General features: G+C 69.0%; 50 protein-coding genes and 1 tRNA gene (1 of these 51 running past the window's edge). 26 read left to right on the top strand and 25 right to left on the bottom strand.

The window, feature by feature from the left end; genetic code table 11:
• On the top strand, positions 1–1,317 hold the 3' portion of the coding sequence (locus tag GEV27_RS13175) for an NAD-dependent succinate-semialdehyde dehydrogenase (RefSeq protein ID WP_153909644.1). Its footprint begins 114 nt before the window's first position; the window shows 1,317 of its 1,431 coding nt (coding positions 115–1,431); its start codon lies off the left edge, out of view; it ends in the stop codon at positions 1,315–1,317.
• 46 nt (positions 1,318–1,363) lie between these two features.
• On the opposite strand, the gene GEV27_RS13170 is transcribed toward GEV27_RS13175, so the two are convergent.
• Entirely contained in the window at positions 1,364–2,716 is a 1,353-nt protein-coding gene (locus GEV27_RS13170; RefSeq protein ID WP_153934797.1) for an NAD-dependent succinate-semialdehyde dehydrogenase, read from the bottom strand.
• 165 nt (positions 2,717–2,881) lie between these two features.
• Here GEV27_RS13170 and GEV27_RS13165 point away from each other — a divergent pair, with 165 nt between their 5' ends.
• Both GEV27_RS13165 and GEV27_RS13160 read left to right on the top strand, forming a co-directional pair.
• On the top strand, positions 2,882–3,622 hold the full coding sequence (locus GEV27_RS13165; RefSeq protein ID WP_153934795.1) for a CatB-related O-acetyltransferase: 741 nt from the start codon (positions 2,882–2,884) through the stop codon (positions 3,620–3,622).
• Positions 3,623–3,774: 152 nt separating this feature from the next.
• Positions 3,775–4,725 carry a Ku protein gene (locus tag GEV27_RS13160; protein ID WP_153934793.1) on the top strand — a complete coding sequence of 317 codons (951 nt, stop codon included), beginning with the start codon at positions 3,775–3,777 and terminating at the stop codon, positions 4,723–4,725.
• On the opposite strand, the gene GEV27_RS13155 is transcribed toward GEV27_RS13160, so the two are convergent.
• Positions 4,722–5,435 (bottom strand): GAF and ANTAR domain-containing protein, encoded by a 714-nt coding sequence (locus GEV27_RS13155; RefSeq protein WP_153651345.1) that lies wholly within the window; start codon positions 5,433–5,435, stop codon positions 4,722–4,724. The two genes, GEV27_RS13160 and GEV27_RS13155, sit on opposite strands and share 4 nt — an antisense overlap.
• A 176-nt stretch (positions 5,436–5,611) precedes the next feature.
• Here GEV27_RS13155 and GEV27_RS13150 point away from each other — a divergent pair, with 176 nt between their 5' ends.
• Positions 5,612–6,127: a hypothetical protein gene (locus tag GEV27_RS13150; RefSeq protein ID WP_153651344.1), complete on the top strand. Its 516-nt coding sequence runs from the start codon at positions 5,612–5,614 to the stop codon at positions 6,125–6,127.
• A 169-nt stretch (positions 6,128–6,296) separates the two neighbouring features.
• Here GEV27_RS13150 and GEV27_RS13145 read toward each other — a convergent pair whose 3' ends face one another.
• Positions 6,297–7,094, bottom strand: a complete 798-nt coding sequence (locus tag GEV27_RS13145; RefSeq protein WP_194839926.1) for a sigma-70 family RNA polymerase sigma factor — start codon at positions 7,092–7,094, stop codon at positions 6,297–6,299.
• A 230-nt stretch (positions 7,095–7,324) separates the two neighbouring features.
• On the opposite strand from GEV27_RS13145, the gene ligD reads away from it, so the two are divergent.
• From ligD to GEV27_RS13125, 4 genes are all read left to right on the top strand, one after another.
• Positions 7,325–8,701: a non-homologous end-joining DNA ligase gene (gene ligD / locus GEV27_RS13140; protein ID WP_153934791.1), complete on the top strand. Its 1,377-nt coding sequence runs from the start codon at positions 7,325–7,327 to the stop codon at positions 8,699–8,701.
• A 31-nt stretch (positions 8,702–8,732) separates the two neighbouring features.
• Positions 8,733–9,272 (top strand): hypothetical protein, encoded by a 540-nt coding sequence (locus GEV27_RS13135; RefSeq protein ID WP_153909648.1) that lies wholly within the window; start codon positions 8,733–8,735, stop codon positions 9,270–9,272.
• 76 nt (positions 9,273–9,348) lie between these two features.
• Positions 9,349–9,729, top strand: coding sequence for a TraR/DksA C4-type zinc finger protein (locus GEV27_RS13130; RefSeq protein WP_153934789.1), 381 nt, complete (start codon positions 9,349–9,351; stop codon positions 9,727–9,729).
• 145 nt (positions 9,730–9,874) lie between these two features.
• Positions 9,875–10,882 carry an ATP-dependent DNA ligase gene (locus tag GEV27_RS13125; RefSeq protein WP_153934787.1) on the top strand — a complete coding sequence of 336 codons (1,008 nt, stop codon included), beginning with the start codon at positions 9,875–9,877 and terminating at the stop codon, positions 10,880–10,882.
• A gap of 11 nt (positions 10,883–10,893) precedes the next feature.
• Here the strand turns inward: GEV27_RS13125 and GEV27_RS13120 are convergent, their stop codons facing one another.
• Positions 10,894–12,153, bottom strand: coding sequence for a PP2C family protein-serine/threonine phosphatase (locus GEV27_RS13120; protein WP_194944209.1), 1,260 nt, complete (start codon positions 12,151–12,153; stop codon positions 10,894–10,896).
• Positions 12,154–12,326: 173 nt separating this feature from the next.
• Between GEV27_RS13120 and GEV27_RS13115 the strand changes: the two genes are divergently transcribed.
• From GEV27_RS13115 to GEV27_RS13105, 3 genes are all read left to right on the top strand, one after another.
• Positions 12,327–14,594, top strand: a complete 2,268-nt coding sequence (locus GEV27_RS13115; protein WP_153934784.1) for a SpoIIE family protein phosphatase — start codon at positions 12,327–12,329, stop codon at positions 14,592–14,594.
• The gene (locus GEV27_RS13110) at positions 14,591–14,923 is read left to right on the top strand and encodes an STAS domain-containing protein (RefSeq protein WP_153934782.1); all 333 of its coding nucleotides are present in this window, start codon (positions 14,591–14,593) and stop codon (positions 14,921–14,923) included. The genes GEV27_RS13115 and GEV27_RS13110 overlap by 4 nt, the downstream gene beginning before the upstream one ends.
• Before the next feature lie 153 nt (positions 14,924–15,076).
• On the top strand, positions 15,077–16,912 hold the full coding sequence (locus GEV27_RS13105; RefSeq protein ID WP_153651335.1) for a phosphoenolpyruvate carboxykinase (GTP): 1,836 nt from the start codon (positions 15,077–15,079) through the stop codon (positions 16,910–16,912).
• A gap of 227 nt (positions 16,913–17,139) precedes the next feature.
• Here the strand turns inward: GEV27_RS13105 and GEV27_RS13100 are convergent, their stop codons facing one another.
• Positions 17,140–17,397 carry a hypothetical protein gene (locus GEV27_RS13100; protein WP_153651334.1) on the bottom strand — a complete coding sequence of 86 codons (258 nt, stop codon included), beginning with the start codon at positions 17,395–17,397 and terminating at the stop codon, positions 17,140–17,142.
• A gap of 400 nt (positions 17,398–17,797) precedes the next feature.
• Positions 17,798–17,870: transfer RNA gene (locus tag GEV27_RS13095), tRNA-Arg, on the bottom strand.
• A gap of 140 nt (positions 17,871–18,010) precedes the next feature.
• Here GEV27_RS13095 and GEV27_RS13090 point away from each other — a divergent pair.
• The gene (locus tag GEV27_RS13090) at positions 18,011–19,930 is read left to right on the top strand and encodes a hypothetical protein (RefSeq protein WP_153934780.1); all 1,920 of its coding nucleotides are present in this window, start codon (positions 18,011–18,013) and stop codon (positions 19,928–19,930) included.
• A 51-nt stretch (positions 19,931–19,981) separates the two neighbouring features.
• Here the strand turns inward: GEV27_RS13090 and GEV27_RS13085 are convergent, their stop codons facing one another.
• The 3 genes from GEV27_RS13085 to GEV27_RS13075 form a co-directional block, all read right to left on the bottom strand.
• A complete protein-coding gene (locus GEV27_RS13085; protein ID WP_153934778.1) occupies positions 19,982–20,908 on the bottom strand; it encodes an NADP-dependent oxidoreductase in 927 nt (308 codons plus the stop codon).
• A gap of 62 nt (positions 20,909–20,970) precedes the next feature.
• On the bottom strand, positions 20,971–23,787 hold the full coding sequence (gene ppc / locus GEV27_RS13080) for a phosphoenolpyruvate carboxylase (RefSeq protein WP_309222237.1): 2,817 nt from the start codon (positions 23,785–23,787) through the stop codon (positions 20,971–20,973).
• Between the two features lie 277 nt (positions 23,788–24,064).
• Positions 24,065–24,469 carry a hypothetical protein gene (locus GEV27_RS13075; RefSeq protein WP_153934775.1) on the bottom strand — a complete coding sequence of 135 codons (405 nt, stop codon included), beginning with the start codon at positions 24,467–24,469 and terminating at the stop codon, positions 24,065–24,067.
• Positions 24,470–24,730: 261 nt separating this feature from the next.
• Here GEV27_RS13075 and GEV27_RS13070 point away from each other — a divergent pair, with 261 nt between their 5' ends.
• From GEV27_RS13070 to GEV27_RS13035, 8 genes are all read left to right on the top strand, one after another.
• Complete coding sequence (locus GEV27_RS13070; protein WP_153934773.1) at positions 24,731–25,285, top strand: VanZ family protein; 555 nt, start codon at positions 24,731–24,733, stop codon at positions 25,283–25,285.
• Positions 25,286–25,346: 61 nt separating this feature from the next.
• Entirely contained in the window at positions 25,347–26,123 is a 777-nt protein-coding gene (locus GEV27_RS13065) for an enoyl-CoA hydratase/isomerase family protein (RefSeq protein ID WP_153934771.1), read from the top strand.
• On the top strand, positions 26,120–27,331 hold the full coding sequence (locus GEV27_RS13060) for a CoA transferase (RefSeq protein WP_153934770.1): 1,212 nt from the start codon (positions 26,120–26,122) through the stop codon (positions 27,329–27,331). Before GEV27_RS13065 ends, GEV27_RS13060 begins: the two co-directional genes overlap by 4 nt.
• Positions 27,328–28,131, top strand: a complete 804-nt coding sequence (locus GEV27_RS13055) for a CoA ester lyase (RefSeq protein WP_153934768.1) — start codon at positions 27,328–27,330, stop codon at positions 28,129–28,131. Before GEV27_RS13060 ends, GEV27_RS13055 begins: the two co-directional genes overlap by 4 nt.
• Positions 28,128–28,868 carry a 3-oxoacyl-ACP reductase FabG gene (gene fabG / locus GEV27_RS13050; RefSeq protein WP_153651325.1) on the top strand — a complete coding sequence of 247 codons (741 nt, stop codon included), beginning with the start codon at positions 28,128–28,130 and terminating at the stop codon, positions 28,866–28,868. Before GEV27_RS13055 ends, fabG begins: the two co-directional genes overlap by 4 nt.
• The gene (locus tag GEV27_RS13045) at positions 28,865–29,704 is read left to right on the top strand and encodes a MaoC family dehydratase N-terminal domain-containing protein (RefSeq protein WP_153934766.1); all 840 of its coding nucleotides are present in this window, start codon (positions 28,865–28,867) and stop codon (positions 29,702–29,704) included. Before fabG ends, GEV27_RS13045 begins: the two co-directional genes overlap by 4 nt.
• Positions 29,701–30,912, top strand: coding sequence for an acetyl-CoA C-acetyltransferase (locus GEV27_RS13040; RefSeq protein ID WP_309222236.1), 1,212 nt, complete (start codon positions 29,701–29,703; stop codon positions 30,910–30,912). Before GEV27_RS13045 ends, GEV27_RS13040 begins: the two co-directional genes overlap by 4 nt.
• The gene (locus tag GEV27_RS13035) at positions 30,909–31,373 is read left to right on the top strand and encodes a MaoC family dehydratase (protein WP_153651322.1); all 465 of its coding nucleotides are present in this window, start codon (positions 30,909–30,911) and stop codon (positions 31,371–31,373) included. Before GEV27_RS13040 ends, GEV27_RS13035 begins: the two co-directional genes overlap by 4 nt.
• A gap of 93 nt (positions 31,374–31,466) precedes the next feature.
• On the opposite strand, the gene GEV27_RS13030 is transcribed toward GEV27_RS13035, so the two are convergent.
• From GEV27_RS13030 to GEV27_RS13000, 7 genes are all read right to left on the bottom strand, one after another.
• Entirely contained in the window at positions 31,467–32,618 is a 1,152-nt protein-coding gene (locus GEV27_RS13030; RefSeq protein WP_153651321.1) for an ABC transporter substrate-binding protein, read from the bottom strand.
• A 67-nt stretch (positions 32,619–32,685) separates the two neighbouring features.
• Positions 32,686–34,437: an iron ABC transporter permease gene (locus tag GEV27_RS13025; RefSeq protein ID WP_153651320.1), complete on the bottom strand. Its 1,752-nt coding sequence runs from the start codon at positions 34,435–34,437 to the stop codon at positions 32,686–32,688.
• Position 34,438: 1 nt separating this feature from the next.
• Positions 34,439–35,611, bottom strand: a complete 1,173-nt coding sequence (locus GEV27_RS13020; protein ID WP_153934764.1) for an ABC transporter ATP-binding protein — start codon at positions 35,609–35,611, stop codon at positions 34,439–34,441.
• Positions 35,612–35,613: 2 nt separating this feature from the next.
• On the bottom strand, positions 35,614–37,752 hold the full coding sequence (locus tag GEV27_RS13015) for an acetate--CoA ligase family protein (RefSeq protein ID WP_153934762.1): 2,139 nt from the start codon (positions 37,750–37,752) through the stop codon (positions 35,614–35,616).
• A 7-nt stretch (positions 37,753–37,759) separates the two neighbouring features.
• Positions 37,760–39,127 carry an MmgE/PrpD family protein gene (locus GEV27_RS13010; protein WP_194944208.1) on the bottom strand — a complete coding sequence of 456 codons (1,368 nt, stop codon included), beginning with the start codon at positions 39,125–39,127 and terminating at the stop codon, positions 37,760–37,762.
• An 11-nt stretch (positions 39,128–39,138) separates the two neighbouring features.
• Positions 39,139–40,290, bottom strand: coding sequence for an acyl-CoA dehydrogenase family protein (locus tag GEV27_RS13005; protein WP_153934758.1), 1,152 nt, complete (start codon positions 40,288–40,290; stop codon positions 39,139–39,141).
• A 22-nt stretch (positions 40,291–40,312) separates the two neighbouring features.
• Positions 40,313–41,632 (bottom strand): MmgE/PrpD family protein, encoded by a 1,320-nt coding sequence (locus GEV27_RS13000; protein WP_153934756.1) that lies wholly within the window; start codon positions 41,630–41,632, stop codon positions 40,313–40,315.
• 230 nt (positions 41,633–41,862) lie between these two features.
• On the opposite strand from GEV27_RS13000, the gene GEV27_RS12995 reads away from it, so the two are divergent.
• From GEV27_RS12995 to GEV27_RS12985, 3 genes are all read left to right on the top strand, one after another.
• A complete protein-coding gene (locus GEV27_RS12995) occupies positions 41,863–42,573 on the top strand; it encodes a GntR family transcriptional regulator (protein WP_153651314.1) in 711 nt (236 codons plus the stop codon).
• Positions 42,570–43,772, top strand: a complete 1,203-nt coding sequence (locus GEV27_RS12990) for an MFS transporter (protein WP_208430718.1) — start codon at positions 42,570–42,572, stop codon at positions 43,770–43,772. The genes GEV27_RS12995 and GEV27_RS12990 overlap by 4 nt, the downstream gene beginning before the upstream one ends.
• A 254-nt stretch (positions 43,773–44,026) precedes the next feature.
• Positions 44,027–44,320 carry a GIY-YIG nuclease family protein gene (locus tag GEV27_RS12985; protein ID WP_153934754.1) on the top strand — a complete coding sequence of 98 codons (294 nt, stop codon included), beginning with the start codon at positions 44,027–44,029 and terminating at the stop codon, positions 44,318–44,320.
• A 295-nt stretch (positions 44,321–44,615) separates the two neighbouring features.
• On the opposite strand, the gene GEV27_RS12980 is transcribed toward GEV27_RS12985, so the two are convergent.
• From GEV27_RS12980 to GEV27_RS12970, 3 genes are all read right to left on the bottom strand, one after another.
• Positions 44,616–45,635 (bottom strand): LLM class flavin-dependent oxidoreductase, encoded by a 1,020-nt coding sequence (locus tag GEV27_RS12980; RefSeq protein ID WP_153934752.1) that lies wholly within the window; start codon positions 45,633–45,635, stop codon positions 44,616–44,618.
• A gap of 42 nt (positions 45,636–45,677) precedes the next feature.
• On the bottom strand, positions 45,678–46,112 hold the full coding sequence (locus tag GEV27_RS12975) for a hypothetical protein (RefSeq protein ID WP_153934750.1): 435 nt from the start codon (positions 46,110–46,112) through the stop codon (positions 45,678–45,680).
• Positions 46,113–46,186: 74 nt separating this feature from the next.
• The gene (locus tag GEV27_RS12970; protein WP_208430997.1) at positions 46,187–47,659 is read right to left on the bottom strand and encodes an MFS transporter; all 1,473 of its coding nucleotides are present in this window, start codon (positions 47,657–47,659) and stop codon (positions 46,187–46,189) included.
• A 167-nt stretch (positions 47,660–47,826) separates the two neighbouring features.
• On the opposite strand from GEV27_RS12970, the gene GEV27_RS12965 reads away from it, so the two are divergent.
• The 3 genes from GEV27_RS12965 (at position 47,827) to GEV27_RS12955 (ending at position 51,622) form a co-directional block, all read left to right on the top strand.
• Positions 47,827–49,185 (top strand): CDP-glycerol glycerophosphotransferase family protein, encoded by a 1,359-nt coding sequence (locus GEV27_RS12965; protein WP_153934748.1) that lies wholly within the window; start codon positions 47,827–47,829, stop codon positions 49,183–49,185.
• Between the two features lie 445 nt (positions 49,186–49,630).
• On the top strand, positions 49,631–50,638 hold the full coding sequence (locus GEV27_RS12960; protein ID WP_194944207.1) for a glycosyltransferase: 1,008 nt from the start codon (positions 49,631–49,633) through the stop codon (positions 50,636–50,638).
• 159 nt (positions 50,639–50,797) lie between these two features.
• The gene (locus GEV27_RS12955; protein WP_194944206.1) at positions 50,798–51,622 is read left to right on the top strand and encodes a glycosyltransferase; all 825 of its coding nucleotides are present in this window, start codon (positions 50,798–50,800) and stop codon (positions 51,620–51,622) included.
• 13 nt (positions 51,623–51,635) lie between these two features.
• Here the strand turns inward: GEV27_RS12955 and GEV27_RS12950 are convergent, their stop codons facing one another.
• The 6 genes from GEV27_RS12950 to GEV27_RS12925 form a co-directional block, all read right to left on the bottom strand.
• The gene (locus GEV27_RS12950; RefSeq protein ID WP_153934742.1) at positions 51,636–52,175 is read right to left on the bottom strand and encodes a hypothetical protein; all 540 of its coding nucleotides are present in this window, start codon (positions 52,173–52,175) and stop codon (positions 51,636–51,638) included.
• Positions 52,176–52,600: 425 nt separating this feature from the next.
• Positions 52,601–53,461, bottom strand: a complete 861-nt coding sequence (locus tag GEV27_RS12945) for a glycosyltransferase family 2 protein (RefSeq protein ID WP_194944205.1) — start codon at positions 53,459–53,461, stop codon at positions 52,601–52,603.
• Positions 53,458–54,243 (bottom strand): glycosyltransferase family 4 protein, encoded by a 786-nt coding sequence (locus tag GEV27_RS17855; protein ID WP_194944204.1) that lies wholly within the window; start codon positions 54,241–54,243, stop codon positions 53,458–53,460. Before GEV27_RS17855 ends, GEV27_RS12945 begins: the two co-directional genes overlap by 4 nt.
• 530 nt (positions 54,244–54,773) lie before the next feature.
• Positions 54,774–56,024 (bottom strand): oligosaccharide flippase family protein, encoded by a 1,251-nt coding sequence (locus GEV27_RS12935; protein ID WP_153934736.1) that lies wholly within the window; start codon positions 56,022–56,024, stop codon positions 54,774–54,776.
• Positions 56,025–56,037: 13 nt separating this feature from the next.
• Positions 56,038–56,886, bottom strand: a complete 849-nt coding sequence (locus GEV27_RS18325; RefSeq protein ID WP_375335595.1) for a glycosyltransferase — start codon at positions 56,884–56,886, stop codon at positions 56,038–56,040.
• A gap of 357 nt (positions 56,887–57,243) precedes the next feature.
• A partial coding sequence (locus GEV27_RS12925; RefSeq protein ID WP_304518467.1) for a UDP-galactopyranose mutase occupies positions 57,244–57,671 on the bottom strand: 428 nt, incomplete at its 5' end.

Below are 57,671 nucleotides of genomic sequence, written 5' to 3'. Positions count from 1 at the left end.
CAGGACGCGACCGCCGCGGTCGACGCCGCGGTCGCGGCCCTCGCCTCGTGGCGCCGGGTCCCGCCGCGTCAGCGCGGTGAGATCCTGCGCCGGACGTACGAGCTGATGATCCGTGACACCGACGAGCTCGGTGCGCTCATCGCGGCCGAGAACGGCAAGTCGCTGAGCGACGCCAAGGGCGAGGTCGCGTACTCCGCGGAGTTCTTCCGCTGGTACGCCGAGGAGGGCGTCCGCATGGGCGGCGACTACGGCTCCTCCCCCGCCGGCGGCACGCGCACCGTCGTGACCCACCACCCCGTGGGCGTCGCGGCGCTCGTGACGCCGTGGAACTTCCCGGCCGCGATGGCCACGCGCAAGATCGCCCCCGCGCTGGCCGCCGGCTGCACGGTCGTCATCAAGCCCGCGTCCGAGACGCCCCTGACGGCGTTCGCGATCGCCAAGCTCATGGTCGAGGCCGGCGTGCCCGCAGGCGTCGTCAACATCGTCCCGTCCAAGTCGGCCGGCAAGATCGTGGGCACCTGGCTCGAGGACCCCCGGGTCCGCAAGATCTCGTTCACCGGCTCGACCGAGATCGGCCGGGTGCTGCTCAAGCAGGCTGCGGAGCGGGTCGTGAACTCCTCGATGGAGCTGGGCGGCAACGCCCCCTTCATCGTCACCGACGACGCCGACGTCGACGCCGCGGTCGAGGGCGCGATGATCGCGAAGTTCCGCGGCGGCGGCCAGGCCTGCACCGCGGCCAACCGGCTGTACGTCCACGCGGACGTCGCCGAGGAGTTCACCGCCAAGCTGGGCGCCAAGGTCGAGGCGCTCCGGGTCGGCCCGGCCTCCGAGGGGTCCGACATCGGCCCGATGATCAACGCCAAGGCCGTCGACGACACCCAGGCGCTGCTCGCCGGGGCGCTCGAGGCCGGTGCGACGATCACCCACCAGGCCGCCGTCCCCGAGGACAGCAAGGGCTTCTACTTCCCGCCGACGGTCCTCAGCAACGTCCCGGCCGATGCCGAGATCGTGCGCGAGGAGATCTTCGGGCCCATCGCGCCGATCGTCACCTGGACCTCCGACGACGAGGTCGTCGCCCTGGCCAACGACACCGAGATGGGCCTCGCGGCGTACGTCTATGCCGGCGAGCTCCAGCGCGGCATGCGTCTCGGCGAGGCGATCGAGGCCGGCATGGTCGGCATCAACCGTGGCCTCGTCTCTGACCCCGCGGCACCGTTCGGCGGCATGAAGCAGAGTGGCATGGGCCGCGAGGGCGCCCGGGCCGGCCTGGAGGAGTTCCAGGAGACCCAGTACCTCAGCATCGCCTGGAACGACTGACTCACGTCCCCGCTGGGCGCACGCCCGCCCAGCGGGACCGCCGGGGTCAGTCGGCGATGTAGAACATGCGCTTGTTGACGAACTCGTCCATGCCGAGCGGCCCGAGCTCGCGGCCGAAGCCCGAGCGCTTCACGCCGCCGAACGGGATCTCGGCGCCCTCGCCGGCGGTCGAGTTGACGTTGGCCATGCCCACCTCGAGGCGCTGCGCAAGCCTCTCCGCGCGGGCCGGGTCGGCGCTGAAGACCGAGCCGCCCAGTCCGTACGTCGTGTCGTTCGCGAGCGCGAGCGCCTCCTCGTCCGAGCCGACCTTGTAGACGACGGCGACGGGGCCGAACAGCTCTTCGGAGTACGCCCGCATGTCGGGGGTCACCCCGGTCAGCACGGCCGGGGCGTAGTGGGCGTCCGGTCCGTCGCTGAGCGTGCCGCCCGCGTGCAGCGTCGCACCCTTGTCGACCGCGTCCTGCACCTGCTCGGCGAGGGTCTCGGCGGCCTTGCGCGACGACAGCGGCGAGAACGACTCCAGCGAGCGCGCCTTCTCGGTCAGCCGGCCGACGAAGTCGTCGAACAGGTCGTCCATGACGATCATGCGCTTGTTGGAGTTGCAGGCCTGGCCGGTGTTGTACATGCGGAAGTCCCACGCGTCGCCCGCGACCGCGTCGAGGTCGTCGGTGTCGAGCACGACCATCGGATCGGAGCCGCCGAGCTCCAGCACGCACTTCTTGAGGTTCTTGCCCGCCAGCGCCGCGACGATCGCGCCCGCGCGCTCCGAGCCGGTCAGGGAGACGCCCGCGATCCGCTGATCGGCGATGATCGTCTCGATCTGGTCGTGCGTCGCGAACACGTTGACGTACGCACCCTCGGGCACGCCCGCGTCCTTCATGATCTGCTCGACCGCGAGCGCCGAGCGCGGCACCGACTCGGCGTGCTTGAGGACGATCGTGTTGCCCAGCATCAGGTTGGGCGCTGCGAAGCGGGCGATCTGGTAGAACGGGAAGTTCCACGGCATGATGCCGAGCAGCGGTCCGATCGGCAGCTTCTGCACGACGGCCCGGCCGCCGGAGATGGGCTTGATCGGCTGGTCGGCCGCGAGCGTCGGGCCCTCGTCGGCGAAGTAGTCGAAGATCGCCTGGCAGAACTCGGCCTCCTCCACGCCCTCCCCGGCCGGCTTGCCCATCTCGGTCTGCGCGATCGCGGCCAGCTCGTCCGCGCGCTCGGCGAACAGCGCCGCGACGCGTTTGACGACGACGGCGCGATCGGCGATCGGCACGTCCTTCCACGACGCGTACGCCGCGGCGGAGGCGGCGAGGGCCGCCTCGATGTCGGCATCGGTCGCGGGATCGAAGGACTCGACGACCTCACCGGTCGACGGGTCGGTCACCTGGTACGCAGGACTGCTCATGGGGGCTCCTTCGGGTCGGCCAGGACGGCAGGTCGGCGAGGCCTGGCCCGAGCGTAGCCCGCATCCGGGGGATCGACACGGGGTCGCCGAGAGGGGGGCGGCAACCGGACTCGATAGCCTGAGGCGGCATCCGGTCATGGACTCAGTCGATCAGCAGGGGGAACGATGGTCGAGCACATCCGCGGGGCGCAGCACGTCCAGCGCATCGGTCGGTCCCGGCTGTTCGTGGAGCCGCCGGTCCGGTTCCTCGGCGCGTTCGTGATCCGGTCCGACACCCGCATCGGCGCCTTCACCGAGTTCGGCCGCGAGGTCGAGGTGCAGGCCGCGACGCTCGGTCGCTACTGCGAGATCGGCCCCGGCAGCCTGCTGGGCGCGACGGGTCACCCGACGAGCTGGCTCAGCGTGTCCGCGTTCCAGTACAAGAAGGCCACGTGGGGCTGGCACCCGTCCGCGGACGCCGCCGAGGTCGTGGACCCCGAGGCAGGCGGCCGTCAGTCGTTCCGCAGCGTGGGCGGTGACCTGGCCGTGATCGGCAACGACGTGTGGCTCGGCGCCAACGTCGTCGTGCTGCGCGGCGTGACGATCGGCGACGGCTCGATCGTCGCCGCCAATGCCGTCGTCACCAAGGACATCCCGCCGTACTCGATCGCCGGCGGCGTCCCGGCCAGGGTGATCCGGCCGCGGGTCGAGGCCGACCTGCGCGGCGAGCTGCTGGCCCTGCAGTGGTGGCGGCACTCCCCCAACCAGCTGAGCGGCATCCCGTACGACGATCCCGCCGCGGCGGCCGCCCAGCTGCGCACGCGCATCGCCGACGGCCTCGAGACGTACGACCCGGGGTTCGTCGAGATCCCGAAGGCGGCCGAGCCCGCCCCACCCCGACGCCGCCTGCGCTTCTTCCCCCGCTGACCCGTCCCCCGCGGGGGGGGGGGGGGGGGGGCCCCCCCGTTGGGCCCCCCCTTGCCCCCACACGGGGTGCAACACCCCCCGCGCCCGGCTCAAAAGGTGGCAGAAGCACCGCCGAGGTGCGGGAACTGCGCAAGACGCGGTCTAATGACCCCATGCGATCCATCTGGAAGGGCGCGATCAGCTTCGGGCTGGTCAGCGTGCCGGTGAAGGTCTACAGCGCGACCGAGAGCCACGACGTCCCGTTGCACCAGGTCCACTCCAAGGACGGCGGCCGCATCCGCTACCAGCGGCGCTGCGAGGTGTGCGGCGAGGTCGTCGCGTACGGCGACATCGACAAGGCCTACGACGACGGCGAGCAGACCGTCGTGCTGACCGAGAAGGACCTCAAGTCGCTGCCGGCCGAGCGCAACCACGAGATCGAGGTCGTCGAGTTCGTGCCGGCCGACCAGGTCGACCTCCTGCGCCTGGACAAGAGCTACTACCTCGAGCCCGAGGGCAAGACCCTCAAGCAGTACACGCTGCTGCGTCGCGCGCTCGAGGACTCCGACCGCACCGCGATCGTCCGGTTCGCGCTGCGGCAGAAGACCCGCCTGGCCGCCTTGCGCGTACGCGGCGACGTCCTGCTGCTGCAGACGCTGCTGTGGGACGACGAGGTCCGTTCGCCGGCCTTCGACGTGCTCAACGAGACCCCGCGGATCAGCGAGAAGGAGCGCGACATGGCCGCGCAGCTGGTGGAGTCCCTGGCCGGCGACTTCGACAGCGCCGCGTTCACCGACGACTACCAGGAGCAGCTGCGCACCCTCGTGGAGGCCAAGCTCAAGGAGGGCGACGCGCTCGACACGGACGCGACGTTCGGCGTCAGCGACGACGAGGGTGAGGACGCCGAGGTCGTCGACCTGATGGAGGCGCTCAAGCGCAGCATCGACAAGAAGAAGTCCGCGCCCGCCAAGAAGGCCGCAGCCAAGGACGACGACGCGGACGACGACGACGAGGCTCCTGCCAAGAAGCCGGCCGCGAAGAAGGCCGCCGCCAAGAAGCCCGCAGCGAAGAAGGCGGCAGCCAAGAAGGCCCCGGCCAGGAAAAAGGCCAAGAAGGCGAGCTAGCGGCCCGCGACGCCGTCGGGGACGGGACCGGAGAAGGTCGCATCGGGCGAGCCGCGGTGCTGCACGACCCACTCCGCGACGTAGCGGAGCTTGACGTTGTGGGTCTGCGACTGGCGGCGCAGGAACTCAAAGGCCCGGTCGGCGTCGATGTCGAAGCGTTCCATGAGGATGCCCTGTGCCTGGCCGATGAGCTTGCGCGCGTCGATCGCGAGCTGCAGGCCCTCCTCGTTGTGCGCATTGGCCAACGCCACCGACGCGTGACGCACGAAGACGGTCGCGACGGCCAGGTCGTCGTCGTCGAATGCGTCCACCCGCTCGGCGTACAGGTTGAGCGAGCCGTAGCGGCGTGACCGCGTCTCCAGGCGCACGCTCAGGACGCTGCGGATGCCCAGCTCGGCGACCGAGGGCCCCCACTTCTGCCAGCGGGGGTCGCGGGCCACGTCGGAGGAGGAGTAGTGAGCCTCGCCGTCGATCGCATCGAGGCACGGTCCCTCGTCGTGGATGATCTGCAGGTTGTGGGACTCACCGACGCGGCTGGACGTCGCGGCGGCGGTCTCGATCTGGTTGCGCGCGTGCACGAGCATGATGCCGGCGTCGTCGCAGCCGGTGGCGACCTGGGCGTACTCCGCGATCCGCTCGATCGTCCGCTCGGCATTGGGCTCGTCGTGCAGGTCCAGTGCCATCTGCGCGAAGAACGTCGAGCTGTCCACGGATGAGCTCCTCAGGGGTTTCGAGATGCCGGTCAAGACAACCACAGCACCAGATGAAAATACAGGTCACGACCTACTGACGGTTTGTTCGCGGTCCGCGGGGGTACGCCACGCCCGTTGACGAACTCGGCAGGCGCCGTTCCCCGCCTCGCCCTCCGACCCGAAGGGACGACCGCGTGACCACCGACTTGCACTCCGCGGGCCCCACCGTGACCGTGTTCGGGGTACGTGACGCCCTCGGCCTGGCTCTCGCCCACGAGCTCGACCGGCGCGGCTGCAGCACGCACGCCGTGACCACGGCGCTCGGCTGGCTGACGAGCACGACCAACGCAGTCGTCCGCCTCGACACCATGGCCGGCGAGCAGGCGTTCCGCGACCTCGTGCATGTCGATTCGCCCGCCGCCCACGTCGTGGCCGTGTGCGAGAAGCCCGCCGACGAGGCGACGTCGGACCGGCTGGTGGAGCTGTGCCGCCAGTGCGGGGACAAGCACGACGTCTCCCTCATCTGGCACGCGCCGCTGGAGCCCCGCATGGAGACGGTGCTCGGGGAGCCGGTCGTGCAGTCCGCGCCCGCGCCGAAGGACCTCGCCCTGACGATCGCGGACGAGGTGGGCAACCAGGTCGTGTGGACCTCCGCGCCGTCGTTCGCGGAGCGCACCTTCGAGCCCGGCTGGCAACGCGGCACGTCCTGAGCAGGCACGGACGATGTCCGGCCGGGTCACCACGGGGGTGCGAGCCATAGGAGCGATGCCTTTCCGGGTCCACAGAGCGATCGGCTGCTGCTGAACCGGTACGTACGACCCTATCAACGCAGCTGGCCCCGGGCGAATCACGCCCGGGGCCAGCTTCGAGGACGTGCGATCAAGCGACGTCGGCGACTGCGGCCTTGGTACGCAGCTGGTCCAGCAGCTTGGCCAGCCGGCGGGACACCTGCATCTGGCTCACGCCGACGAGATCGGCGATCTCCTGCTGGGTCTTGTCCTCCACGAATCGCAGCCGGATGAGCTCGCGCTCGTCGTCGGCGAGATCGCGGCACAACGGGCCGACCGTGACCCAGTCGTCGATGAACGAGAATGCCGACTCGTCCCACCGCAGGGTCTCGCCGAGCGGCTGTCCGCCGTCGCGGACCGGCTGGTCCAGCGACGTCGGGGAGAAGCAGCCGCGTGCGGCCATGGCCTCGTTGACGTCGGCCAGGTCCGCACCGAGCTCCGCAGCGATCTGCGCGGCGTCGGGCGCGTGGCCCTCGGCGTGGAAGATGCGCTCGGAGGCGGAGGAGATGTCGGCCTGCAGCTGCTGGATCCGCCGCGGGGGACGAACGCCCCAGCCGTGGTCCCGGAAATGCTTCTTGATCTCACCGAGGATCGTCACCGTCGCGAAGGGGACGAACTCTCCCCGGTCGTGACGGAAGCCGCGGATCGACTTCACCAGGGCGAAGTTGGCGACCTGCACGAGGTCCTCGCGGTCGATGCCCCGACCGGCATAGCGGCCGGCCAGGTGGCGCGCGAGGCCGAGGTGTCGACGGACGACCTCGTCCTCGAGTGCTGCGCGCTCGGCCGGTCCGGCCGAAGCAGCTGCTTCGATGAGTGCCGCGGTGTCGTCCGACTGCTCGTGGGAGCTGGACGACGCGGAGTTGCTGGATGTAACGGGAGCAGAGTTCACGATGACCCCCAGAGGTCTCGATCCGTGTACGGCTAGTTGCTCAACCGACCACCACACCATGGCATCGATGGGTGCCCGCTGGCAAGCCAGAACCGGTCGGAGAGGACCAGTTCATCTAGTTCTCATGAACTATTCACCCCCGAACGAGCCCGTTCGGGCTGTTTCACCCGTCCGCGATCGGGTACGCGTCCCGCGCCCGGAGGGAGCGACCCGACGGCGAAAGGACCCCGATGGCCCGCAGCAGCGCCGCCGACACCGTGTCGGTCGCTGGGCGTCGTCTGCGTCTGACGCATCCGGACAAGGTCATCTATCCCGACACCGGGACGACCAAGGCCGACGTCATCGCCTACTACCAGCAGATCGCTCCCTACCTGCTGCCGCACATCCGGGGCCGCATCGTGACCCGCAAGCGCTGGGTCGACGGCGTCGGCACGGACAGTGCGCCCGGCAGCGTGTTCTTCGAGAAGAACCTTCCCGACTCCGCGCCCTCGTGGATCCGCCGCGTCGAGATCCACCACCGCGAGCACGTCAACACGTACCCCGTCTTCGAGGACGCGGCCGCGCTCGCCTGGGCCGGCCAGGTCGCGGCGCTCGAGCTGCACGTCCCGCAGTGGCGGGTCGACCGCGACGGGACGCCCCAGAACCCCGACCGGTTCGTGCTCGACCTCGACCCCGGTCCCGGCGCCGGCCTGCCCGAGTGCGTCGATGTGGCCAAGCGCGCCAAGAAGCTGCTCGCCGACCTCGACCTCACGACGTACCCGGTCACGAGCGGCAGCAAGGGCATCCACCTCTACGCACCGCTGGACGGCTCGCACGACTCGGACTACATGAACGCCTTCGCCAAGGAGGTCGCCAAGGCGCTGGAGGCCGAGCTGCCCGATCTCGTGGTCAGCTCGATGCGCAAGAGCGAGCGCGGCGGCAAGGTGCTCGTGGACTGGAGCCAGAACAACGGCAACAAGACCACGATCGCCCCCTACTCGCTGCGCGGGACCACCACGCCGCGCGTCGCGGTGCCCCGCACGTGGCGCGAGATGACCGACTCGCTGGAGCAGCTCACGCTGGACCAGGTCGTCGCCCGCATGAAGCGGCGCAAGGACCCCATGGCCGACCTGTCCGAGCACGCCGCCGATCCCGACGAGCCGGACCGCCTCGAGACGTACCGCTCGATGCGCGATCCCGACAAGACCCCGGAGCCCGTCCCGGCCGATCGCCCCGCGCCCTCCGAGGGCCGGTCCTTCGTGATCCAGGAGCACCACGCGAGCAGCCTGCACTGGGACTTCCGGCTCGAGCACGACGGCGTCCTGGTGTCGTGGGCCCTGCCGAAGGGCGTCCCGACCGACACCGGCAAGAATCATCTCGCGGTGCAGACCGAGGACCACCCCCTGTCGTACGCGACCTTCGAGGGAACGATCCCGAAGGGCGAGTACGGAGGTGGGGAGGTCACCATCTGGGACCACGGCACGTACGAGCTCGAGAAGTGGAAGGCTCGAGAGGTCATTGCCACCCTGAGTGGTACCAAGGACGGCGGGCTCGGCGGCCGTCGCAAGTACGCGCTGATCCACACCAACAAGAACCAGTGGCTCATCCACCGGATGAAGATCACTTGAACTGCAGATCCCGATGAACAGGAGCACGCACATGCCCAGGCCTTTCAAGAAGACCGCCCCGACGACGTTCCGCGACAAGCTCGAGTCACAGCTGAGCGATCTGGCGGACCAGACCGACGAGCTGCGCAAGGTGGTCGTCGCTCGCGCGCCCGAGGTTCGCGACCAGCTCGTCGAGCAGGCCGGCGAGCTGCGTCAGCAGGTCGTCGAGCGTGCGCCGGGCGTCCGTGACCAGATCGTGGCTGCGATCCCCGACAAGGACCAGCTGCTCGACCTGCGCGACGACCTGTTCGAGCGCCTGCCCGAAAACGTGCAGGAGAAGCTGCCCGAGCGGTCCAAGCCCAAGAAGACGCGTCTGCGCAAGGTCGCCGCACTCGGCGTCCTGACCGGTGCCGGTGCTGCCGCCTTCGCGATCTTGAAGCGTCGCGGCCAGCCCGACCACGCGTACACGCCGCCGACGAGCACGCCCCCGCCGGCCGCGCCGACGACGCCCCCGCCGCCGTCCTCCTCGACCGCTCCGACCGCGGCCGACCTGACCGGCGACGGCACGGACGGCTCCGTCGGCAAGTCCTGACGTCCGCACCTGATTGACCCGAGGTCGGGCGGGGTAAGGCAGATAAACCTTTCCCCGCTCGACCTCGAGGTGTCTCATGAGCGCTGAACTCCAGCAACCCGCCCCGTCACCCTGGACCGCCGACGAGCTGGACTCGATCCGTGAGGGTCTGGAGTCCGCGGTGCTCCGCATCGAGGCCGAGCTCGCGCTGATCGCATCCGATCTCGGCACCACCGCCGGCGCACCGCCCCTCGAGGTGCTTGTGGACGACCTCGACGTGGCGTCACAGCGCGCCGAGATGCTGCAGGACGCCGTCCAGGCCGAGAACCTCGCGGCGATCCTCGCCCAGACGCAGCACGTCCTCGATCGCCTGTCCGCGGGCCACTACGGGGTGTGCGAGTCCTGCGCGGGTGGGATCGGGCGGCCGCGGCTCGAGGCGTTCCCCCGCGCGACACTCTGCATCGGCTGCGCCCACTGAGCCCGGTTGTGCTCGGGAACAGGGGGTACTCCCTGTCTCAGTGAGAGGGGAAACAGTGAACCTGACGACACCCGAACGCCGAAGCACCACGTACCCGGACCACCGCGGGGGCCGGTGGGACAATCGACAAGTTCACGATCTCCAAGTGCACGCCCAGGAAGTGGAGTTCTCCGTGTTGCCGTACCCGCAGGAGCCGATGCTCGCGCGGCCGGTTCACGACCTGCCGGACGTCGAGGACCTCCCTGGTGGCGCGGTCTTCGAGCCGAAGTTCGACGGCTACCGCGGGCTGATCTTCGTGCAGGACGGCCACTGCCGCATCCAGTCCCGCACCGGTCGGGACGTCACCCGCGCCTTCCCCGACATCGCCGCGGCCGCGATCGACTCCCTGCCGTCGGGCGTCGTGCTCGACGGCGAGCTGGTGGTGTGGGGTGACAGCACCTGTGACTTCAGCGAGCTGCAGCGCCGCCTCGACGGCGACGTCCCCGACGGCCGCATGGGCGCGCACCCCGCGTCGTTCATCGCTTTCGACGTGCTCGCTGGCGCGGGGATGGACATGCGCAACAGTCCCCTGCGCGTACGCCGCCAGGCGCTCACGATCCTGCTGGGCGACGTGCCTGCACCGCTGCACGTGGTCCCGCAGACCCGCGATCGCGTCGAGGCCGATCAGTGGATGGCCAACTATGCCGAGGCCAACGTCGGGGTCGAGGGCGTCGTCGCCAAGGGGCTCAGCACGACGTACGCCGGGGGCGACCGAGGCTGGCTCAAGCTGCGCATCCAGGACTCGGTCGAGGGCGTCGTCGTCGCGATCTCGGGGTCGCTGCGCGCCCCGCGCCGTCTGGTGCTGGGGCTGCCCGGTCCTGACGGCACCGCCGAGCTCGTCGGCTGCACCACCGAGCTGACCCTGCCGCAGAGTCGCCGCATGGGCGCCCACCTGGCCCGGGCCGCCGACGACCACCCGTGGTCGGCCGGCCTGGCGTCCACCGACGTGCCCGGCTGGCCCGCCGACTCGCCCGCGGACCTGCTGCTGGTCGACCCGTCGACGGTCGTGGAGGTCGCCGCGGACTCCCTCGAGACCGGGCCGTGGACCGGGGCGCACGAGCTCGTCCGCGTGCGCCCCGAGCTGCAGGCGACCGAGGTCGACGTCATCCGCTGAGCGTCGGCAGATCAGTGCTGCTGGTCGGGCTCCACGTCGGGGGCCGGTGCCTCGTCCTGGAGCGCGAGCAGCGCCTGGTTCTTGGCCTCCAGGTCCATCCGCCTGGCGGCCGCGCGGACGTCCGAAGTCGTCTCCTCGTCGGGGCCCAGCACCCTGACCGTCACGATCGCGATGTCGTCGCGGGCGCTGCCCTCCTGGAACGTGAGCACCTCGTCGAGGATCAGGTCGGTGGTCTCGGCCGCGGTCGGCAGTGGGGTGGCCACGAGCGACCTCAGCCGCTCGATGCCGAACGGCTCGTCGTCGCGCCGCGCATCGGTCACCCCGTCGGTGAACAGCACGACCCGGTCACCGGGGCCGATCGTGCCGCGTCCGTCGTCGAGCTGCGGGGTCGCGAGAACGCCCACGAGCGACCCGGAGGCGCCGATCTCCACGACCGCGCCCTCCTGGGCCACCAGCAGCGGCAGGGGATGGCCGCCGGAGCTGACCGACACCAGCCACTGGTCGTCCTCCTTGAGCAGGCGCAGGAGCACGACGGTGCAGAACCGGTCGCTGCCGTGCGCCAGGAGCGCGGTGTTGAGCTCACGCAGCACCTCCGCGGGCGAGTCGTACCGCACGGCGAGGGCGCGGATCGAGTGCCGGACGAACGAGGTGAGGACCGCGGCCTCGACCCCCTTGCCGGCCACGTCGCCGAGGGCGACGACCCACTCGCCCGTGCGGATCTGGAAGACGTCGTAGAAGTCGCCACCGATCACCGTGCCGTCGCCCGCCGGCCGGTACGCCCCGGCGATCTCCAGGCCCGGGACGTCGCCGATCGACGGCGGGACGAAGGTCGCCTGCAGCGTCGCGGCCAGGGCCGTGGTCAGGTGCTCGGCCTCCTCGGCTGCCCGGCGGGCCTGCAGCAGCTCCTCGTGGTGGCGGCGCCGCTCACGGGCCTCGAAGACGATCATCCGCGTGGTCTGCTTGCGGCCGTCGCCGCGCAGGTTGGCGCTGATCAGGGCTGGGACCTCGGCCCCGTCGGGTCGCACCAGGTCGACCGCGATCTCGTGGACGCTGCCGTGCGCCTGCAGCTCCGCGCGGACGTGGGTCTCGTGATCGCCCGAGGAGCCCGGGGAGAGCAGGTCCGAGAAGGACTCCTTGCCGACGACGTCGTCGTGGGGGCGGTCCACCATGGCGAGGAATGCGTGATTGGCCGCGACGATCCGTCCGTCCGCGTCGAGCTCCACGTAGCCGCACGGCGCGTGGTCGAACAGGTCCCGCTGGTCGCCGCTCATGGGCTCACGAGCTCCGTGAGCGGGGCGGTCAGACGACTCGACGCGTGCATGTGCGAACGATATCGGAGTCGCCCCGAGATCTTGCCTGAGTCGACCTGCTCTGTCACCCCGGCTCGTTATGCTGGACGGACCGGTTGAGCCACCAGGCGGTGCCATCTGCAGAAAGCTGCGCCTTGATCCCCGATCCTCTCGGTCCTCTCGACCACTCTCCCGCCTATCCGGCCGCCGATCTGACCAACTGCGAGAGGGAGCCGATCCACATCCCGGGGGCGATCCAGCCCCATGGGCTCCTGCTCGCACTCGACCACGAGCGCCGCGTCGTCATGGGCTCGCGCAACACCGAGCAGCTGCTCGGGCGGCCCATCGACGAGCTCCTCGGTCTCGAGGTCCGCGACGTGCTCGGTGCCGGACCGGCCACGGCCGTCGCGGCCGCGCTGGCCGGCGGAGACCTGTCGGCCCCGCTGCGCGCGACCCTCGCACCCAACCTGGGCCGGCTCGGCTCGGCCGAGGTCGACCTGGTCGTGCACCGGTCCGGCACCCGCACGGTCGTGGAGGTCGAGCCTGTCTGGGGCCAGGAGACGTCCCAGACGGTGTCCTACCGCTCGGCGCGGGCGGCCGTCACTCGCCTGACCGGCACGTCCACGACCGCCGGGCTGTGCGAGCAGCTCGCCCACGAGATCCGGCAGGTCACCGGCTTCGACCGCGTCATGGTCTATCGCTTCGACGATGCCTGGAACGGCGAGGTCGTGGCCGAGGACCGTCGCGAGGACCTCAACCCGTTCCTCGGCCTGCACTATCCCTCGACCGACATCCCGGCGCAGGCGCGACGGCTCTACACGGTCAACTGGACCCGGCTCATCGCCGACATCCTCTACGAGCCGGTCGCGCTGGAGCCCGTCCTGGATCCCGCGACCGGCGCGCCGCTCGACCTGTCGCACTCGGTCCTGCGCAGCGTCTCGCCGATCCACGTCGAGTACCTCTCCAACATGGGCGTGTCGGCGTCGATGTCGGTCTCTATGGTCAAGGACGGACAGCTCTGGGGCCTCGTCGCGTGCCACCACTACTCCGGACCGCATCGCGTGCCGTTCGACGCCCGCTCGGCTGCGGAGTTCCTCGGCCAGACCGCGTCGCAGCTCATCGACGACCGTGAGCGCGCCGACAACCACGCCGACGAGCTGAGCGCGAGCGTGCTTCTCGCCCGCCTCACCGCATCGTTGGCCGGCGACCCGCGGCCCGTCTACGACGCGCTGCTGTCCGATCCGCGGCTCCTCGAGCTGGTCGACGCCTCGGGCGTCGCGCTCTGGGTCGACGGCCAGCTGAGCACCGTGGGCGAGGTCCCGAGCGAGCCCGTCCTGCACCGCATCGCTCGCGCGGTCGGGGCCGACGACGACAAGGTCACCGCCAGCAACCACCTCGGGGCGCTCGCTCCCGAGCTCGCCGAGACGTCCGCCGTCGCGGCCGGGGCGCTGCACCTCGGCAACGGTCCGGACCGGTGGATGATGTGGCTGCGGCCCGAGGTCGAGCAGACCGTCGACTGGGGCGGCGACCCCACCAACAAGGCGCTGGCCCTCGCGGAGGACCCACAGGTCCGGCTGAGCCCCCGCAAGTCGTTCGAGAAGTGGCGCCAGGTCGTCCGCGGCCAGAGCGCGCCGTGGCGGCCCTGGGAGATCGACGTCGTGGAGAGCCTTCGCCAGTACCTCTCGGCCCAGCTGCTGCGACGCACGCACGAGCACACGGCGCTGGCCGAGTCGCTGCAGCGCGCCGTGGTGCTCGAGGAGACACCGCAGTTCGACGGCGTCGACGTGCTGGCCCGCTACCGGCCCGCCAAGGGCAGCCGCCTGGGCGGGGACTGGTGGGACGCGTTCAGCCTGCCCGACGGCCGGATCGTGCTGACCGTGGGCGACGTCGCGGGCCACGGTGTCACCGCCGCGACCGCGATGGCCCAGGTGCGCACGGCCCTGCGGGCGTACATGATCGACGGCAGCTCCCCCGCCGCGTGCGTCGACAAGCTCGACGTGCTGGTCGCCGCGCTGCTGCCTGGTCAGACCGCGACGGTCGTCGTGCTCGTGGTCGACCCCGCGACCGGCCGCGTCGAGATCGCCAACGCCGGGCACCCGCCGGCGCTGCTGCTCAAGGACGGCGGCAGCACCCTCGTGGCGCCCGCGGGCCGCCCGCTGCTCGGGGTCGACTTCGGTGAGGCCGGGACCGACGAGCTCGTGCTCGCACCCGGCGACGTCCTGCTGTTGTACACCGACGGACTGGTCGAACGCCGCGGTGTCGAGATCGACTCGTCGATCGAGCGGCTGGGACGTGCTGCGGTCACGTCGGACCACACCGGCACGCTCGACACCTGGATCACCGACCTGCTGACGGCCGTCCCGGGCACTCTCGACGACGACCTGACCGTGGTCGCCCTCCGCACGACAGGAGCCCTGGCATGAGCCTGACCATCGCCGACCGGTCCGCGGGCGACTTCCATGTCGTCGAGCTGGCCGGTGACATCGACATCGACTCCGCGCGCGAGCTCCGCGCCCACATCGTCGGGTGCATCGCCGACCGCTCCCCGCGGGTCGTCGTCGACCTGACCGACGTCGCGTTCATGGACTCCTCGGGCCTCGGGGCCCTCGTCGGCGGGTGGCAGCTGACCCGCGAGGGCGGCGCCTTCCGCATCGCCGGCGCGAACCCGGTCGTGCGTCGCGTCCTGTCGATCACGGGGATGGAAGACGTCTTCGATCTCTACCCCACGGTCGACGACGCGACCAGCCGCTGAGACGCGTGCCACACCCCGAAAGCCCCGCACGTGAAATAAGACTCAGAGTGACAAATCTTACGAGCGCGAGCGTTTAGGGTGTCTCCCGCGTAGCCTTCGGTGCAGCACGAGGCGCGCCCGCGCGGAGTCACATCATGAGAGGCAATGCAGTCAATGGCAGATGTTGAGGCAGCACTGGACCAGGCTGGACTGACCAACCCGCACGTTCGCGAGTACGTCAGCTACTGGGCCGACCTGACCGGCGCGGAGCGGGTCGAGGTCATCAGCGCATCGGACGACGCACGACTCGCGCAGGAGGCACTGGACGCCGGAGAGCTCCTTCCGGCCGGTGAGGGTCTGTACTACTCCCGCAGCTACCACAAGGACACCGCGCGCTCCGAGGAGCGCACGATCGTCGCCACGAGCAACCCCGAGGACGCCGGCGCGTACAACAACTGGCGCCCCTCCTCGGAGATGAAGCCGCTGCTGGAAGGCAAGATGCGCGGCGCCTCGGCCGGCAAGACGATGTACGTCGTCCCCTACCTGATGGCCCCTCCCGGCTCGCCCCTCGAGGCGTACGCCGCGGGTGTCGAGCTGACCGACTCCCGCACGGTCGTCATGCACATGATCCGCATGGCCCGTGTCGGCATCGACTACATCAACGACCTCGCCGACCCCAACAGCTTCGTGCGTGCGGTCCACGTGACCGGTGACCTGGAGAACCTGGGACACGGCACGCCCGACGACGCCCGCTACTTCGTGACGGTCGCCGACGAGCGCACGATCTTGCACTTCGGCTCGTCGTACGGCGGAAACGCCCTGCTCGGCAAGATCGCCCACGGCCTGCGCCAGGCGGCATACGACGGCTGGGCCTCCGGCAAGTTCCTGTCCGAGCAGTTCATGCTGCTGGGCATCACGGACAAGGAGACCGGCAAGAAGTACCACATCTGTGGCGGCTTCCCGAGCGCCTCGGGCAAGACCAACCTCGCGATGACGCTGGCGCCCGACGCCCTGGGCGACCGCTACTACGTCGACTTCTACGGCGACGACATCGCATGGCTGTGGGTCGACGAGAACGACGGCAAGCTCTACGGCATGAACCCCGAGTTCGGTGTGTTCGGCGTCGCGAAGGACACGAACGAGGCGACCAACCCGGGTGCGCTGCACTCGGTCGACGCCGGCTCGGGCGCGATCTTCACCAACATCGCGTACAACCCGAAGACGCAGGAGGTCTGGTGGGAGGGCAAGACGCCCAACCCGCCCGAGGACGTCACGGGCTGGGAGGACTGGAAGGGCGATCTCATCTCCGAGCGCGCCGAGGGCGACGACTCGCCGTGGGCGCACCCCAACAGCCGCTTCACGACGACGCTGTCCAACGTCCCCAACGTGGCGCCGGACTTCAACAGCCCGCAGGGCGTGCCGATCGACGCGATCATCTTCGGCGGTCGTACGCGTGACCGCGAGCCGCTGATCCGTGCGATGACCGATCTCGCCGAGGGCGTCTACGACGGCCTGACGCTGGGCGCCGAGGCGACGTTCGCCGCCGAGGGTGTCGACGGCCAGCTGCGCTACGACCCCATGTCGATGCGTCCGTTCATGTCCTACCCCGAGGGCGCGTACGCGGCTCACTGGCTGAAGATCATCAGCCAGGCCAACGAGATGCCGCTGTTCGCGCACGTCAACTGGTTCCAGCGCGGCGACGACGGCCGCTTCCTGTGGCCCGGCTACCGCGAGAACCTCCGTCCGCTGCTGTGGCTCATGCAGCTCAAGGCCGGCGAGGTCTCCGGGCGCCAGACGCCGGTCGGCATCATCCCGACCAAGGAGGAGCTCAACCTCGAGGGTCTGGACATCCCGGCGGAGGATCTCGACACGATCCTCACGATCGACAACGCCCGTTGGCAGCAGGAGATCGAGAACCGCGACGTGCACCTCGCCGCGTTCCACGGTCTGCCGGAGGAGATCTGGGAGGCGCACCGCCGCGTGAAGGCCGCTCTCGAGGCCGACGCCTGATCCCCGCTCCCTGAGCTCGACGAGCCCCCCACCCGTTCCCGGGTGGGGGGCTTCGCCGTCCCCGCCTTCGACCGATCTTTCTGCGTTTCGGCTGTGGCGACCGATCTTTCTGCGTTTCGGCTGCCCTGGCAGCACGTACGTCGTCAGGTCGGCCCGGACCTCACGGATCTCTCGGCGTTCCGGCCGTCCCAGCAGCACGAACGCCGAAAGATCGGTCCCCCGGGCGGTCAGCCGCCGATCTGCTGGACCTGGATCGTGAGCGCCTCCGCTTCGGCGGCGAGCCGCTCGTCGCTCGCGTCCTCGCCGATCTGGTCGACGAGATCGTCGTGCGCCACGACCTCCAGGGCGCCCGCGTAGTCGTCGGTGCCCGCCTGCTCGGCGCTGATCACCTCGACGCGCCCCTCGATCAACCCGATCGTCGCGCCAGAGCCGGCGGCGAGGAGGGAACGGACATGGTCGGCGGTGATGCTCTGCGGTTCAGTCATGGCCTCCGTGTTCCCGCAGCGGGCCACGCTAATCGCACGGTCGTCCGACCTGCTGGCGTTCGCCGATCGCTGGGACGCCGCGATCCCTCCCGAGACCTACGACGACCGCTGGGACGGCGTCCCGGTGATGCGGTCCCTCGTCAGCGCGAAGTACGCGTCTCCCATCCGGGAGGTGCTTACGCCACCGAATGCCGTGCAGGCGGTGCTTACGCCACCGAATGACGGCAAATGTGGGCTCATACGGTGGCGTACGCACCGCCCGACGGCCGGAAAGTGGCGTACGCACCGCCCGACGGCCGGAAAGTGGCGTACGCACCGCCCGACGGCCGGACGGTGGCATACGCACCGCATGAGAAAGGCCCCGCGATCCGGTGAGGATCGCGGGGCCTTGCACCACTTGCGCGCCCGAAGGGATTCGAACCCCTAACCTTCTGATCCGTAGTCAGATGCTCTATCCGTTGAGCTACGGGCGCACACCCCGAAGGGCCTTGCCGATCCTATCGTGCCCCTGCCCGAAGATAAAATCCGGGGACCCGTCCTTCGAATCCTCCCTGCGATGCCGCCCGGAGCCATAAGGTGATGCGTCATCACTTACCCATCGGGAGACCAACTCATGGCATCACGTCCGCTGCGCGTCGCCGCCAGTGCCACATCCACCCTCGCACTGGTCGCAGCGGGCATCGTCGCCTCGGCGACCGGAGCCCAGGCCGCGCCCGAGGACGTCAACACCGACCTCTGCGTCGGCACCCCCGTCTGGACCGGAGACCTCACTGCGGGCCAGGCCGTCCGCGGCCTCACGACGACTCGCGGCGTGACGCCCGAGGCGTTCACCGGCACGTACGTCGATCGCCTCGACAACGGCGCGGGCCGCGGCAAGGACATCCTCCTGTTCCAGATGGAGGGCTCGCGCATCACCAAGACCGACAAGGACGGCAACGTCAACGTCGACGCGGGCATCTGGGCCGGCATGTCCGGCTCGCCCGTCTACGACCAGGACGACAACCTGATCGGCGCCGTCGCGTACGGCTTCAGCTACGGCCCCAGCGTCATCGCCGGCGTCACCCCCGCCAAGGACATCCTCAGCATCGAGGGCACGGCGGCGGCACCCGCGGCCCGCAAGGTCACGATCAGCGCGTCGGCCGGCAAGCGCATCGCCGCGACGACCCGCACGACGTCCGACGACGCCTCGGTGCCGAAGACCCTGCCGCACCTCACCGTGCCGCGCGTCTCGGTCGGCACCCCCGCCTCCGCGGCCAACAGCTTCACCAGGAAGTCACGCCAGCTCAAGAAGAAGTACGGCTCGGCGCTTCCCAAGTTCGTCCCCGGCGCCACCACGACCGAGCTCGATCCGGCCACCGCGATCGTCCCGGGCGGCAACATCGCCGCGGCGTGGTCGCGTGGCGACGTCACCTTCGCCTCCGTCGGCACCATCACCGCCATCTGCGGCACGAAGGTCTTCGCGTTCGGCCACCCCGACAACTTCGACGGCGACAAGGCCACCGGCACGTTCCACGCCGCGTCCGCCGCGCTGATCCAGGAGGACTCGGCCGACTCGTCGTTCAAGATGGCCAACATCGACACGACCCCGCTCGGCCAGATCACCCAGGACCGTCTGAGCGGCATCCTGGGCGTGCTCGGCAAGCTCCCGCAGGAGACGACCGTCACGACCAACACCACCCTCGCGGGCAGGAGCACGCAGGCCGTCAGCCACGTCTCGGCCGCGCAGGCGCTGCCGACGGCCGTCGCCTCGCAGGTCTACAACGACATCCTGGACGGCCTCGACGCGTACGTGAACGGTGGCGAGGCGATCGCCTCGTGGACCATCGACTACACCCCCCGGGGCGGCAAGCGCGCGACCTTCACCCGGACGCAGCGCATCTCGTACGACTCGTTCCTGGCCGAGCAGATGCCGTTCGACGTCGCGAGCGACGTCGAGTTCCTGCAGACCGCCTCGGACCAGAAGATCACGATCAACTCGGTCACGATCGACAACGAGCTCAAGCCCGACTACAACGCCCTGCGCATCGCGAAGGTCGAGTACCGCAAGAGCACCAAGGTCGGCAAGAAGACCGTCAACACGTGGGTCACGGTCAAGAACGGCAAGAAGGTCTCGGCCAAGCGCGGTCGCACCCTGCCGGTACGCGCGACGCTGCGTCCGGCGAGCCCGGACTCGGTCGCCAAGCCGCTGGTCACCCGTCTGGACCTCAAGGTCAACAAGTGGGCCGTCGGCACCGGCGTCGCGGCGATCTCGGGCGGGCAGAGCTACTTCCCGCTGAACGAGGGCAGCGACGAGGAGTTCACGATCGTCATGGACGAGGAGGACGAGGAGGAGTACTACTTCGAGAGCGACTCCCCCGCAGCGACCCTGCCGGAGGTGCTGGCCGCACTCAAGGCGCAGCCCCGCAACGACCGCCTGATCGGTGAGCAGTACTACACCAACTCCAACGGCACCTCGAAGGTCTCAGGCACGAAGGTCTCCACGCCGGCCGTCACCCGCGGCAGCTTCTTCCTGAACCTGTCCTACAAGAAGTAGCCCCTACGCAGGTCCCGCTGGGCGCCCCTTCGAGGGCGGCGCCCGGCGGGGTCAGGGGATCAGGACGAGCTTGCCCGCGACACCGCGGCCGAGCTCGTCGTGCGCGGCGCCCGCCTGGTCCAGCGCGAACGTGCCGGCGACGTGCACCGCGAGGCGGCCCGAGTCGATCAGGTCGACGAAGGCCTGCAGCGCCGTACGGCTGGGCACGATCCGGATGCGGTTGAGCACCACCCCGCGCTCCTTGGCCGCGACGACGTCCTCCTCGCGGACGTCGAGCAGCGACGCGACGACGCCGCCGTCCCTGACGACTGCCAGCGAGCGCTCGACGCTCTCACCGCCGAACGGGTCGATCACGAGGTCGAGATCGGACAGCAGCGTCGTGAAGTCCTGCTCCCGATAGTCGATGACCTGGTCCGCACCCAGTCCGCGGACGAAGTCGACCTTGCCGGCGCTGGCCGTCGCGACGACCTCGGCCCCCAGCGCCTTCGCGAGCTGCACCGCGACGTGGCCGACGCCTCCGCCGGCCGCCTGCACCAGCACGCGCTGCCCCGGCTGGAGACCGGCGACCTCGACGATCGAGCGGTACGCCGTGAGGGCGACGAGCGGGAGCGCAGCGGCGTGGACGTCGTCGAGCGAGTCCGGGGTCGCCAGGAGGTCCGTGGCGGGGACGACGACCTTCTCGGCGTACGTGTTGCCCGCTCCGGGCAGACGCGGCATGCCGAAGACGCGGTCGCCGACGGCGAAGTCGGTGACCCCCTCGCCGAGCGCCTCGACCGTCCCGGCGACGTCCCAGCCGAGGGTGAACGGCGGCTCGCCGATCATCGGGTACCAGCCCTCGCGCACCGCGACGTCCAACGGGTTGACGCCGATGGCCCCGGTGCGGACCAGCACCTCGCCGGCCGCCGGCTCGGGGTCGGGCACCGTGACCTGCTCGAGGACCTCGGTCCCGCCGAACCGTGTCTGGGTGATCGCGCGCATGCTGCTCCTCGTGGTGGGGTGACCGGGCACCCGCAACCTATCGATCGGCAGCCGGTCCGCGCCTACCCGGTGTTGCGCAGACCCGCGGAGATGCCGTTGATGGTCAGCAGCAGGGCCCGCTGCAGGTCGTCGTCGGGCTCGTCGACCGCCCGCACCTGGCGCAGCAGCGAGACCTGCAGCGCGTGCAGCGGCGCGAGATAGAAGTCGCGCAGCTCGAGCGTCCGTTGCAGGACCGGCGCCGACTCGAGCAGCGAGCCGTGGCCGGTCACCCGCAGCACCTGCTCGACCGCGAGCTCGTGCTCGCGCCGGATGGTGTCGAAGATCGCCCGGGAGTCCTGCGGCACGAGCGCCTGGACGTACTCCGCGGCGATGTCGAGGTCGGTCTTGGCCAGCGTCATCTGCACGTTCGACACGAACGTCCGGAAGAACGCCCACGAGCCGTACATCTCCTGCAGCGTCTCGCCGCGGCCGTCCTCGAACGCTGCCGCGAGGCCCGAGCCGACGCCGAACCAGCCGGGAAGGATGATCCGCGACTGGGTCCAGCCGAACACCCACGGGATCGCGCGCAGGTCGTCGAGGCCGCCCGCGCCGCCGGGACGCTTGGCCGGCCGGGAGCCGATGTTCATCTTGCCCAGCTCGTCGACGGGCGTGGCGGAGACGAAGAACGGGACCAGCGCCTCGTCGCGCACCAGCGCCCGGTACGCCTGTTTGCCCTGCTCGGCGACCAGGTCCATCGTGCCGTTCCAGCCGTCGAGGACGTCGCTCGGCAGCAGCGACGTGCGGTGCAGCACGGACGCCTCGAGCACCGCGGCGAGCGCCGCCTCGAGATTCTGCCGGCCGAGCCCCGGGAGCGAGTACTTGTCGGAGATGACCTCGCCCTGCTCGGTGATCTTGATCGGCCCGTCGAGGCTGCCGTACGGCTGCGACATGATCGCCTCGGCGGTCGGGCCGCCGCCGCGTCCGGTCGAGCCACCGCGTCCGTGGAACAGGCGCAGCGTGACGCCGTGCGCCCGCGCGATGTCGCGCAGCGCCCGCTGGGCCCGGTGGACCTGCCACTGTGACGCCGCGATGCCCGCGTCCTTGGACGAGTCGGAGTAGCCCAGCATGATCTCCTGCACGTCGCCGCGGGCCGCGACGATGCGCCGGTACGTCGGATCGCCCAGCAGCGCTTCGAGCAGCGGGCCGGCCGCCTCCAGCTCGGCGACGGTCTCGAACAGCGGAGCGAAGCCGATGCGCGCCGTCACCTCGTCCCCGACCAGGTCGACGAGCCCGACCTCGCGGGCCAGCACCACGACCGCGAACAGGTCGTCGACGTCGTGCGTCATCGACACGATGTACGTCTCGATGACCTCCGGTCCGTACGTGTCGAGGGCGTCGCGGATGACGCCGAGCAGGCTGAGCGACGCGGTCGCGGCAGGCCCGGAGCCGCCGCCCGCGAGACCGGTGAGCGGACGGACCGAGGCCATCTCGCGCGACAGCACCTCGATGCGCTCGGGACGCTCGAGCGCCGCGTAGTCGACCTCCCCGATGCGCTCGTAGAGCTCGGCGAGGGCCGCGTGGTGCTTGTCGCTGTGCTCGCGGACGTCCATCGTGGCGAGTCCGGCGCCGAATGCGACGGCGGTGCGGATGAGGCGCAGGATCGCGCCGTTGCCGGTCAGCTCGTCACCCGCCGCGAGCATCGAGTCGCGCACCAGCTGCAGGTCGGCGACGAGCTCGTCGAACGTCAGGTAGTCGCGGCCCGGCTCGTGCGGGGTGCCGTTGACCAGGCGCTCGCGCGCACGCAACAGACGTACACGCACGAAGCTCAGCTTGAGCCGGTAGGGCTCGTCGGCGTTGAGCCGGCGGATCGACTCCCACGTGATGGGCAGCGCGTGGGCGTCGGCCTCGAGGCTCTCGCGCAGGGCGTCCGACGCGGTGACGATCCGCGTGGACGCGGTCATCTCGGTGAGGATCTCGTCGACCATGCCGATCAGCTCGGCGAGACCCGAGGTGTGCTGCAGGTGCAGGATGTCCAGCGTCACCGCGGGGGTCACGTTGGGGTTGCCGTCGCGGTCGCCGCCGGCCCAGGTGCCGAAACGCAACGGCCGGGCCGTGGTCGGCAGGGTCACGTCGAGGCGGCCGAGCTGGCGATCGAGCTCGGCGAGCAGGTCGGGGACGACCTCGGAGGCGATCGAGCGCAGGTAGTAGACCGACGTCCGGGCCTCGTCCTTGGGCTCGGGGCGCACGACGCGCAGCTCGTCGGTCTGCCACAGCAGGTCGACCAGCTCGGCGAGGCGGCGGTCGTCGGCCTGCACCCGGGCGGGGGCGCGGCGCGGGTCCTCCATCGCACGGATCGTCTCGGCGATCTTGCGCAGCAGCCGCAGCACGCTGCGACGGCTGGCCTCGGTCGGGTGGGCCGTGAACACCGGGCGGTACTCCAGGCGCTCCAGCACCTCGGTCAGCGTCTCGCGCGAGATCCTGCCCTCCTCGAGGGCGTCGCCGATGCGACCGATCGTCGCCGACAGCGGGCCTTCGGCGTCCGCCGCGAGCTCCTGCCAGCGGTGCAGCTGCTCGGTGGTGTTGACCAGCTGGAAGTACGCCGTGAACGCCCGCGCGAGCACGACCGCCGTCCGCGGGTCGATCTCGTCGAGGACCTCGCGCAGCTCGGCGTCGTCGGGCTGTCGCGCGAGCCGGCGCACCTTCTCGACGAGGGCCAGCAGCTCGGCGCCCTCGTGGCGGGTCAGCGCCTCGCCGAGCAGCGTCGTCAGCTGACGCACGGATGCGCGCAGCGCGGCGTGCTCGGCGTCGGACGCCACCCCTCCACCGAACAGCGCCGGATCGGGCTGGCGGCGGTCGGAGGCGAGGATCTCCTCGGTGGTCAAGCGGCTCGTTGAGGTCACGGCCCCAGTCTGCCGGGTGAATGTTGCCGGCAGATGATCTGACGCCTGCTGTTCACCCTCCAAGACGCACGGACCCTTCCTTTCGTCACCTGGACGTGCGCACAATGCAGCGGGGCTACGGTGGGCTGACCGCCGGGGTACCTCACACTTGTTTGCGGTGTGAGACCTCTCGCGCGAGCAGCAACTTCCAGCTCCCCACTCAAAACTTGTATCTCAAGAAACAGAGATCGAGCCTGGGCCGGGATTGCTCGCGACCGCGACGTACGCGCTTAAACCCTCAGTTGATCCGATGGATCAGCCAAGGAGTGGTGAGGGCCGTGACTAGAACGAAGCCACCGATCCAAATGGTGGCAAACCGATTTGAAGTCCACGGTGCATGAGACTGGCGACGCTCGATTATCAGTGCCGCTAGGGCCCACAGCGGCGCGGTCGCGCATGCGGCGATCGCTAGGTTCGATGTGACTGTGCCGCTCATCCGCCCCTCACACCCTTTCCAAACTTGCCGGCTTTTTCCGATGAGCCCTCCACCAATGACATTCAACGGGACCTCCTGAACGTCCTCGATCAGCAGGCTATCGGTCTGCTTACCCGACAAATCGTCGATTTCACTCTCAGCAGTAGTTGCACCGCTGGCCCCGTGGGACGAGAGGATCTGTCCGTTTGAGTCTCGCGTGTAGTTCAAGAGGTTCGCCTCGCTACGCTCACAGTCGGCCGCAAGCGGCCTCCTTGGCGAACACCACTCCCGCAGGCGGCCTCTTTGCCGAACACCACCGTTCGCCAGGGAGCGAAGCGACCGTGAGCGGAGCGAGGCGGACGGGGTCAAGAGGTTCGCCTCGCTCCGCTCACAATCGGCCGCAGGCGGCCTCCTTGGCGAACACCACATCGCGGGGACTTTGCTGCGTAGGGTGAGCGGGCGACGACCGACACCGGGGAAGACAGATCTGTGCAGACACACGAAGTCCCGACGTTGCCCGTGCTGATCCCGGTCACGGCAGCGGCAGTCGCCGTCACCCTGTGGTGGCTGCACCGGCACGGCCGGCTCACCGGCGCGCGGGCCACGGTGGCGATCGTCGCGTGCGTCTACGGTGCGGTAGTCCTCGGTCACGTGCTCCTACCCCTGCCGATCGACATGGACAACGCGCGACCGTGGCGCGCGTCCGTTCACCTCACCCCGTTCGTCGACGTCGCCGAGGACCCGATCGGGATGATCTTGAACGTCGCGCTGTTCGTGCCGCTCGGCGCGCTGCTCCCGCTCCTGACCCGGGTGACGTCGATGCGCCGGGCCGCGCTCCTCGGCCTGTGGGTGAGCCTCAGCATCGAGACGGTGCAGCTCACCGGCTCGCTCACGGTGAGCCCGGGCCGGGTCGCCGATGTCGACGACCTGATCGGCAACACGGTCGGCACGATGATCGGCTACGCGGCCTACTCGCTGCTCGCGATGGCACCCGCGGTGCGCCGCTTGCTCGATCGGGCGGCCTCCTTGGCGAACACACCCTGACCGCGGTAATTGTCAGCGCCTAACCATTGCCAACATTCTATAGAATGTAGATAATGTGACGGTGACCTCATCGCTGCAATGCACCTGGCATCCGCAGGACGTGCTGGAGCTGCGCCTCCACCGGCCCGAGCGACGCAACGCCCTGGACCAGACGCTCATCGACGCCCTGCGCGACGCGCTCGACACCGACGCGCGGCGCGCACGCTGCACCGTCCTCACCGGGGCCGACACCTTCTTCTGCTCCGGCGGCGACGTCGCCTCGATGCCGGGTGCCGGCGACGGGTTGTTCGGTCCGGCCGGCCGGCTCGAGCTCATCCACGGCGTCATCGAGCGGTTCGCGGCGCTGCCGTGCCCGACCGTCGTCGCGGTGGAGGGCTACGCGCTCGGCGCCGGGTGGGGGCTCGCCCTGGCCGGCGACATTCTGGTGGCCGGCGAGGACGCCGCCTTCCAGGCGCCGTTCTCCCAGCGCGGTCTCGCCGCTGACGCCGGCGTCGCATGGCACCTGACGCGACGGCTCGGACGCCACGGCGCGAACCGCCACCTCCTGCTGGGTGAACCGCTCACCGCCCTGGAGGCGCTCTCGGCCGGGCTGGTGACGATCCTCGCTGCTCCGCGTACTGCGACGCGGGTCGCGCTGGACGTCGCCGCGAGACTCGCGGCCGGGCCGGTCGAGTCCGTCGCCGTGACGCGCTGGATGAGCCGCGTCGCCGAGGATCGCGACGTCACCGGATTCCTCCGCGAGGAGCGGATCGGCGTCGCCCTGGCCGGACACGGCCGCGACGCCGCCGAGGGGAAGGCCGCCTTCCGCGAGAAGCGCGAGCCGGAGTTCGCACGATGAGCGCCCAGCCGCTGGTCGGCCTCGAGGTCGTGGAGTGCTCGACGTTCGTCGCCGGACCGAGCTGCGGAATGACGCTCGCCCAGCTGGGTGCCGACGTCGTCCGGGTCGATCTGCCGGGCGGAGGCAGCGACTTCGGCCGCTGGCCCCTGAGCGCGACCGGCGAGAGCCTCTACTGGACCAATCTCAACAAGGGCAAGCGCTCCGTCGCGATCGACTACCGCACCCCCGCCGGACGTGAGCTGCTCACGGCCTTCACCACCCGCCCCGGTGACCACCGCGGCGTCTACGTCGACAACGTGGTGGGCCGGCACCGGCTGCGCCACGACGACCTCGCGGCACTGCGCAGCGACATGATCACCGTCCACGTCGAGGGCTTCGCGGACGGCCGACCCGCCGTCGACTACACCGTCAACGCCTCGATCGGCATCGCCACCATGACGGGGCCGGACTTCCTCGACACCCCCGTCAATCACGTGCTCCCCGCCTGGGACCTGCTCACGGGCATGCACGCGGCGGTCGGCGTCCTCGCCTCCCTCGAGCGCCGCCGGACGACGGGAGAGGGCAGCGCGATCAACGTGGCCCTCTACGACGTCGCGGTCTCGGCGGTCGGAGCCCTCGGCTGGTTCGCCGAGGCAGAGGAGGCCGGCGCCGATCGGCCCCGCCACGGCAACCACGTCTTCGGCTCGTTCGGCACCGACTTCGCGACGTCCGACGGCTCGCGGATCATGGTCGTGGCGCTGACCGAGGGACAGTGGGACGCGCTGTGCGACGTCACCGGCACGCGGGACGTCTTCGCCGCCCTGGAGAAGGCACTCGACCTGGACCTGCGCCAGGAGTCGGCGCGCTACGAGGTGCGCGAGACGATCGCATCGATCCTGCGCCCCTGGTTCATCGCCCGCGACCTCACCGCGCTCCGACCGCTGCTCGACCAGGCCCGCGTCCTGTGGGCGCCCTACCTGTCGGTGGTCGAGGCCGCGGCCTCGGCCCGCGCCTCCAGCGACCCCGTCCTGCACGACGTCGACCAGCCCGGCGTGGGCCCCATGCCCACCACCGTCTCACCGCTGCGCTGGGCGCAGACCGAGCGCAAGCCGGCTCTCACGCCCCGGCTCGGCGCCGACACCGGCCCCGTCCTCGCCGAGTCGCTGGGTCTGACCGATGCCGATCTCGGCCGTCTCGCGGCTGACGGCGTGATCGCCCTGACGTCATGACGACGGCCCGTTCGCTGCTCTTCGTGCCCGGCGACCGTCCGGACCGGTTCGCCCGCGCGGCCACGAGCGGCGCCGATCTCGTCGTCGTCGATCTCGAGGACGCCGTGGCGCCCGAGCGAAAGGATGCCGCCCGGGCCGCGATCGACGATGCCGTACGGGAGGGCTTGCGGCCCGCCGTGCGCATCAACGCCGTCGGCACGCCGTGGCACGCGGACGACCTCGACCTGGTGCGGCGCCACGGACTGCTCGTGATGCTGCCGAAGGCAGAGGAGGTAGCCCTCTCGGCACTCGACGGGCTCCGGGTCGTCGCCCTCGTCGAGACGGCGCGCGGCCTGCTCGACGCCCCACGGATCGCCGCCCACCCCTGCGTCGACCGGCTGGCGCTGGGCCACCTCGACCTGGCCGCCGAGCTCGGCGTCTCCCCCGACAACCGGACGATCGTGGACGCCGCGCGCGTCCAGCTGCTGATCGCGTCCACGGCGGCGGGCCTGCCCGGTCCCGTCGACGGCGTCACCGCCCAGCTGCGCGACCCTGAGTGGCTGCGGGCAGATCTCGCGGCCGCGACGGCGGTCGGCTGCGCCGGCAAGCTCTGTATCCACCCCGACCAGATCGCCCCGGTCCACGCCGCCCTCGCACCCGACGAGGACGAGATCGCGTGGGCCCGGCGAGTCCTGGCCTCCGCCGACGCCGGCGTGTCCGTCGTCGACGACCGCATGGTCGACGCCCCCGTCCTCGCCCGCGCACGCACCATCCTCGCCCGCACGGGCGAGGCACGAACCGAAGGAGAGCACCCGTCATGAACGCACTGCTGGACTCGCAGGTCGCCATCGTCACCGGAGGTGCGCAGGGCATCGGCCTGGCCATCGCCCGCAGCTACGTGGACGCCGGAGCGAAGGTCGTCGTCGCCGATCTCGACGGGGAAGCCGCGGTCGCCGCGGCCACCGAGCTCGGCGAGGACGTCGCGATCGGGGTCGCCTGCGACGTCGTCGTGGCCGACCAGGTCCAGGGCGCCATCGACGCGGCACTCGCCAGATGGGGCCGCTTCGACATCATGGTCAACAACGCCGGCATCACGCGTGACGCCACGATGCGCACCATGACCGAGGAGCAGTTCGACCAGGTCATCGCCGTGCACCTCAAGGGCTGCTGGAACGGGACGCGGCTGGCGGCCGCGCACCTGCGTGAGCAGAAGTCCGGCGCGATCGTCAACATCTCGTCGCTCTCGGGCAAGGTTGGCATGGTGGGCCAGACCAACTACTCGGCCGCCAAGGCCGGCATCATCGGCATGACCAAGGCCGCCGCCAAGGAGATGGCTCACCACGGTGTCCGCGTGAACGCGATCCAGCCGGGCCTCATCGCGTCCGCGATGACCCGCGCGATGCCGCAGAAGGCGTGGGACCAGAAGATGGCCGAGATCCCCATGCAGCGCGCCGGTGAGCCCGAGGAGATCGCCTCGGTCGCCCTGTTCTACGCCTCGGCGATGTCGTCCTACATGACCGGGACCGTCGCCGAGGTGACCGGCGGACGGTTCATGTGAGGCCGCCCGGGCTGCTCGTCGACCCGGAGACCGTCCACGCACTGGCCGACCTCCTCGGCGCGGACGACCTGGACGTGGCAGCGGGCGCTCCCCTGCCACCGCTGTGGCACTGGGCCGCACTCGCCCGCTGGCGTCCATGGGCCTCGCTCGGCCGCGACGGGCACGCCGAGGACGGCTCCCTGCCGACCCGGCCCGATCTGCCCCGCCGGATGTTTGCCGGCGGGTCCCTCGTCGTGCACCGTCCGCTGCGGATCGGCTCGACCGTGCACGTGTCCCGCAGCGTGCAGGACGTCAAGGACACCGAGGGCCGCTCGGGCCCGCTCCGCTTCGTCACCGTCCGCGACGTCGTGGAGGACCAGGACGGGATCGCCCTCGAGGAGCGGCAGGACATCGTCTACCGTCCGGCCCCGACGAGCCCGACCGGTGCGACGCCGCGGGAGCCTGCCTCCGTCCTGCCGGCGGGGCGGTCGGGCCTCGACACGTCCGCCCAGCCGTGGACGTTCACCGGCGACGCCCCGATGCTGATGCGCTTCAGCGCACTCACCCGCAACACCCACCGCATCCACTACGACCACCCGTACGCGACCGGGGTCGAGGGCTACGAGGGCCTGGTCGTGCACGGCCCGCTGCTGGCCATCGTCCTGGCCGAGACGGTCCGCCGCAGCGGCGCCGCGATGCACCGCGTCGACCACCGCGGACGCTCGGCCCTGATCGCCGGGCACCGCGGCGAGCTGCGCGCCGAGGCCGGCCCCGACGCGACCCGAGCCACCTTGTCCGAGCACGACCGCCTGTGCGCCGAGATCACCGTCCACCACCACATCCAGGAGTCACCGTGAGAGAAGCCGTCATCTGCGAGCCCATCCGCACCCCCGTCGGGGGTTATGGGGGGAGCCTCGCGCCGGCCACGGCCGCCGATCTCGCCGGGGCCGTGCTCGCGGCCCTCGTCGAGCGCACCGGGCTGCCGTCCGACGCGATCGACGACGTCATCCTCGGGCACTGCAACCCGAACTCCGAGGCCCCCGCGATCGGTCGCGTCGCCGCCCTGAACGCGGGTCTGGACCTGCGGACCGCGGGCCAGCAGATCGATCGTCGCTGCGGATCGGGCCTGCAGGCCGTGGTCAACGCGGCGATGGCGGTGCAGACCGGAGCGGCCGACCTCGTCGTCGCCGGCGGCGCGGAGAGCATGAGCAACGTCCCCTTCTACTCCACCGACATCCGTTGGGGTGCCGCTCGCACCGGCGTGACGATGCACGACGCCCTCGCCCGCGCACGCCAGACCGCGGGTGGCCACCGCTACCCCGTGGCCGGCGGCATGATCGAGACGGCCGAGAACCTGCGACGCGAGCACTCGATCTCCCGCGCCGACCAGGATGCTCTCGCCGCCCAGTCGCACCAGCGCGCGGTTGCCGCCCAGAAGGCCGGCATCTTCGACGAGGAGATCATTCCCGTCACCGTCTGCACGGGCCGCCGCCAACGTACGGTCGAGGTCGACGAGCACCCGCGGGCTGACACGACCGTCGAGACACTGGCCGCGCTGCGCCCGATCATGGGCAAGGTCGACCCCGACGCGACCGTGACGGCCGGCAACGCGAGCGGTCAGAACGACGCCGCAGCCGCGTGCATCGTCACGACCCCCGAGCGCGCCGCCGCCCTCGGCCTCCGTCCACTCGTCGCCCTCCGCAGCTGGGCCGTCGCCGGCGTCCCGGTCGAGACGATGGGCATCGGTCCCGTCCCTGCCACGGCCGCCGCCCTCGGCCGCGCCGGCATCACGATGGACGATCTCGACATCATCGAGCTCAACGAGGCGTTCGCCGCACAGGTGCTGGCCGTGCTGCGCACATGGGGCCTCGACGCGGACGACCCGCGGCTCAACCCGCACGGCTCAGGCATCTCGCTCGGCCACCCCGTGGGAGCCACTGGCGCTCGACTGGCCGGTTCGCTGGCCCGTGAGCTGCACCGGCGCGACGGTCGCTACGGCCTCGCGACGCTGTGCATCGGCGGCGGCCAGGGCATCTCCGCGGTCTTCGAGCGGGTCGGCGCGTGAGCGCCGCTCCCGTCGTCATCGACTCGGCCGAGGTGCTGCACGGGCTCGTCGGGGTCGAGCTGGGGCCCAGTCGGCCCCTGGTCGTCACGCAGGAGCGGATCGACGCCTTCGCCGACGCCACCGGAGACCACCAGTGGATCCACGTGGACCCGGAGCGGGCCGCCGACGGACCCTACGGCGGCACCATCGCGCACGGCTACCTCACGTTGTCCCTCGTCTCCGGGCTCAGCGACGACCTGTTCGTCGTCGAGCTCGGCAGCGCCCGCATCAACTACGGCGTCGACCGGGCCCGTTTCCCGTCCCCCGTCCCGGTCGGTTCCACCCTGCGAGCCTCGTGCACGGTCGTGGACGTCGTGGACCGGGACAGCTCGTGGCTCGTGACGTACCGCTTCACGATGCAGGTGGAGGGCCAGGACCGCCCGGCGTGCGTCGTGGACAAGCTGAGCCTCATCCTCGCCTGAGCGCCGTCCGGCGTGCGTGCCGGACCAACACCAAGAGGGGCGGGGGGGGGGGGGGCCCCCCCCCCCCCGCCCCTCTTGGTTGTGTTCTACGCGTCAGCCGCCGTAGCCGTAGGCCTTGTTCCAACGAGCCACGATGTCGGCGCCCAGCTCACGCGCGTCTTCCGGCGTGTACAGCTCGAAGTCCGGCGAGTCAGCCGTCGGCAACGTGTAGTCGCCCGTCTTCGTGGCCGGGATGTCGGTGCGAGCCGCGACGAAGCCCTGGGCGGCCGCGAACTGCTGCCCGGAGGACGACATGCTCCAGTCCTGGAAGAGCTTCGCCGCCGCGCTGTCGAGGCCGGCCTTCGTCACACCCTGCATGTTGTACGTGCCCGAGACGCCTCCGGGCGGCACGACGAGGGTGATGGGCGCACCCGCGATCTCGGCGCCGTACGTGCTGTTGAAACCGGACGTCGCGACGTGGATCTCACCGCGGGCCAGGGCCTCGAGCTGCGTGCTCGTGGTGTCGAAGATGCGCGGCTTCAGGGCGGCGAGCTTGCCCCAGTAGTCCTTGCCGAGCCTCTCCTCCTGGAACTGGGCCAGACCCTGCACCGTGCCACCGGCACCCGCGTGGACGATGCCGACCTTGCCCTTCCACTTCGGGTCCGTGAGATCCGCCCAGTCCTTCGGGGCGTCGGCCTCCTTGACCACCTGGTTGTTGTAGGAGAAGGCGTACGCGGAGTAGTAAGGCGCGTAGTAGAGACCGTCCTCGTAGACGACGCCGTCGACCTTGGAGACCGTGTCGTAGGACGCGACCTTGTACGGCGCGTAGACGCCCTTCGAGGCGAACTCCTCGGCGATCACCGGATCGGTGATCGTGACGACGCCGGCATCCAGACGTCCGGCGCCGCTCTCGCTCAGCACTCGCTCTGCGAGCTTGCCCGACGGCATCCGGGTCATCTTCACCTTGACGCCGGTCTCGGCCTCGAAGCGAGCCGCCGTGACCTCGGCGCTCTCAGCCCCTGACGCGGTGTACCAGGCGACGGAGCCTTCCTTGCGCGCTGCCTTGAGCAGATCGGCGTCCGCGACCTTCTCGCCGCCGATCACGAGGCCGTCGGAGTCGTCGATCTCCGGCATCGCCAGGATCTCCTCGGCGGCGCTGGCGCTGCCACCTGCCCCGCCTGACGAGGAGCTGCCACCGCACGCGGCGAGGCTCAGCGACATCACCGCGGCTGCGGCGACGGCGACGGACTTGGGGATGGTTCTCATGGGCGTGCTCCTTGACGTGCGGGGGTGTGGTGCGGGCTGCCCCGGCGGGGGCCCGGTCGCTGACGGCTCACTTCTGGGCGAGACGTCGCGGGATGTAGGAGAGGATGAACATGAACAGGCAGTACAGGAGGCTCATCGCCGCAGCGCCGCGCAACGCCCCTCCGTTCTCGAAGGCGTCGTAGATCGTGATCGAGAGGATCTTGGTGTCGGTCGTGTAGAGGAACAGCGGCACCGTCAGCTCACGCATGCTGAGCATCAGGAGCAGCAGGAACGTCGACAACAGACCGACCTTCATGAGCGGCACCGTGACGGCGAGGATCGCCCGTGAGCGGCTGGCACCGAGCATGACGGCGCTGTCCTCCAGGTCGCGATCGGTCTGCATGATGGACGAGGCGATGCCCCGGAAGCCCTGCGGCGACTGGACGGCCACGAAGGCGATCGCCATCACCGCGAGCGTCCCGTACAACGGGATCGGCATGACCAGCCAGGTCCACAGCAGGCCCATGCCCAGCACGACCGCCGGGATCGCGAGCGGCACCATGGAGATGCCCTCGATCAGCTTGCGGCCACCGACCTTGGTCCGGTACACCGTGTAGCCGCACAGGAACGCCAAGATGGTGCCGGCGGTTGCCGCGAAGAGGCTGACGACGACGCTGTTGGACGTGGCCGACAAGAAGTCGGCCGATCGGGCGACCTCACCGATGATGCCGAGGTCGAAACCGCCCGGTTCGAACAGGTCACCCAGCGTCGACATGTACGGGCTGGTCTGGCCGGCTGTCACCAGCAGCGCCAGCAGCGGCAGCACGATGGACAGCGTGAAGAAGACGAGCACGGCGATGAACGCCGGCGTGCGCCAGCGACCGAGAGCGATCTTCTTGTTGCGGACGCCCTTGCCGCTCACCGTCGTGTAGGAACGCTTGGCGATGACCCGGTTCTGCAGCATCGTCGCGATGATGACCACCGCGACCAGCACGACCGCGATGGCCGCGCTCTCGTTGCCACGCGACGGCGTCGCGTTGAGCAGCCGGAAGATGAACGTCGGCAGCGTGTCGACGCCACCGGGGGTGCCCAGCACCTGCGCGACGGGGAAGTTCTCGAAGATGAGGGTGAAGGTCAGGATCGCCGATCCCAGCACGGCGGGAAGTGCCAGCGGGAACGAGATCCGACGCAGCATGGTCCGCGTGGTGGCGCCGTGGATGTGCGCCGCCTCCTCGAGGTCCGGGCTCATGAGCGAGAGCGCGGCGTGCACCATCAAGAAGGTGTACGGCGCGTAGTAGATCGCGAACACCATGATCAGGCCCGGCATCGAGTACAGGTCGATGAACGCGGGGAGCCCCAGGTCCCGCAGACCGATGTTGAGCAGACCCGCGTTGGGGCTGCCGAGGATCGACCACGCGAGCGCGCCGACGTACGACGGCAGGAACATCGGCATCAGCCCGACGAGGTACACGAACTTGGGCACCCGGATGTCGGTGCGGGCGGCCAGGAACGCCAACCCGCCACCGATCAGGGCAGCCAGCAGCGTGGCCGAGATCGCCATGATCATCGAGTTGAGGAACGCCTTGCGCACCTCGGGGACCCCGAGAACGCTGAAGTTGTCGAACGTCGGCGAGAAGCTGATGTTGCCGGGGCGGGGCACCGAGCCCGTCATCGCCGCGAGCAGGACGAACCCGGCCGGGATCAGGATCAGGAACGCGAGGAATGCGATCAGCAGGCCGGAGCCCAGCCAGGTGCGCCAGAAGCTGATCCGCGCCGGCCCCGGGGGCGCGGCCGGCGGTGCCGGATCGGGCGCCGGCGCCGTCACGAGGGTGCTGGCCATCTCATTCACCGCCCTGGGCGGCGCCGCTCGCCGCGAGGGGCGCGGAATCGGTCCACTTGGTCGGGAACCCGGACGCGAGCTCCGGGACCTCGTTGGGCAGCACCTTCACGTCGCGCGCATCGACGTGCACGAAGACGCGGTCGCCGGGGCGGAAGACGTTGATGGCCGAGCCGGGCACCGTGGTCTCGAGGACCGGCCCCGCGTCCAGGCGCACCGCGCACCGCGTGGTCGCGCCCTGGAACACGGTGACCTCGACGCGACCTTCCCAGGTGTTGACCCCACCGCTGACGCCGTGGTCGTCACGCTCGGTCGACACCCGCACATGCTCGGGGCGGATGCTGACGCTCGACAAGACGTCGTGGTCGACGGCCGTCTCGGTGACGAACTGCATGTCGTGGTCGACCGACTCCACGTGGTGACCCTTGGGACGGCCCACCGGGAAGATGTTGAGCACGCCGAGGAACGCCGCGATCGTCGCGGACGCGGGGCGTTCGTAGATCTCGGTCGGAGATGCGAGCTGGGTGATGCGCCCGTGCTGCATGACCGCGATGCGATCGGCCAGGGCCAGGGCCTCGCCCTGGTCGTGCGTGACGTAGACCGACGTGAGACCCAGCTCGATCTGGAGGCGACGGAGCTCGACCCGCAGGTCGTCGCGCAGGCGAGCGTCGAGGTTCGACAGCGGCTCGTCCAGGAGCATGACGGCCGGCTCCATCGCGAGGCTGCGGGCCAGGGCGACGCGCTGCATCTGGCCGCCCGACAGGGCACTGGCGCCGTTCTCCGCCACGGCCTCGAGCCCCACGATGCGCAGAGTCTCCAGTGCCTTGCGGCGGATCTCGTCCTTGCCGAGCTTCTGCTGCTTCAGGGGGAATGCGACGTTCTCGAGCACCGTGAGGTGCGGCCACACCGCGTAGGACTGGAACACCAGGCCGACGTTGCGCTTGTTGGCCGGCACGCGGGTGCGGGACTCAGCGTCGAAGACGGTCCGCCCACCGATGCTGATGCTGCCTCCGGACGGGTCCTCGAGGCCGGCGACGCAGCGCATCGTGCTGGTCTTGCCACATCCGGACTGCCCGAGCATGACGATCGACTCACCGTCGGCGATGTCGAGCGAGAGATTCTTGACCGCCCTGAAGTCGCCGTACGACAGCGAAAGGTTCGAAATGGTGACGTCCATGATCAGCTCTCATCCGTGGTGGTGGTGGAGTCTTCGCCCTGGTCGGCGAGAACGGTGACCAGCGCGTCGAGGGCGATGATGCCCTCGGTGTCGCGGAGGACCGCGACGGGATTGATCTCGGCCTCGACGACGTCGGGGCGTTCGATCGCCAGGCGGGAGACCGCGACGACGAGATCGGCGAGCGCGTCCAGATCGCCCGTGGGCGCCGAACGGTATCCGCGCGAAAGCGCCGTGGCCTTCACCCGCTCGATCATCCCGGCAGCGGTGTCCCGGTCGACAGGCGCCATCTGGACGGCGCTGTCGCCGTACAGCTCGACGGTGACGCCGCCGGCGGCCAGCACGACGAGCGGTCCGACCGTGTCGCTGACGCGATAGCCGACCAGCATCTCCTGCACGGGGTCGACGACCATCTCCTGCACCAGGACGGTGTCGGCAAGGACGTCAGGACGGTGCCGGGCGACCGAGTCCAGGATGCGTCGGCGGGCCTGCTCGAGGCCGTCGGCGTCACGGATCCCGACCTCGACACCGCCGACGTCGGACTTGTGCGCGATCGCGTCCGAGAGGACCTTGACGACCACCGGGTACGCCAGGTCGGCGGGAACGGGCTCCCCCGGGCCGAGCACGAGGCTCTGGGGGAATCGCGCACCCACCTGCTTCAGCACCTCGGCGGACTGCTGCTCGTCGAGGACCCGGGTGCCACCGGCCGCAGGGGTCTTCACGCCCGCGAGCGCCTCGCCCCGAGGCGCCCGGGAGCGCAGCGTCGCGGCAACCGCCTCGGCGCAGGACTCGACCGTGCGGAACGCGGGGACGCCGGCACGGTGCAGCCGCTGCAGCGTCTCGAGCGCGTCGGGCAGGGCCCACGCGACGACCGGCAGCCGACGGTCCGCGAACTCCTCGATCGCGCTCGCCGCGAGCTCGGGGTTGAGCCGCGCCGAGGAGCCGATGACGAAGACCAGGAGGTCGAACTCCTCGCTGTCCTCGAGGATCCCGAGGACGTTCAGCACCTTGTCGTGCCGTGTGCCCGCGAGGGTCAGGTCGATGATGAGACTCTCCGAGACGGCGATGCCCGCCTCGTTGATGCGCGCGAAGGTCTCTGCCGACGGACGGGTGAGGGCGATGCCACGCATCTCCAGCTCGTCGACCGCCAAGGCGGCGCCACCTCCGGTCGAGGTGATGACACCGACCCGCGGGGCGTCGGCGTCCCGGATCGTGCCCATGAGGCGACGCTGCACGGCTCCGGCCTCGATGAGCGACTCGAAGTTCTCCACGCGCACGAATCCGCAGGCCTCGAAGAAGGCCGACGCCTCGCTGTCCTCACCGGCGAGAGCGCCGGTGTGTGACACGGAGAGCTCGGCGGCGGCGTCCGAGCGGCCCAGCTTGTAGACCGTCACGGGCTTGCCGCGCTCGTGGGCGAGCTCGGCGAACTCTGCCAGCGACGCGGCGTTGTCGAGTGACTCGAGGAACAGGCAGTACGCATCCACCTCGGGATCGTCAACGGTGGCGGCGCAGATCTCGCCCAGCGTGAGGTCGATCTCCGAGCCGGTGGACACGAGCCCGGCGAACCCGATTCCCACGGCCTTGGCACGGGTCATGAGGGCACCGATGACGCTGCCGGACTGCGACGCCACGAACGTGCGGCCGACGGGGATGGCCTCCTCGGCGAACGCGGCGTTCGCGGTCAGCATCAGGCCCGCACCGGGGTTGACGACGCCGATGCTGTTGGGACCGATGAGCCGGACCCCGTGTTCACGGGCGACCTTCAGCAGCTCGGCCTGGCGGACCGCGCCCTCCTCACCGGCCTCGGCGAAACCACCCGACAGGATCGTGACGACCGGAACACCCCGCGCGCCGCACTCCGCGACGGCGTCCACGACGAAGCGGGTGTCGGCGACGACGAACACGTGATCCGGCGTCTCGGGCAGGCTCGCGATGCTGGGCCACGCCCGCTCGCCGAGCACAGTCTCCCGTCGGGGGTTGACGGGGTAGACCCGGCCGTTGAAGCCGGCCTTGCGAAGGAAGGCGAGCGGTCGGGCCGTGGTCTTGGTGATGTCGTCGGAGGCCCCGATGATCGCGACGGACCGCGGATGCAGCATGGCGCTGCCGACTGTGGGCCTGGCCGTCTGGGACAGAACGGTGGTCATGGAGTCGTCACTCGCTTCCGGGGGTTTCAGAGGTCGACAGGGCGACGTCGAGCGTCGTCCGGTGGGTGGGGGCGGTCCAGGTCTGCTCGGCCAGGGCCGTCGCGCGGTCGGAGCCGATGATCGGGCCCGCGAGACGGACGAGCTTGCCGGTCATGTCCTCGTCGCTGACGGGGTTGGACGGCTCGCCGTACGGCGTGTCGACCCGGTGGGTGAGGACCGATCCGTCGCGCAGGGTGATCTCGACGATCGCGGGGCGCAGTCGGGGGTAGACCGCGTCGATGTCGGCGTCCGCGACGACCGAGACCCGGTCCACGAGGGCGCGGATCGTGGCGTCGTGCCGGACGTCGTCGCCGAACTCGGTGAGCCCGACCTCGTCGAAGGCCAGCGCGACGGTGACCGCGAACGGGATGCTCATCTGCGCATCGAGGAACTCGTCGACGGTGCGGGCGGCGTGGTGCGAGGCGACCGTGTACGTGCGGACGGTCACGGACTCGACATCGCCGGCCTTGACCTGGTGCTCGGCCTTGAGCGCCCGGACGGCGTCGATCGGTCCGTGCAGGTGGCGGCAGCAGGGGTACGGCTTGACGTAGGTGTCGAGGAAGGCCCACTTCTCGCCGAGGTCGCCGACCAGCGTCTCGTTGTCGAAGTCGCCGCGCGCGAACGCGTCGATGTAACCGTGCGGGGCCTCGAGGACACCGCGCGGACCGGTCACACCAGCGGCGGCGAGCTCGGCGCTCGCGATGCCGTCCCGTGCGGCCTTGCCCGGGTGCAGGCGCTTGACCTCGGCCGCCTGGCCGAGGAAGGCGAACAGTCCGCCGGCGTGCGAGGCCGCGATGCCGAGCGCGTGCTCGATCTGCTCGGCGTCGAGACGGTGCAGCACCGCGACGGCGACGGCCGAGCCGAGGACACCGGTGACCGGCGTGTTGTGGAAGTGGTTGCGCCACGTGGCCGGGTGTCCGGCTGCGGCGAGGCGGCACACGACCTCCAGGCCCACCGCGAGGGCGCGCTCGGTGATCTCGTCGTCGCTGCCGGCGGCCTGAGCCGCGGCGAGGACGGCCGGGAAGATGACCGTGCTGGGGTGGACGCTGCCGGGCGTGTAGCCGTCATCGACCTCGAGGCAGTGGGCGCTCGTGCCGTTGACCAGCGCGGCGCCGAGCGCCGACAGGCGTCCGGTGCCGACGGCCTCGGCCTGGTCGCCGGGGTACTGGATCGCGGCATGGGCCGCGACCTGACGCGACGTCGGTGCCGAGGACCCGGGGATGACGGCCGCGAGGTAGTCGACCCAGAGCCGGCGCACGTGGTGGCGCGCGGCGGCGTCGAGGGGGCGGTCGGCCTGCGCCGCGGCCCAGTCGGCGAGCTGCGCTGTCAGGTTCATCTGGACGTCACTCACTTGGCCACAGCTCCTGCACGCTGGTCGAAACGACGGCCGAAGACCGACTGCGCGATCGTGTTGCGCAGGATCTCCATCGAGCCGCCGGCGATCATCCATCCGCGGGTGCGGCGGACGATGTACTCCATCGGGAACTCCTGGGAGTAGCCGCTGGCGCCGAAGATCTGCAGCGCCTCGTTGGCCACCTTGAACGCGGTCTCGTTGGCGTGCAGCTTGGCGATGGACGCGTACGTGGGATCCGGCGATCCGGACTCGGCGTCGGACACCGCGCGGAACAGCAGCAGCTTGGCGGCGTCGAGCTGGACCCGCATGTCGGCGAACTTCCACTGCAGGCCCTGGAACTCGCACAGGTTCTTGCCGAACTGCGTGCGCGTCTTGGCGTGCTCGACGGCGCGGTCGTACGCGGTCTCGGCCAGGGCGATCGCGCGTGAGGCGTTGCCCATCCGCTCGACACCGAAGGTCGACATCATCGACCGGATGGCACCGGAGTCCGCGAGCACGTACTCCTTGGGCACGCGGCACTCGTCGAAGTACAGCTGGCAGTGCGACTCCCCCGACATGTGCAGCTCGCGCTTGCCGCGGGAGAACCCGGGGGCGTCGAACGGGACGAGGACGGCTCCGATGTCCTTGGTGGTGGGGCCGAAGCGGCACCACACGACGGAGTAGGAGGCGTCGGGCCCGTGGGAGTTGTAGATCTTCTGACCGTTGAGGACGGCCTCGTCGCCGTCGTAGCGGGCGGTGGTGCGCAGCTCGGTCAGCGCGCTGCCGGCCTCGGGCTCGCTCATGCCGGCGGTGACGATGGCCTCACCCGCGAGCAGCTTGGGCAGCACCTCCTCCTTGACGCGGTCGGAGCCGAACTTGGCGACCTGGCGGATCGCGCCGAAGTTGCTGGCCTGCAGCGCGTCCGCACTGTGGGGGCACACCTTGGTGATCGCCATCATGACGAGCACCGCGTCCAGCAGCGACGCGCCCTGGCCGCCCATCTCAGGGGACAGGGTCAGGCCGGTCAGGTCGTTGTCGGCCAGCACCTTCAGGCTGTCCCACGCGAACTCGGTGCGCTTGAACGCCTGCGGGGCGAACTCCTTCTCGGCGAGCTTCGTGACGGAGTCGACGAGGGCGGTCTGCTCGGGGGTCAGGGTGAAATCCATCATGATCCTTCGGTACGTCGTGTCACGCCACGGTCTGGCGTGCGGGGGCAAATTCGGTGAGGGTGCGGCGCAGGTCCGCAGGGCTGAGGTCGGCGACACCGTCGACGAGCTCCCAGATGCGGCGGGACTCGGCATCCGGGTCGAGGCCCGCCACGGTGAGGCAGGAGCGGATCTTGGCGTCGACGGCGGAACGGTCGAGGGGCGCTTCGGGGCCGCCCGGCATCGGGGACTCGGCGACGTGAACGACGCCCGCGCGGTGCAGCTCGACCGTGGCGCCGCTCATCACGGTGCTGGCCGGCAGATCCTGGCGAACCTCGACGGCACGAGCGGCCGAGGCGATGACCGGGTCGACGACGTCCGGGCCGGCGAGGGTCGCGACGTCGTAGCGGCCGGAGGTCCAGATGGAGGCCACCTGCCACGGCACCGAGAACTGTGCGTCGATGATCGGCTCTCCGCGATCCGCGTACGGGCGGGCCACCATCGCGTAGGACGCACCTTCGGGCAGACGGACGACGAGCTTGTCGTCCGTCTGGGCGCCGTGCGCTCGGTACAGCTGCTCAGCGGCGGCGATCGCGGCGTGGCCGTAGCGGCACGCGGGATAGGGCTTGATCGCGAGCTCGGCGCCGGCGAAGGGGCCGTCGAGCACGTCGGCGACGGTGACATCTGCACCCGGGAGCAGCCCGTGGTCGCCGGTGAGCCAACCCCGGGGTCCTTCGACGCCGTTCAGGGCGAGCGCCGCGGCATAGAGTCCGGCCTGTACGGCTAGACCGGGCTGGACCCGCTTGGCCAGCGAGCTGTCGACGACGGCCTGGCGCGAGCCGGGCGCGAGTGAGACACCGACGGCCAGGGACATCGCGTTCTCGATGCCGGCCCGATCCAGTCCCCAGGTCGCCGCGGCGGCTGCCGCAGCGGCGGGAGCGCCGAGCCCGGCCGTGCGAATGACACCGGCTCGCGGACCGACGAGGCCGCCGAGGCGCGAGAGCGCCTGCACGCCGACAACGATCCCGTCCGCGAAGCTGCGCCCCGAGGCGTTGCGGCGCTGGGCGGCAGCCAGAGCCGCGGGCACGGCGATCGCTGCGGTGTGGACGACGGCGGTGTCGTGGGTGTCGTCGAAGTCCCACGCATGGATCAGCGCAGATGCCGCCGCGGCAGCGCCTTGGGGCGACCACGTGCGGGGGGTGTAGGGAACGGCGATGTCACCGTCCCCCAGCTCAGCGGACGCTGCGAGCATCGCGCGCAGTCCGGGCGCCTCGGCACCCGCGGCCATCAGGCCCCAGGCGTCGGCGACCAGGACGCCCCAGCGTTCACGCTCAGTCGCGTCGAGAGAGTCAAGCTGACTCAATTGGTGCTCCGATCGTCAATGTCCAGAGGGAGTGACCGTTGTCACGGCCGCGTGTCCGGCATCACTCTAGAAACGATCTCTGCGCTTGTCTACATATTCTATAGATTCTTTTCTGTACGCTTCTGTGGCAGACTGCTGCTCCATCCGGCACAGTCATCCGTGGGCACGACGCCGGCTCGCACCCGAGCCTCCGATCCCCTCGACGATCAAAATCTCCCTGAAGGAGCGCCATGGCCAGCGACGACGTCGCGATCCCAGGTAGCCGCACCGCGTACGTCCTGGAACGCCTTCGCGCCGACCTGAGGAACGGGCTCATCAATCCCGGCGACCAGCTGCGCCAGGTCGAGCTCGCCCGCCGCTACGGCGTGAGCGCCACACCCGTTCGCGAGGCGCTGCGGGTCCTCGAGGCCGACGGCATGATCGATTACCACACCCACCGCGGCGCCACCGTGCGCGACTACACGCCCCAGATGGCCACCGACCTCTACCGCATGCGGGCCGAGATGGAGTCGCTCGCAGTCACCGTCGCGATGGAACGGATGACACCCGAGGTGCTGGCCGGAATCCGCGTCGCCAACGAGGAGCTCTTGGCGGCCACCGATTCCGCTGCCTCCTCCGCCGAGCTCTCACGACTCAACAAGGCGCTCCACTTCGCGATCTACCAGGCGACGTCGCCGGTCATGATCGAGTGCATCGAGATGTTGTGGAGCCGGTTCACGCCGTCCGTCACGTTGTGGAGCGTCAGCGGTTTCACCACCGAGCTGCGTCACGACCACGAGGCGATCCTGAGCGCGATCGAGGACGGTGACGCCGAGCGGGCGAGCCGCGCGATGCATGAGCACATCATGCACGCGTGCGACCTGCGTGCCACGCATGCCGCGCTCCGCCCGGCGGGTCCCGTCAGCGACGCTGCCGGCGACGGATCACCCCAGGCCCCGTGAGGTCACCGCTCCGCCGCCCTTCCTGGTTCACCTCCCTGGTCCTGATCTCGATCGCGTCCCACGCGGTTCTGAACGGCGTGCGCACGCTCATCTCCTACCGGGCACTCGCGCTGGGCGGGGACGCGTTGTCCGTGGGCATCGTCACGGCCTCGTTCGCGGTGCTGCCGCTCCTCGTCGCGCTGCCCATCGGTCGCGCCGTCGATCGCGGTCACGGCATGCGGGTCCTCCGGGGCGGACTCGTCCTGACGGTGGGCGCAGTCGTCCTCGCTGCCACGAGCACCAACCTCGGCGTCCTGGCGGGGGCGAGCGCATTGCTCGGTTTCGGCCAGATCCTTCACACGATCGCGTGCCAGAGCCTGATCCCGCTGTGGTCACCCCCAGAGCTGATGGACAAGCGCTTCGGCCAGCTGACCCTCGGCGTCTCCGCGGGACAGTTCCTCGGCTTCCCGCTGGCGGGCATCGTGGCAACGCTGTCGAACAGCGGCTCAGGCGGTGACGGCACGCTGAAGACGACGTTCTCGCTGATCGTGATGGCGGCGGTCGCCACGGCCGCCGTCCCACTCGCCTACGCGTTCTCACCCGCGTCTCGCGCGGTGCGGTCGCGCCGGGAGCAGGTCGGGACCCAGCAGTCGAGCCTGACCATCCTTCGTCAGCCGGGCATGAAGCCGGCGATGTACTCGTCGATGACGGTGTTGTCCGGTCTGGATCTCCTGACCGCCTACGTCCCGGTGCTCGGCGAGCACCTGGGTCTGAGCGTCGGCATGGTCACCTTCCTGCTGACGATGCGCGCCCTGGCGTCGGTGCTGTCGCGGATCGCACTCCCTGCGCTCCTGGTCCACGTCGGTCGCCGCTGGCTCATCGTCTCGGCGACACTCGTCTCGGCCATACCCGTCGCGCTCATCCCTCTGACCACGAATGTCGTGGCGTTGAGCGCGGCGATGCTCGTGATCGGCTTCTTCTGGGGCATCGGACAACCGTTGACGATGGTGTGGGTGACGACCGTGTCGCACCGCGACAACAGGGCCACGGCGCTGTCGCTGCGCCTGGCCGGCAACCGGATCGCCCAGTTCGCGGTCCCCCTCGGGGCCGGAGCCGTCGCGGGAGCCACGGGTGTCGGCGTCATCTTCTACCTGACCGCCGGCCTGCTCGCGTCCTCCGGACTCCTGTCCCTCAGCGCCACCCGACGCATGCCCGACTGACCTCTCCCCCCACCCCCACACCGTTCGCCAGGGAGGCCGCCCGCGGCCGACCGTGAGCGAAGCGAGGCGAACCCCAACCCCCACCGTTCGCCAGGGAGGCCGCCCGCGGCCGACCGTGAGCGAAGCGAGGCGAACCCACCACCCCCACCGTTCGCCAGGGAGGCCGCCCGCGGCCGACCGTGAGCGAAGCGAGGCGAACACTCCACCTGTGGAAACCCCATTGCCCCCACAACCACGCCGCAGCACGATGCCGCATGCCCTACACCTACCTCCTGCTCTGCGCGGACAAGACCTACTACACCGGCAGCACGTACGACCTGCTGACCCGTCTCAGCCAGCACCGCTCTGGTGAGGGCGCCGAATACACGAAGCGGCGTCTACCCGTGAAGCTCGTCTACTACGAGGAGCACGAGCAGATCGCGATGGCGTTCTGGCGCGAGAAGAAGATCCAGGGCTGGACGCACGGCAAGAAGCGCATGCTCCTCAGGGACGGGCCCGGGGTGAGGGTCGAGGACGACTCGCAGCTGTTCGGCGGGTCCGGCGGATGAGCGGTTCGCCTTCGCTCCCTCCGTCCGCCAGGGAGCGAAGCGACCGTGAGCGCAGCGAGGCGGACGAAACCCAAGCGGTTCGCCTCCGCGCCCTCCCGTTCGCCAGGGAGCGAAGCGACCGTGAGCGCAGCGAGGCGGACGAGACCCAGGTAATTCGCCTCGCTTCGCTCACAGTCGGCCGCAAACGGCCTCCTTGGCGAACGACTCGCTCGGCCGCGAGGCGGACGGGGTCCAAGCGGTTCGCCTCGCTTCGCTCACAGTCGGCCGCGAGCGGCCTCCTTGGCGAACGGTGCGGCTAGGTGCGGGGCTTCCAGCCGATGGCGGGCAGGACGTGGTCGGCCAGGGCTGAGAGCAGCCGCGCGTTGTAGTCGACGCCGAGCTGGTTGGGCACGGTCAGCAGCAGCGAGTCCGCGGCCTGCACGGCGACGTCGGCAGCCAGCTCCTCCGCCAGCACGTCCGGCTCGCCGACGTACGACTTGCCGAAGCGGGCGAGGCCGCCGTCGAGGTGACCGACCTGGTCCTCGCCGGAACGCTCGCCGAACCACGCACGGTCCTGCGCGTCCAGCACCGGGATGACGCTGCGGCTGACCGAGACGCGCGGCTCGCGCTCCCAGCCGGCGGCCGCCCAGGCAGAGCGGAACAGCTCGATCTGCTCGAGCTGCAGCTGGTCAAAGGGCACGCCGGTGTCCTCGGTGAGGAGGGTCGAACTCATCAGGTTCATCCCCTGCTGGGCGGTCCACTCGGCGGTCGCGCGGGTGCCGGAGCCCCACCAGATGCGGTCGGCGAGACCGGGCGCCTGCGGCATGACCGGCAGCGTCACGGAACGGCCCGTCATGCGGGGGTCGGACTCCACGAGCCCGGCGCCGGCGATCGCCGCCCGGAACAGCTCGGCGTGGGCGCGGGCCATGTCGGCGTCCGACGTGCCCTCAGCCGGCACATGGCCGAACGCCTCGTAGCCGCGCAGCGCGGTCTCGGGTGATCCCCGGCTGATGCCGAGCTGCAGCCTGCCCTCGCTGATGAGGTCGGCCGCGGCAGCGTCCTCAGCCATGTAGAGCGGGTTCTCGTAGCGCATGTCGATCACACCGGTGCCGATCTCGATCCGGCTGGTCCGGGCGCCGACGGCCGCGAGCAGCGGGAACGGCGAGGCGAGCTGCCGGGCGAAGTGGTGCACCCGGAAGTACGCACCGTCGAGACCGAGCTCCTCGGCCGCGACCGCAAGGTCGATCGACTGGAGCATCACGTCCGACGCCGTACGGGTCTGGGACCCGGGCACTGCCTGGTAGTGGCCGAAGGAAAGGAAGCCGACGTTCTTCATGCAGGCGTCAACCACATCGGCGGTCCCGATGTTCCGCAGAGGTCAGTCGTCCATCCGCACGACGCGGGGCTCGCACGAGCGGCCTTCCTTGCCGCCCTCCGCAAGACGGTCGAACGGGACGACGGCCCGCTCGCCGGGCCCGAGCTCGACCCTCAAGGTCTGCCGGCCCAGCACGTCGGAGGTCGCGGTCGTGAGCACGGCGACCCGCGCCAGGTATCCGGCCGGCTCGTCGGTGCTGTTGACCAGCGTCATCCGCGCGGACCAGACGCCGTCCTTGTCGGGCGCGCAGACCAGCTTGACCAGCGCCGGGTCGGCATCCGCGCCCACCCCGTCCTTGACGTCCGGCGTCGCCGTCGTCGTGGCTCGGGTCGGCTCCGGGGACGCCTTCGAGTCCTTCGCGTCGCTGCCTCCGCACGCGGTGAGAGCTCCGGCGAGCACGAGCACGGCGGGGGCCAGGACCTGGGAGCGGGTGCGCATGACGACAACCAATCACGTCCCGGCCCGGTCCGCACGTCACCGGTCCCCGGCGCCACGCCGGGGACCGGATGCTCCTACTCGCTCTTGTCGCCGACCAGCGTGCCGGCGGCCACCATGCCGAGCTCGGGGTGCTCGGGCTCACCGACGAGGTGCTCCTCGATGACCTCGCGCTTGACCCGCGGGATCAGCAGCGCGACGAGCGCCGCGACGACGAACGCGATCGTCAGCATGATGAATCCGTTGGTGTAGCCGGACTCCTTCGGCAGCCCGTTGGGGAACACCGAGGCGGTGACGATGCTGGCCATGACCGCCGCGCCGACCGAGCCGCCGATCGTCCTGATGTTGGCGTTCATGCCGCTCGCGACACCGGTCTGCTCCGGCGGGACGGCCGCGACGATGAGATTGGACAGGCACGCGAAGATCAGCCCGACACCCACGCCCATGATGGCGTTGGCGACGTACAGCTCCCACTTCTCGTCGTGCGCGAACGCCAGGATCGCCATCGAGCTGGCGGCGATGAGGCTGCCGATCACGACGACCGTCTTGGGGCCGATGAGCCGCACGAACGTCCCGGACAGCAGGCCGACGACGAACATCGTGACGGACGAGGGCAGCAGGATCAGGCCGGACTCGGTGATCGAGGCGCCGAAGCCGTAGCCGGCCTCGGTCGGCGTCTGGGTGAACTGCGGCAGGAAGCCGAACGAGGCGTACATCGCGAAGCCCACGAGCAGCGCGACGAGGTTGGTCGTCCACACCGCCGGCAGGCGCATCATCGTCATGTCGATCAGCGGCGACTCCGAGCGCTCCTCGACCATGACCCACGCGACGGCCAGGACGACGGCCGCGACGATCAGGCCCAGCACGCGGCCGGAGGTCCAGCCCCAGCTGCGGCCCTGGCTCAGTGCGAGCAGCAGGCACACGAGCCACGCGGACAGCAGCACGGCGGGCAGGACGCTGATCTTGCCGGGCGTACGCACGGGGGACGCCGGGACGACGAAGAACGCGGCGACCGCGGCGACGGCTGTGACGATGCCGGGGATCCAGAACAGCCAGTGGTAGTTGAGCGCCTCGACGATGGGTCCGGCGAGGACCAGGCCGACACCAGCCCCGACGGCCGCGAGCGAGGCGATGATGCCCACCGCGCCGGGGATCTTCTTCTCGGGGAACTCGTCGCGGATGATGCCGAACGCGAGCGGCAGCACGCCGCCGCCGACGCCCTGGATGATGCGGGCCACGATCATGGGGCCGATGCTCGTGGCGAGCGCGGCGATGATCGAGCCGATCGCGAGGCCGACGAGAGCCACGACGAGCAGCTTCTCCTTGCCGACCTTGTCGCCGATGCGGCCGATGATGGGCGTGAACACCGAGGCCGACAGCAGATACGCCGTCAGGACCCAGGTCACGGTCGTCTGGTCGGTGTTGAGATCGACCTGGATCTCGGACAGGACCGGCGTGACGAGCGACTGGAGCAGCGCGAAGCTCGCGACCGACACCGCGAGCACGGCGAAGGTCAGCTGGTAGTGGGAGCGGTTCTGCGGGTTGGCCACGAGGACCCTTTCGACAAGGTAGTTGCACAAGGCAATCACCTTGCCGAGAGAGCATACGGTCCGTGCGCGCCCGGTCGTCACTTTCGTGACGGGACTCACCCAAACGGAGCCTGTCTCCGCCCGTGGCCGGTGACGGGCCCCGCGCGCCACGACCTAGAGTCGTACCCGTGATCCTCGTGGCCGTCGTGGTGCTCCTCGCCGCCCTCTCGACCGGGCTGCTCGTCCGCCGCAGCCTCACCGCCCGGCCCCCGCTGGCCGCGCACGTCCCGGGGCAGCCGACCTGGCTCAGCCCCGCTCCCCCGCTGCGCTTCCGCGCGTGGGCCATCGCGGCCGCCGTCCTGACGGCGATCACGGTCGCGTGCATCCTGTTCGCCCCGGCGTTCCAGGTCGCTGCCGCCCTCCTGGCCGCCGCAGTCCTCGGCCTCATGGCGGCGATCGCCGGGCGGTACGCCTCGGGGTGCCGCGAGTCGCAGGAGGCCGTGGACGCATTCGCACCGCGCCTCGCGGTGCCGTACGCCGGCAAGGTCGGCGTGCACATCGGCATGTGGTCGCCGTGGATCGAGCGGACCGGCATCCCGTGGGTCATCGTCGCGCGCACGCCCGCCCTGTTCCGCGAGCTCGCCGCGATGTATCCCGGCACGCCGATCGTCCAGGGCACGATCCCGGCCTCGGTGACGGGCGCGTTCTATCCCCACGGCGCCGCCTCCAACGCCGACTTCATCGCCGGCTCGACCGCCACCCACGTCTTCCTCGGGCACGGCGACAGCGACAAGCCGCTCAGCGCGTCCGACCGGGTGCTGCAGTACGACCTCGTGGCGGTGGCCGGCCAGGCCGCGATCGACCGCTTCGCCGCCGCGGGCCTCGCGATCCCCGCCGACAAGATCCGCGTGATCGGTCGCCCCCAGACCGAGGGCATCCTCCCCGGCCGCAAGCGTCGCTCCCGCCCGCCGGTCGTCCTCTACGCCCCCACGTGGCGCCACGCCGACGACTCGCTCAACGTCTCGTCGCTGGCCGTCGCCGACCAGATCGTGCAGGCGCTGCTCGACCGCGGCTGCACGGTGCACTTCCGGCGCCACTTCGCCGGACAGAACCATGTCGAGGCCGAGGCGATGATCGTGCGCGTCAACGAGCTGCTCGAGGCCGATCACGAGCGCACCGGGCGCCCGCACCAGTGGGGCGCCGAGGCGATGGAGCGACCGCTCATCGACGCCTTCAACGACGTCGATGCGATGGTCTCGGACGTCTCGGGCATCGTCGTGGACTTCATGGCGAGCACCAAGCCGCTCGTGATGTACGCCGCGCAGTACGCCGACCCCGACGAGTTCCGCGCGACCCACCCCACGGCCCAGGCCGCGTACGTCATCGACCGCGACCTGACGCAGCTCGACACGGCCCTCGACGCGGCCTTCGGCAAGGACCCGCTCGCGGCGGTCCGGGCCGAGCGCGCCGACTACTACCTCGGCGGCCCCGACCGGGCCGAGCCTGCGGCCCGGTTCATCGCCCTGCTCGAGGAGCTCGGCCGCTAGCCGCAGCTCAGACGCCCGCCTTCATTCGTCACGTCGGGATGCGCCTGCCGCCGTCCCGCCATGGACCCACGCCTGGACGTCGCGGCAACCGGCCTCGGCGTTTCTCGCCTGTTCTGATGTCGGTCAGTGTCGCTGACCTAGAGCGTTTAGCCGATTTGTGGCGCGGGGGACGGCAGGCTGGATCTTAGGTCCTGCGACCACTCTTTGAGGTGACCACGATGCCCGGGCCAAGGGTGACTTCCGCGACGTTTCCAATACGAACGTTTGGGCGGCACTCCACTGCAACCTGTGTTTACATTCATAGCCGGATCCTCCCGGTTTTCCGTCTGGGTTAGCGCTGCCCAACCAGCAACCTCATTGAGAGACCACAATGCGTTCCTTACAGGAAACCGCGATTCGAGTTCTACCGGAATTGCGTGCTGTCCAAGTGGAGCAAGGACTCCTCATGACTCCAGCGATGCACTGGTTCTTTGACACTAATTACGACCTCTTCGAGACGTCGATACCCCCAGGTTTTGAGCGCATGTCGCTTCGCCGTGCGGCATGGAGGCTCCTGTCCTCCAACGCTTCAGTACTGGAGGTTCCGGAGCCGCTCTGGGCGAGATTCCTCCCGCAAAACATGACGTTGGTTGTTGCGTGGCGCTTAGGGGGATTGCTCCGCCTGCGGAATCGCAAGGCACGTACGTACGCAATCGAAAACAATTCTCCTAGTGAGGCTCTGTTTGGTCGCTCGATTCCCTGGCCGCTGGATGTCCTTGTGCGTTTTGCTCTAGGCGCGTTCATGCGCATATTTTTCGAGAGAGTTGCACTCGGGACGCCAGCCGCCGCTGACTCGTACGCGACGCTCCCGTTCTTCAGACGTATCGAACACTCAATGATCCTCGGCCTGCCGACGCCTTCATTGGGCGCCGATGAGGCGGACGCCGATCCAAACACCGCGATCTTCGTAGGACACCTTGACGCGCGTAAGGGCCTGCCGGAGCTCATGATCGCCTGGAGTGAGGTAGAGCAGCGGCTGCCTTCAGCTTCGCTGGTGGTGGTGGGCGCTGGGCCGTTGCGCGAAAGCGTCGAGAAGTGGGTTGCCGCGAGACCTGGGTCACGCCGATACCTGGGTCAATTGCCACACGACCGGATCCTCTCGGTCGTAGGGCAAGCTGCGGTCGTTGTGGCGCCCTCAGTTCGCGCGAGGAGGTGGCGCGAACAAGTTGGTCTGCCGATCGAAGAGGGACTATCAATGGGACGAACCATAGTGACGACCTCTGAGACAGGACTGGCCGATTGGCTTCATCAACACGGACACAGCATCATCGCGTCGGACGCGCCTGAGACCGACCTGTCTAGAGCGTTGGTAGACGCGCTAACCTACCCGATTGAGCCGTCCTCGGTGCTGGGCTCACTACCGACCCGGCACGGACGGCTCGTCGCAGACTCGTGGCTGCATCGTGCCTATTGAAAGGACTTGCTCATGAGCCGGGGACATGTCCTGGTCGCGCTTGGCGCGGGGTCGCGCGCAGGCGACGCGGCTTGGATGAACTCGGGGGTGGCGACCAGGGTCATTCACCTCGACCATGCTGCCCCTTCAGGTCGACGACTTCGGTCGAGGATTTTGGGCATGGGAATTGACTCTCTTCTCATCGCTTTGAAAGCTGCTTTCAGCGGGGTCCGGGGGCCGGTGCTGGCGGCCAATCCATGGGTCGGGGTTTCGCTACGGTTGCTCGGCTGGCGTCATGTGAGCGTCACGGGCATCTACGCCGAGGCGGGGTCGAGAAATCACCGCATTTTGCGGCGCCTTTTGGGCTCGTCTCCCGTGGTCACAATGGTCGAGAGCGAGGCGCGATCGTGGCGGGAAGCCGGCGGGCGAGCGATAGCTGTCCGGTATGGGAACACCTTGCAGTACCCACCGCGGGTGCCCAAAGCTAACTCGGCTGTACGTATATTTGTTGGTGGCTCCTCAGACCGCGACCTTCAGGTTCTCGAGGATCTGATTGCTCGTGTGCAGTCCAGCCAGCTCGAAGTTCATCTGACGATCACTCTGGACGAACAGCCCGCTTCGTGGTCGAACGGAAGTTCCACCATCACCCGCACTGGGCGCCTAACCAATAGCGAGTTCGGTGCGCAAATGTCGCAAGCCGACGTAGTGTTCCTGCCACTCGTCGACGGATCGCGTGCAGCGGGCCACATGGTCGCGGTTGGAGCGCTGGAGATAGGTGCGCCGGTCATTACTACGCGATCTGGCGGAATGGATGGCTACGTTGACGGCACGTTTATTGCCACGCTGGACGAACAAGCTGACCTCCTCGACCAACTGGTAGAGACTGGCCTGGCGTGGCGAGGGCGGGAGACGGAAGTACGAGAGCACTGGGCTAGGGAGTACAGCCTCGAAGCATACGTCGTCAGGGTTGGCGAAGCCCTGAGTCAGTTGGAAGCAGCGCGCTAGCGGTCGAAGCTTGTCAGCGCTTCTTCCACCCGTTGATCCATTCGGTCCATTGTGCGTCCGTGCCTTCGAGGTAACGGCGGCGCACCTTGGCCCAGTCCTCTCGATCGGTATCAATGGCGGCGCGAATCGCGCGCATCCAACTCGATACGTCCTCGTCTTGTCCAAGCAGACGATCCTCTAGGAGGACCTCAGCCAGACTGCTTTCGGCGGGGCCGACGACTGGCGTGCCTTGCTCAAGGCAACGTATCGCCACTCCGCTCTGAAAGAACCGCCGGTACGGAATCAGGACCGCCGAGGCAGACCGGATCAATGGATCGATTTCGAGTTCGGGCACGAATCGCCGGTCCATGGCCCATCCATCGATGTCCGGCCACCCGCGGCCACTGACTCGGAAATCGACGCCGGTACCCATTGACTCGGACAGTTGGGCCATGAGGTCTATGTCGCGATCAGGCTTGAACTGCCCGAAGACCAGCACAGAAGGACGTCCGACATTGTTGCGCGGCTCAACTTGTGCGCGCTCCGTGAGAAGTGGGTGGTTCAGCAGCGTCACGTGGCGAAACCCCTGAGAGACCAACGCGGACTTGGCCACTTGGCTGTGAGCGATGAGTCGAACGCCAGGTATACGTCGGACGATCGCTACTAGTGTTCGTCCATGCCCTAGTGCACGAACTAACGGGACGGGGTCGTGGATAATTGTCACACCCCGGCCCCGTGTAACCAAGGCGACCAAGGCTGAGTCGACGTGTCCCAGTGCAGGCCAGGCAACGACCAGTGAATCACTGGGGCGCAATATGCGTGCCGCGGCGATGATAGACAAATAGTGTCGCAGCAACCACCGAACCCTACTTGTCGAGGACGCACTGGGCTCGGCTTGTGCCCGAATCTCGACGGAGGCGCCAGATCTTTCGAGCGTGGCGCGTAGTTCCAAGTTGTAGTGAGCAAGCGCAACGCTGACCGGATTGATTACTACGACGTTCACAAGCCGGTCCTTCTCTCAGCCAAGACCTTCCGTCCCGCGCCATATCCGGCCGCTAGTTGACGCAGAGTAGCGAGTGGAGCGCCGGCCCGGAGTCCCCGAACGAAGCACTTAGAACATTCCCACAGAACCGCGACTGACCTAAGACCGAGGGTTCCCCACGATGCTTGAAAAAGTTGCACATTGCGTGCGAGAAAGTAAGCCGGTGTGCCGTGGGACGACTGCTCCGCCTGGGCATGCTGCAGGACTTTGACCGTCCCACCCCTCTGATTGATCTGGAGGTGATAATCGACCTCCTCCATGTAGAGAAAATAGTGCTCGCTCATGGGATGCCTCTGCAGCTCTTCGAGCCGGTAGAGAACGGCCGCGCCGTCGAGCCACAACGTCGCCCTACCGCTGCGCTTGCGACCATCGTGATGTCGCGGAAGGCTCAGCACCCGAGTTAGGAATCCGCCGTTAGACCATGAAGCGCCCGTGCTGGCGTTGCGAAGGGCCGGGCCCACGGCTGTTAGGCCCGGATGGTCTTGCAGTTCGCGGACCATAGCCTCCACGGCACCTTCGGAAAAGGTGACCTCGTGGGTAACGACGAGCAGTAGCGATGTCTCGGGGTCGCTCGGTGTGGACGCAACGCCATGATTGATCGCGGCAGCATACCCGCGGTTCGCGATCGAACTCACGCGGATGGCCGGATGAACGCTGGCGACCGCCTCACTGACATCGGCCAACATCTCGCTGTTGTCCACTACATGAATTTGGCTGGGCGGCAGGCCTTGAGCCACCATCGATTCCAGGCACGGACGAAGAGTCTCGATGCTGTTGTGATGCACAACGACGGTCTGGACTGCCTGCAGGTCGTTCATGATTCCCCCGGTTCGTGCAGCCATCGGTCCGCACTGATGCGTTGTGGCTCGATCGGCAGCGATTCAACCACTGACTCCTTGGGAATCGGCGTGGCGAGTGCTCCGAGCACGGCATCGGCAAGCTCGGCAACCTCGTATTCAGACCTGATGACCTGATGACCTTGTGCCTCCAGCCACCCCGCAAGGCCCGTGTCACGGCTAGTGACAATGGTGAGACCAGCCGCGAGGCCCTCCACTATGGGCAGCCCGATCTGCTCCCGCCAACGGCCCGAGCGCCGGGAGGGCGCCACGAGCACCGCGCACTGGTCGATGTGGGCGTCAAGGGCGCGGTGCTCCACGAAGCCCACATAGTCCCGCGTCTCAGGCGACACAGAGCACCAAGCAACGACTTTGTCGGTTAAAGGACCTGTGCCAACGACACGAAGACGGACGCCGGAGCACTGCTTCTCGACCAGCTCCCACGCGGCCATAAGGTGTTCGACACCTTTGCGGATCGAAAGCTCACCTACGAATATCGCGTCGGCGGAGGGAGCATCTAGATGGCCGCCGCGCCGCGGTGCTGGCAACTCCACGAACCGTCCATACTTATCGCTCTTACCGCCACCATCGCCGTCAATGAGGGAAGCATAGGCGGACGCCGCGGAGGGGGAACCGAACGCCATTCGGTCTACAAAATGACGGATGTAAATACGCAAACCAGCTACCACGAGGAAGTGAGCCGCCCCGGAACGCTTCCCAACGAGAGTTTCCAGATCGTTGTTCTCGATTGCGTAGGTGACCACTCGCCTCCGGCGCCCCGACAACAACCCGCGTAGCCGCCATACGAGAGCCATCGTTGCTGTTCGGGGCAACTCCCTCAACCACAAAGGCTCGGGGAGCTCGAGAGTGACGGCCTTGCTTGTAGCAAGGATGGCGATCGCGCGTAGCAGTCCCACCTGCCGAAAGTTCCCGGGCACTGACGTCGCCGAAAGGTCGTACTTTTCGGCGAAGTATAGGTGGAGCGATGGGGTAAGGACCTCAGACCTCTCCACCTGGATCGATCGCAACTCAGGGAGTACGCGGATAGATAGTCCGGACGGCACAGGTCTCGCTTCCAGGAGTACGATTTCAGGCCTCGGGAAATGACTCGCCTGATCGCGGGTTCATATGGAGCACGGATGCTGTCCTAGGATAGCCGGTTGACGCCTGGGCTTGGTCGGGTGCCACAAATGTCTCTACCGTCGAGCGCTTGTCCTTCATACATGGGACAGGTGTCCCGGACTGCGGACAGAGTTGCCGGAGCGGGGTCTCGCTGCAATACGACGGGCGAAGATCAAATCGACAACTCGGAAGCATTATTGAACCCAGCACCCAGTTTTCGCATGGCCAGTCGGAGGGCCAAACCCTGATAGACCGTCACGCCCAGCTCGACCAATGCGACCGCCCATGCGATTTGCTCGGCGTTTCCCCAGATAGCGGCGCCGGCTATCCCGGGGATCCCGACCAGCGCGCCGAACATCGTGCTACGCAAGATGGAGCGGTGCGCGCGAAGGGCCATGAGACATGCAAGCCCAAGACAATGGGAGATGGTGACTAGCAGCAGGACGAGGGCCATTGGCAGGACGAGGCTAAACGGCACTTCGATTTCGCCCCCGCTTAGGAACCGCGCTGCAGGACCCGACAACAGTACAAATCCGCCAGCAACGCCAACCGCGAGACAGGACGAAGCTGCGACGGCGCGTTTGATACGGTCTCGCAAGTGTTCTGGCTTCGCGCGGGGAACCCACCCTTGCAATACTTGGTCTACAGGAGTTAGGGCAGCGACAGCATATCCGCGAAGCCGGTCCACCATGCCGTACCCGATCAAACTTGCGGGGTCGTAGCGCGATACCAAGATCATTGGAATTCCGCTGTAAACAGCGGCCATGCCGGCGGTGGTCACCAACGACCATTGGCTAGCCAACAACTGGTAAATACGCTGCCGGGATGGAAATGTGGGAACTTGTTTCAGTTGCGTCAATCGCACAAAACTATAGACCACAAGCATCGTCGAGATAGCTGAGACGATCTGAATCACAGGTAGGAGAAGGATGTCCTTGGTGAGAAAGACGACAACAACGCCCACTACTGTGCCTGCAACTCGTGGCATGCTTTCATAGAGAAATAGCCTCTTGGGGTCGGACAGTCCCACGAAGAACCAACTCGACGTCATCCCAGTCAGGGTCGCGTAGATGGCACTCGCGGATGCAGCGCCGACTGCTGGCGGATCCGCTAACTGGACTATGAGGCAACTTGCCCCCCCACCAATCAGCAGTAGCGGGAGCCTAGATATTGTCGAGTCAAACCACATTTGACCGCGCTCTCGGTCAGACTTCAACTGCGCGACAGTAGCGGGGCCTGACAGGGGCCACCCCCACGACACCAGCACCGACACCGAGCTTCCGACTGCTAGACCGGTAGCTAAGCCAGCCCAGGACGAGGCTCCTACCGTCTGAATAACAATTGGGATCGTCGCGACACCGACCAGCATTGTGACGACGACCGATGCGCCGTACCAACCAAGTTTCGAGAAAAGCGCAATCACTAGTCGAAGACCTCTAGGGCCGGCGTAGATTCGGCGGATTTCTGACCACCGCTACCAGGATCGACCAGAGAGTCTTGCAGTATTGGATCTTCGAGGGACTCCGAATCGCGCTAGAAACGATCGGACGAACCGTCCCACGTACCCGACCGCGACGAACGAATGGTGACCCCAGCCGCCTGTCGCGCGCGATCCATAGAGAGTTCCGAACTCCGATCCACCACCGGGGGTTGTACTTGTCCTCAACCTTCTTATCAGGATGTGCCACGCAACTAGACGGTACAAGCCAGCCCGGGGACATCATGCCCAGGCGAGACGTATACTCGAGGTCGTCAACCATAAGGAAGAACTCAGCGACCGGCAAGTAGGTTTTGCGCGCATATGAGAGGTCGACGAGCACGCCAACAAAGGACGCATACTCGACTTGGACACACCCGTAACTGGCAGCGAGAGCCGCGCCTTGGGGGTCAGTTGTGGGGGTCGGCATGTGAGAAACCAGATCAGCTCCGTCGGGCTGAACAACCCGTGAGGCGAGAAACGCGGGCGGGGGCTGAATCCCACGATCCGATATCAACCGATACAGAGCATCGTATGAATCGAGTGCCGGCACAGCGTCATCGTCCATGAGCCAAGCGTGGGAGTGGCCGCTGGCGATGGCTAGTTCGATTGCTAGTGCGAAACCGCCCGCTCCCCCGAGATTCGCTTGTGTTCGATGAATCGTCAATTCTGGATACTCGGAAGCGAGGATCTCGGGCGTCTCGTCCGTCGACGCATTGTCTACAACAATGACTTCGTCCACAGGCGTCGACAACGCAAGAAGTGCATTGAGACAGACGCGCAGATCGTCGGGGCGATTGTAGGTCACGATGGTTGCGGCAGTCGTCACAAATATCCTCTGAGACGTAGATGGAAACGATCCTAATCACGCCGGAGATAATTCTGGCTCGGCAAAGATACCTCAACAACTCCAGCGAACCGCCCGCCGGGTGAGAACCTGTCTGCGGCTGGCCGCCCAGAAGGGTGCACCCCGGGACGACGGGTGCGACGCATAACCCCGGTACGCCAATGGACTCTTGATGCGACGATGTGAAAGAGTCTCACCCGACACTCACGACCGGTGCCAGCGGAATGCGAGACACCCGTCTTGCGGCTTCCGGAGTAGCAGCCCACCGGCGAAGCCGCCGGCGCGGGTAGCCTCGGTGACTATCCATGGCTGTCTGCCCTAGAGGCCATGGTCGTCGAGTGCGGCACCGTCGCGGAAGTACGGTGCGAGCTTGTTGTCGAACATGCTGAGCGCCGAGCCGATGGCCATGTGCATGTCGAGGTACTGGTAGGTGCCGAGGCGTCCGCCGAACAGCACGTTCTTCTCGCCGCGGGCCAGCTCGCGGTAGGCCAGGAGCCGTTCGCGGTCCTGGGGGGTGTTGACCGGGTAGTAGGGCTCGTCGCCGATGCCGGCGAAGCGGCTGAACTCGCGCATGATCACGGTCTTGTCGGCCGGGTGGTCGCGCTCGGGGTGGAAGTGTCGGAACTCGTGGATGCGGGTGTGCGCGATGTCGGGGTCGGCGTAGTTCATCACCGGGGTGCCCTGGAAGTCGCCGGTCGCCAGCACCTCGGTCTCAAAATCCAGGGTGCGCCACGACAGGTCGCCGT

The organism is Aeromicrobium sp. S22 (assembly GCF_009661045.1).
In the GTDB taxonomy this organism is placed as follows: domain Bacteria; phylum Actinomycetota; class Actinomycetes; order Propionibacteriales; family Nocardioidaceae; genus Aeromicrobium; species Aeromicrobium yanjiei.
This window is presented reverse-complemented; position numbering and strand designations above follow the sequence as displayed.

Bases quoted from the DNA above. Each gene is read 5' to 3' on its own strand.
- ligD (WP_153934791.1), top strand. From the start codon at position 7,325: ATGGCCCGCAGCAGCGCCGCCGACACCGTGTCGGTCGCTGGGCGTCGT.
- GEV27_RS12945 (WP_194944205.1), bottom strand. From the start codon at position 53,461: ATGAACGACCTGCAGGCAGTCCAGACCGTCGTTGTGCATCACAACAGC.
- GEV27_RS13020 (WP_153934764.1), bottom strand. From the start codon at position 35,611: ATGGACGTCACCATTTCGAACCTTTCGCTGTCGTACGGCGACTTCAGG.
- GEV27_RS13130 (WP_153934789.1), top strand. From the start codon at position 9,349: ATGAGCGCTGAACTCCAGCAACCCGCCCCGTCACCCTGGACCGCCGAC.
- GEV27_RS13015 (WP_153934762.1), bottom strand. From the start codon at position 37,752: ATGACCACCGTTCTGTCCCAGACGGCCAGGCCCACAGTCGGCAGCGCC.
- GEV27_RS12985 (WP_153934754.1), top strand. From the start codon at position 44,027: ATGCCCTACACCTACCTCCTGCTCTGCGCGGACAAGACCTACTACACC.
- GEV27_RS13100 (WP_153651334.1), bottom strand. From the start codon at position 17,397: ATGACTGAACCGCAGAGCATCACCGCCGACCATGTCCGTTCCCTCCTC.
- GEV27_RS12975 (WP_153934750.1), bottom strand. From the start codon at position 46,112: ATGCGCACCCGCTCCCAGGTCCTGGCCCCCGCCGTGCTCGTGCTCGCC.
- GEV27_RS12980 (WP_153934752.1), bottom strand. From the start codon at position 45,635: ATGAAGAACGTCGGCTTCCTTTCCTTCGGCCACTACCAGGCAGTGCCC.
- GEV27_RS13170 (WP_153934797.1), bottom strand. From the start codon at position 2,716: ATGAGCAGTCCTGCGTACCAGGTGACCGACCCGTCGACCGGTGAGGTC.
- GEV27_RS13010 (WP_194944208.1), bottom strand. From the start codon at position 39,127: ATGAACCTGACAGCGCAGCTCGCCGACTGGGCCGCGGCGCAGGCCGAC.
- GEV27_RS13090 (WP_153934780.1), top strand. From the start codon at position 18,011: ATGGCATCACGTCCGCTGCGCGTCGCCGCCAGTGCCACATCCACCCTC.
- GEV27_RS13110 (WP_153934782.1), top strand. From the start codon at position 14,591: ATGAGCCTGACCATCGCCGACCGGTCCGCGGGCGACTTCCATGTCGTC.
- GEV27_RS13105 (WP_153651335.1), top strand. From the start codon at position 15,077: ATGGCAGATGTTGAGGCAGCACTGGACCAGGCTGGACTGACCAACCCG.
- GEV27_RS13160 (WP_153934793.1), top strand. From the start codon at position 3,775: ATGCGATCCATCTGGAAGGGCGCGATCAGCTTCGGGCTGGTCAGCGTG.
- GEV27_RS13060 (WP_153934770.1), top strand. From the start codon at position 26,120: ATGAGCGCCCAGCCGCTGGTCGGCCTCGAGGTCGTGGAGTGCTCGACG.
- GEV27_RS12955 (WP_194944206.1), top strand. From the start codon at position 50,798: ATGGGAATTGACTCTCTTCTCATCGCTTTGAAAGCTGCTTTCAGCGGG.
- GEV27_RS13005 (WP_153934758.1), bottom strand. From the start codon at position 40,290: ATGGATTTCACCCTGACCCCCGAGCAGACCGCCCTCGTCGACTCCGTC.
- GEV27_RS13165 (WP_153934795.1), top strand. From the start codon at position 2,882: ATGGTCGAGCACATCCGCGGGGCGCAGCACGTCCAGCGCATCGGTCGG.
- GEV27_RS13135 (WP_153909648.1), top strand. From the start codon at position 8,733: ATGCCCAGGCCTTTCAAGAAGACCGCCCCGACGACGTTCCGCGACAAG.
- GEV27_RS13055 (WP_153934768.1), top strand. From the start codon at position 27,328: ATGACGACGGCCCGTTCGCTGCTCTTCGTGCCCGGCGACCGTCCGGAC.
- GEV27_RS13120 (WP_194944209.1), bottom strand. From the start codon at position 12,153: ATGAGCGGCGACCAGCGGGACCTGTTCGACCACGCGCCGTGCGGCTAC.
- GEV27_RS12995 (WP_153651314.1), top strand. From the start codon at position 41,863: ATGGCCAGCGACGACGTCGCGATCCCAGGTAGCCGCACCGCGTACGTC.
- fabG (WP_153651325.1), top strand. From the start codon at position 28,128: ATGAACGCACTGCTGGACTCGCAGGTCGCCATCGTCACCGGAGGTGCG.
- GEV27_RS12960 (WP_194944207.1), top strand. From the start codon at position 49,631: ATGACTCCAGCGATGCACTGGTTCTTTGACACTAATTACGACCTCTTC.
- GEV27_RS13030 (WP_153651321.1), bottom strand. From the start codon at position 32,618: ATGAGAACCATCCCCAAGTCCGTCGCCGTCGCCGCAGCCGCGGTGATG.
- GEV27_RS13085 (WP_153934778.1), bottom strand. From the start codon at position 20,908: ATGCGCGCGATCACCCAGACACGGTTCGGCGGGACCGAGGTCCTCGAG.
- GEV27_RS13025 (WP_153651320.1), bottom strand. From the start codon at position 34,437: ATGGCCAGCACCCTCGTGACGGCGCCGGCGCCCGATCCGGCACCGCCG.